The organism is Antricoccus suffuscus, from assembly GCF_003003235.1.
GTDB lineage: Bacteria > Actinomycetota > Actinomycetes > Mycobacteriales > Antricoccaceae > Antricoccus > Antricoccus suffuscus.
Genome location: NZ_PVUE01000024.1, coordinates 1 through 54,712, shown reverse-complemented (window position 1 = coordinate 54,712; position 54,712 = coordinate 1). Strand labels below are relative to the sequence as shown.

Annotated in this window: 46 protein-coding genes; 25 read left to right on the top strand and 21 right to left on the bottom strand. The window is 64.8% G+C overall.

From position 1 onward, the window contains the following. Window positions 1-843, top strand: an 843-nt coding sequence (locus CLV47_RS22175; protein WP_170111180.1) for an HNH endonuclease signature motif containing protein, incomplete at its 5' end; no start/stop codon positions are given. 33 nt (window positions 844-876) lie between these two features. Here the strand turns inward: CLV47_RS22175 and CLV47_RS19920 are convergent. Both CLV47_RS19920 and CLV47_RS19915 read right to left on the bottom strand, forming a co-directional pair. After that, window positions 877-2,853 (bottom strand): ABC1 kinase family protein, encoded by a 1,977-nt coding sequence (locus CLV47_RS19920; protein ID WP_106350881.1) that lies wholly within the window; start codon window positions 2,851-2,853, stop codon window positions 877-879. A gap of 133 nt (window positions 2,854-2,986) precedes the next feature. Then, complete coding sequence (locus CLV47_RS19915; protein WP_106350880.1) at window positions 2,987-4,186, bottom strand: serine hydrolase domain-containing protein; 1,200 nt, start codon at window positions 4,184-4,186, stop codon at window positions 2,987-2,989. Window positions 4,187-4,435: 249 nt separating this feature from the next. On the opposite strand from CLV47_RS19915, the gene CLV47_RS19910 reads away from it, so the two are divergent. From CLV47_RS19910 to CLV47_RS19860, 11 genes are all read left to right on the top strand, one after another. Next, a complete protein-coding gene (locus tag CLV47_RS19910; protein ID WP_146135464.1) occupies window positions 4,436-5,155 on the top strand; it encodes a hypothetical protein in 720 nt (239 codons plus the stop codon). Beyond that, window positions 5,152-6,753: a DNA polymerase Y family protein gene (locus CLV47_RS19905; RefSeq protein WP_106350878.1), complete on the top strand. Its 1,602-nt coding sequence runs from the start codon at window positions 5,152-5,154 to the stop codon at window positions 6,751-6,753. The genes CLV47_RS19910 and CLV47_RS19905 overlap by 4 nt, the downstream gene beginning before the upstream one ends. Window positions 6,754-6,812: 59 nt before the next feature. Next, window positions 6,813-10,367, top strand: coding sequence for an error-prone DNA polymerase (locus tag CLV47_RS19900; protein WP_106350877.1), 3,555 nt, complete (start codon window positions 6,813-6,815; stop codon window positions 10,365-10,367). A gap of 39 nt (window positions 10,368-10,406) precedes the next feature. Then, window positions 10,407-10,895 carry a MaoC/PaaZ C-terminal domain-containing protein gene (locus CLV47_RS19895; protein ID WP_106350876.1) on the top strand — a complete coding sequence of 163 codons (489 nt, stop codon included), beginning with the start codon at window positions 10,407-10,409 and terminating at the stop codon, window positions 10,893-10,895. A gap of 28 nt (window positions 10,896-10,923) precedes the next feature. Further along, window positions 10,924-12,000, top strand: coding sequence for an amidohydrolase family protein (locus CLV47_RS19890; RefSeq protein ID WP_106350875.1), 1,077 nt, complete (start codon window positions 10,924-10,926; stop codon window positions 11,998-12,000). Window positions 12,001-12,197: 197 nt separating this feature from the next. Beyond that, window positions 12,198-12,287: a K(+)-transporting ATPase subunit F gene (kdpF, locus tag CLV47_RS19885; RefSeq protein ID WP_106350874.1), complete on the top strand. Its 90-nt coding sequence runs from the start codon at window positions 12,198-12,200 to the stop codon at window positions 12,285-12,287. After that, on the top strand, window positions 12,284-13,948 hold the full coding sequence (kdpA, locus tag CLV47_RS19880; RefSeq protein WP_177557577.1) for a potassium-transporting ATPase subunit KdpA: 1,665 nt from the start codon (window positions 12,284-12,286) through the stop codon (window positions 13,946-13,948). The genes kdpF and kdpA overlap by 4 nt, the downstream gene beginning before the upstream one ends. Next, window positions 13,945-15,978 carry a potassium-transporting ATPase subunit KdpB gene (gene kdpB / locus CLV47_RS19875; protein ID WP_106350873.1) on the top strand — a complete coding sequence of 678 codons (2,034 nt, stop codon included), beginning with the start codon at window positions 13,945-13,947 and terminating at the stop codon, window positions 15,976-15,978. Before kdpA ends, kdpB begins: the two co-directional genes overlap by 4 nt. Before the next feature lie 37 nt (window positions 15,979-16,015). Beyond that, window positions 16,016-16,600, top strand: a complete 585-nt coding sequence (kdpC, locus tag CLV47_RS19870) for a potassium-transporting ATPase subunit KdpC (RefSeq protein WP_106350872.1) — start codon at window positions 16,016-16,018, stop codon at window positions 16,598-16,600. Continuing rightward, the gene (locus CLV47_RS19865) at window positions 16,600-19,167 is read left to right on the top strand and encodes an ATP-binding protein (RefSeq protein WP_106350871.1); all 2,568 of its coding nucleotides are present in this window, start codon (window positions 16,600-16,602) and stop codon (window positions 19,165-19,167) included. The genes kdpC and CLV47_RS19865 overlap by 1 nt, the downstream gene beginning before the upstream one ends. Then, window positions 19,164-19,838, top strand: coding sequence for a response regulator (locus tag CLV47_RS19860; RefSeq protein WP_106350870.1), 675 nt, complete (start codon window positions 19,164-19,166; stop codon window positions 19,836-19,838). The genes CLV47_RS19865 and CLV47_RS19860 overlap by 4 nt, the downstream gene beginning before the upstream one ends. A gap of 6 nt (window positions 19,839-19,844) precedes the next feature. Here the strand turns inward: CLV47_RS19860 and CLV47_RS19855 are convergent, their stop codons facing one another. Both CLV47_RS19855 and CLV47_RS19850 read right to left on the bottom strand, forming a co-directional pair. Then, window positions 19,845-22,796: an AAA family ATPase gene (locus CLV47_RS19855; protein ID WP_170111179.1), complete on the bottom strand. Its 2,952-nt coding sequence runs from the start codon at window positions 22,794-22,796 to the stop codon at window positions 19,845-19,847. A gap of 11 nt (window positions 22,797-22,807) precedes the next feature. Then, window positions 22,808-24,007 carry an exonuclease SbcCD subunit D gene (locus CLV47_RS19850; protein ID WP_106350868.1) on the bottom strand — a complete coding sequence of 400 codons (1,200 nt, stop codon included), beginning with the start codon at window positions 24,005-24,007 and terminating at the stop codon, window positions 22,808-22,810. A gap of 284 nt (window positions 24,008-24,291) precedes the next feature. On the opposite strand from CLV47_RS19850, the gene lspA reads away from it, so the two are divergent. Further along, window positions 24,292-24,849, top strand: a complete 558-nt coding sequence (gene lspA / locus CLV47_RS19845) for a signal peptidase II (protein ID WP_106350867.1) — start codon at window positions 24,292-24,294, stop codon at window positions 24,847-24,849. Window positions 24,850-24,904: 55 nt separating this feature from the next. Here lspA and CLV47_RS19840 read toward each other — a convergent pair whose 3' ends face one another. Beyond that, window positions 24,905-25,327, bottom strand: coding sequence for a MarR family winged helix-turn-helix transcriptional regulator (locus CLV47_RS19840; RefSeq protein ID WP_106350866.1), 423 nt, complete (start codon window positions 25,325-25,327; stop codon window positions 24,905-24,907). Window positions 25,328-25,431: 104 nt separating this feature from the next. Between CLV47_RS19840 and CLV47_RS19835 the strand changes: the two genes are divergently transcribed. Continuing rightward, a complete protein-coding gene (locus tag CLV47_RS19835; protein WP_238145531.1) occupies window positions 25,432-27,249 on the top strand; it encodes an ABC transporter ATP-binding protein in 1,818 nt (605 codons plus the stop codon). 66 nt (window positions 27,250-27,315) lie between these two features. Here the strand turns inward: CLV47_RS19835 and CLV47_RS19830 are convergent, their stop codons facing one another. Genes CLV47_RS19830 through CLV47_RS19815 form a run of 4 tightly spaced genes read right to left on the bottom strand, consistent with a single transcriptional unit; the run spans window position 27,316 to window position 30,948 of the window. Beyond that, window positions 27,316-27,981, bottom strand: coding sequence for a hypothetical protein (locus CLV47_RS19830; protein ID WP_106350864.1), 666 nt, complete (start codon window positions 27,979-27,981; stop codon window positions 27,316-27,318). Next, window positions 27,963-28,628 carry a PH domain-containing protein gene (locus tag CLV47_RS19825; RefSeq protein ID WP_106350863.1) on the bottom strand — a complete coding sequence of 222 codons (666 nt, stop codon included), beginning with the start codon at window positions 28,626-28,628 and terminating at the stop codon, window positions 27,963-27,965. The genes CLV47_RS19830 and CLV47_RS19825 overlap by 19 nt, the downstream gene beginning before the upstream one ends. Window positions 28,629-28,687: 59 nt before the next feature. Continuing rightward, a complete protein-coding gene (locus CLV47_RS19820) occupies window positions 28,688-30,310 on the bottom strand; it encodes an amidohydrolase (protein ID WP_106350862.1) in 1,623 nt (540 codons plus the stop codon). Next, window positions 30,307-30,948 carry an FMN-binding negative transcriptional regulator gene (locus tag CLV47_RS19815; RefSeq protein ID WP_106350861.1) on the bottom strand — a complete coding sequence of 214 codons (642 nt, stop codon included), beginning with the start codon at window positions 30,946-30,948 and terminating at the stop codon, window positions 30,307-30,309. The genes CLV47_RS19820 and CLV47_RS19815 overlap by 4 nt, the downstream gene beginning before the upstream one ends. Before the next feature lie 87 nt (window positions 30,949-31,035). Between CLV47_RS19815 and CLV47_RS19810 the strand changes: the two genes are divergently transcribed. Next, on the top strand, window positions 31,036-32,196 hold the full coding sequence (locus CLV47_RS19810; RefSeq protein WP_170111178.1) for a low temperature requirement protein A: 1,161 nt from the start codon (window positions 31,036-31,038) through the stop codon (window positions 32,194-32,196). On the opposite strand, the gene CLV47_RS19805 is transcribed toward CLV47_RS19810, so the two are convergent. The 3 genes from CLV47_RS19805 to CLV47_RS19795 are packed head-to-tail and all read right to left on the bottom strand — an operon-like array spanning window position 32,193 to window position 35,805. Next, window positions 32,193-33,011, bottom strand: coding sequence for an FAD binding domain-containing protein (locus tag CLV47_RS19805; protein WP_106350859.1), 819 nt, complete (start codon window positions 33,009-33,011; stop codon window positions 32,193-32,195). The two genes, CLV47_RS19810 and CLV47_RS19805, sit on opposite strands and share 4 nt — an antisense overlap. Next, entirely contained in the window at window positions 33,008-33,508 is a 501-nt protein-coding gene (locus CLV47_RS19800) for a (2Fe-2S)-binding protein (protein WP_106350858.1), read from the bottom strand. The genes CLV47_RS19805 and CLV47_RS19800 overlap by 4 nt, the downstream gene beginning before the upstream one ends. Further along, on the bottom strand, window positions 33,508-35,805 hold the full coding sequence (locus tag CLV47_RS19795; protein ID WP_106350857.1) for a xanthine dehydrogenase family protein molybdopterin-binding subunit: 2,298 nt from the start codon (window positions 35,803-35,805) through the stop codon (window positions 33,508-33,510). Before CLV47_RS19795 ends, CLV47_RS19800 begins: the two co-directional genes overlap by 1 nt. Window positions 35,806-36,121: 316 nt before the next feature. Between CLV47_RS19795 and CLV47_RS19790 the strand changes: the two genes are divergently transcribed. Next, window positions 36,122-36,817, top strand: a complete 696-nt coding sequence (locus CLV47_RS19790; RefSeq protein ID WP_106350856.1) for an O-methyltransferase — start codon at window positions 36,122-36,124, stop codon at window positions 36,815-36,817. Between the two features lie 14 nt (window positions 36,818-36,831). On the opposite strand, the gene rnhA is transcribed toward CLV47_RS19790, so the two are convergent. Then, window positions 36,832-37,278: a ribonuclease HI gene (gene rnhA, locus CLV47_RS19785; RefSeq protein ID WP_238145530.1), complete on the bottom strand. Its 447-nt coding sequence runs from the start codon at window positions 37,276-37,278 to the stop codon at window positions 36,832-36,834. A 130-nt stretch (window positions 37,279-37,408) separates the two neighbouring features. Beyond that, a complete protein-coding gene (locus CLV47_RS19780; protein ID WP_202862708.1) occupies window positions 37,409-38,248 on the bottom strand; it encodes a biotin--[acetyl-CoA-carboxylase] ligase in 840 nt (279 codons plus the stop codon). A 71-nt stretch (window positions 38,249-38,319) separates the two neighbouring features. Here CLV47_RS19780 and CLV47_RS19775 point away from each other — a divergent pair, with 71 nt between their 5' ends. The 5 genes from CLV47_RS19775 (at window position 38,320) to CLV47_RS19755 (ending at window position 44,434) form a co-directional block, all read left to right on the top strand. Continuing rightward, entirely contained in the window at window positions 38,320-39,927 is a 1,608-nt protein-coding gene (locus CLV47_RS19775; RefSeq protein WP_106350854.1) for an acyl-CoA carboxylase subunit beta, read from the top strand. After that, window positions 39,924-40,169: an acyl-CoA carboxylase subunit epsilon gene (locus tag CLV47_RS19770; protein ID WP_106350853.1), complete on the top strand. Its 246-nt coding sequence runs from the start codon at window positions 39,924-39,926 to the stop codon at window positions 40,167-40,169. The genes CLV47_RS19775 and CLV47_RS19770 overlap by 4 nt, the downstream gene beginning before the upstream one ends. Further along, entirely contained in the window at window positions 40,169-40,816 is a 648-nt protein-coding gene (locus tag CLV47_RS19765) for a nucleoside triphosphate pyrophosphatase (protein WP_106350852.1), read from the top strand. Before CLV47_RS19770 ends, CLV47_RS19765 begins: the two co-directional genes overlap by 1 nt. 65 nt (window positions 40,817-40,881) lie before the next feature. Next, window positions 40,882-42,666, top strand: a complete 1,785-nt coding sequence (locus CLV47_RS19760; protein ID WP_177557576.1) for an acetyl/propionyl/methylcrotonyl-CoA carboxylase subunit alpha — start codon at window positions 40,882-40,884, stop codon at window positions 42,664-42,666. 28 nt (window positions 42,667-42,694) lie between these two features. Beyond that, window positions 42,695-44,434: an alpha/beta hydrolase gene (locus CLV47_RS19755; protein WP_106350850.1), complete on the top strand. Its 1,740-nt coding sequence runs from the start codon at window positions 42,695-42,697 to the stop codon at window positions 44,432-44,434. 7 nt (window positions 44,435-44,441) lie between these two features. Here CLV47_RS19755 and CLV47_RS19750 read toward each other — a convergent pair whose 3' ends face one another. The 3 genes from CLV47_RS19750 to CLV47_RS19740 form a co-directional block, all read right to left on the bottom strand. After that, on the bottom strand, window positions 44,442-45,845 hold the full coding sequence (locus CLV47_RS19750; RefSeq protein WP_106350849.1) for an NAD(P)H-quinone dehydrogenase: 1,404 nt from the start codon (window positions 45,843-45,845) through the stop codon (window positions 44,442-44,444). A gap of 285 nt (window positions 45,846-46,130) precedes the next feature. Next, on the bottom strand, window positions 46,131-47,321 hold the full coding sequence (locus CLV47_RS19745) for an amidohydrolase (protein WP_106350848.1): 1,191 nt from the start codon (window positions 47,319-47,321) through the stop codon (window positions 46,131-46,133). Beyond that, a complete protein-coding gene (locus CLV47_RS19740) occupies window positions 47,318-48,457 on the bottom strand; it encodes a glutamate--cysteine ligase (RefSeq protein ID WP_106350882.1) in 1,140 nt (379 codons plus the stop codon). Before CLV47_RS19740 ends, CLV47_RS19745 begins: the two co-directional genes overlap by 4 nt. A gap of 116 nt (window positions 48,458-48,573) precedes the next feature. Here CLV47_RS19740 and CLV47_RS19735 point away from each other — a divergent pair, with 116 nt between their 5' ends. From CLV47_RS19735 to CLV47_RS19725, 3 genes are all read left to right on the top strand, one after another. Next, window positions 48,574-50,556 (top strand): serine/threonine-protein kinase, encoded by a 1,983-nt coding sequence (locus CLV47_RS19735; protein ID WP_106350847.1) that lies wholly within the window; start codon window positions 48,574-48,576, stop codon window positions 50,554-50,556. 70 nt (window positions 50,557-50,626) lie between these two features. Then, window positions 50,627-52,288, top strand: a complete 1,662-nt coding sequence (locus CLV47_RS19730; protein WP_106350846.1) for a phospho-sugar mutase — start codon at window positions 50,627-50,629, stop codon at window positions 52,286-52,288. Window positions 52,289-52,356: 68 nt separating this feature from the next. Then, window positions 52,357-52,797 carry a hypothetical protein gene (locus CLV47_RS19725; protein WP_146135463.1) on the top strand — a complete coding sequence of 147 codons (441 nt, stop codon included), beginning with the start codon at window positions 52,357-52,359 and terminating at the stop codon, window positions 52,795-52,797. A gap of 118 nt (window positions 52,798-52,915) precedes the next feature. On the opposite strand, the gene CLV47_RS22635 is transcribed toward CLV47_RS19725, so the two are convergent. Continuing rightward, complete coding sequence (locus tag CLV47_RS22635) at window positions 52,916-53,038, bottom strand: hypothetical protein (RefSeq protein WP_272946813.1); 123 nt, start codon at window positions 53,036-53,038, stop codon at window positions 52,916-52,918. Further along, window positions 53,023-53,205 carry a DUF4253 domain-containing protein gene (locus CLV47_RS22810; protein WP_202862707.1) on the bottom strand — a complete coding sequence of 61 codons (183 nt, stop codon included), beginning with the start codon at window positions 53,203-53,205 and terminating at the stop codon, window positions 53,023-53,025. Before CLV47_RS22810 ends, CLV47_RS22635 begins: the two co-directional genes overlap by 16 nt. Between CLV47_RS22810 and CLV47_RS22360 the strand changes: the two genes are divergently transcribed. Further along, window positions 53,138-53,407, top strand: a complete 270-nt coding sequence (locus tag CLV47_RS22360; protein ID WP_202862710.1) for a hypothetical protein — start codon at window positions 53,138-53,140, stop codon at window positions 53,405-53,407. The genes CLV47_RS22810 and CLV47_RS22360 overlap by 68 nt on opposite strands. Window positions 53,408-53,650: 243 nt before the next feature. Here the strand turns inward: CLV47_RS22360 and CLV47_RS19715 are convergent, their stop codons facing one another. Beyond that, window positions 53,651-54,049 carry a hypothetical protein gene (locus CLV47_RS19715; RefSeq protein WP_146135462.1) on the bottom strand — a complete coding sequence of 133 codons (399 nt, stop codon included), beginning with the start codon at window positions 54,047-54,049 and terminating at the stop codon, window positions 53,651-53,653. A gap of 384 nt (window positions 54,050-54,433) precedes the next feature. Further along, the coding region (locus tag CLV47_RS22170; protein WP_170111177.1) for a hypothetical protein at window positions 54,434-54,712 on the bottom strand (279 nt) is incomplete at its 5' end.

The window sequence follows — 54,712 nt, the reverse complement described above, 5'->3', positions numbered from 1 at the left end:
ATCGACCCGGCAGAAGCCGAACGAGTCACCGAGCTCTGGGACCTGATCCGGCAACTCGCCGCCCACATCAACCTCACCATCCCCACACCACCAGAGGTGCATTTGGATGTCACGATCCCGGTCGACCTCCTCGCCGGCAGCGACCACGCCACCAATCCCGACACCAGCACCACCAGCCCCGACGCAACCAGAAGCCACGCACGCAACGACGGGAGCAGTCTGCCTCCAGCACCCGGCAGCGGCGACCAGCCGCCCGGCCCAGATAACCAGGTCGGCAAACCACCCGGGGACACCAGCGCCAGCGACGTCGGAAGCAGCAGCGGCAGTGATCCGTGCTGCCCACACACCGGAACGACCCGGTGGCGCGCCGGTGACCTCATCGATGAACGACACGCCGCGATCATCGACGGCATCGGACCGGTCGACCCCGACCTCGCCCGCCACCTCGCCGCCGACGCCCGCTGGCGCCGGGTCCTTCACGACCCAATCACCGGCATCGTCTACGACGTCGGGAAAACCCGCTACCGCCCACCAGCAGACATGCGCCGCCGCGTCATCACCCGGGACGTGACGTGCCGCTTCCCCGGCTGCGCCCGCACAGCCGCATACTGCCACCTCGACCACGTCATCGAATACCCGAACGGGCCCACCGCCGACACGAACCTGATCGCGCTATGCGAACTCCACCATCGGGTGAAACACCAAACCGGATGGCAACTAGTCCTCCACGACGACGCCAGTATCGACTGGACCAGTCCCACCGGCCGCCGCTACACCACCCACCCGCCAGGACGTAAAACACCACCCCGCCGCAAGCGAAACAAGAAAAACACCGCCGCCTGACTGGCCCAAGCACCGTCCCGCGCGGGGGTTCAATTACAACGCGATCTGCTCGCGACGAAAGACGACGACGAGCACTCTCAGAACAAGAACTACCGAAACGACCATCAACGCATAGCCAAGTACGTCGAACAGGCCGATGTTATCGGCCAGTCGCGGTCCTCCTCGAGTTCCCAGCAACATCACGGACATGATCCCCGCGGCAGATCCGATAACGGTGAGTAACGCCTGATGCAACCAACCGGTCATGACGCTCCGGTCGCGGCGATCAGCGAAATGACGGACATTGACGGTAAAGCGCCCCTGCTCCAGCGAATCAGCGACCCGGTCGACGCGGCGAGGTAGCCGGCGCAGCACGGGAAGCAGCGACATCAGTTCGTTCTCGACGGACTTGCGGATGACATTCGGCCCGGCTACGTCCGCCACTCGTTCCTCTTTCGCGACGCGGGCTTCGGCAAGAATGTCGAATGTCGGATCGAGGACCGTCAAGGTGCCGTCCAGGGTCGCAAACGCCCGAAAGACGGCCGCCACCTGAGGCGGAACCCCCAGCCGATGTGCGGTCACGACCCGGAAGAGCGCAGTGAACGCCGCCGTACCAGCCTGAACACCCGGCAGCGCGTATCGCACGATCAACTTGCCCACCGTGCGTTCTAGCTCACGTTCGTTGACCTCACCCGGACGATCCACTAGCTCCAGCAGAGCGTCTGTAGCCGACGACGAGTCTCCGGTCGTCAACGCCGCAAGCAGCCGGCCGATCGCAACACGGGTCGTCGCGTCGAGCCGTCCGACCGACCCGAAGTCCAGTAGCGCCAACGACCCATCTGCCTGCACCAGAATATTTCCCGGGTGCAGATCGACATGAAACAGCCCTCGCACAAGAACTTGGTCCAGTACGACGCCAAGTAAGGTCCGGGCAATCTGCTTGCGCCTAGCTGGCCCCATCTCGGTGAGCGATGCGGCCGCTGCACCTAGTGGTGTTCCGTCCAGCCGCTCCATCACAAGGACTCGACGACTACTCAGCTGGGGGTACGACGCCGGGACCCGGACACGCTTGTCAGACGGCGACATCGCCGCGATCGCGACAAGATTGCCCCGCTCGTTCGTGAAGTCGAGCTCCTCGCGTAGCGCTGCTCCGAACCCGCTGACGAGCGCGCGCAGGCCGATCGTCTTGCCCCACTCAGTGCGCGACTCGAGTGTCTTCGCCAACCTGTCGAGGATGTCAAGGTCGCGTTCGGCAGTCTCTGCGACGCCAGGGCGTCGTACCTTGATGACGACCTTCTCGCCGGAGAGTAGCGACGCAGCGTGCACCTGCGCCACAGAAGCAGCCGCTATCGGGGACGGATCGATATCGGCGAACGCCTCATCTAGCGAACGACCCAAGTCCTCTTCAATGACAGCTTTGACTGCTTCCCAAGGGATCGGGGCCGCGGCGTCTTGCAGCGACGACAGTTCCTGGATGAATTCCGACGGCAGTAGGTCTCGCCGGGTCGACAACTGTTGCCCGAGCTTGACGAAGGTGATCCCGCCGTCATCGAGCGCGCGGCGTAACGACCGCGCAAGGTCCTGCCGGGACGTCCGCGAGTCGAGCCCCCGGTGCCGATAGCCCCGGAAGAATCGCCTCAAGCCGTGTCGCGCGGCGATCCGCACAACCTGACAATAGCGGCGGGCCCGCGCAATACGAGAACGCCAGCCATGCCACAGCTCCAGCGGTCCAGGCAGTGATCCGGCGGGGACGATGACCTCGCCTATCACCAGCACCACCATGCCGATCAGGCTTGCGCAACACACCGACAGTACGACGAATACAACACCAGTCACCGTGTCGATCCTGGAGTCTGGAGGAAGCATCGTTCGCAATATCGGCGTCGCAAGACTTAGCGCGAACGCCGCCGCAATCAGCGTGCGCACCAGTCCCAGGCGCACGCCCAGCAGCCGGGTGATTACCGCGCTGAATGCGAGGATCGTGACGAATAGAAAGGGCAGGAAGATCACGTTTTCCAGTAACCAGCGCATCTAGATCCCCACTTGGTGTCTTTTGAGTAGATTCACCCGTTAAGAATCGACATCGGCGCGCCCGCGCACATCATTCGACGGTGCAAGGATTGTCATCCCTGAGAAGGAGGCGTCACCTCCTGCTCAAGGCCGGTCAGTCGTCGACGGCCTGGTACGCCGAAGTCCAGAAGTCAGTGAATACGTTCGGCATCTTGGGAGAGTCCATAGCCCGTTGAGTCATCAGTATTCCGACCAGGTCTTCGCGTGGGTCCGAGTACGCCGAGGTACCTAGGCCGCCGTCCCAGCCGAATGTGCCGACCGACCACGCCAGTCCGGTACGCCGCGTCACCACGGATACGCCCAGTCCCCATCCTCGATCACCTCCAAGCAGTACGGCGTTCGCCGATCGTTGCTCGGCGGTCAGGTGATCGGTAGTCATCAGTTCGACGGAAGCACGCGACAGTATGCGGGTACTCCCGGTCCGGCCACCGCCGAGCATCATCCGACAGAAGGCGAGATAGTCGTCCACGGTAGCCACCAGACCTCCTCCGCCGGACGCGAACTGAGGTGTCGTACTCCAATATCCACCTACCGAGTCGTCGAGCACGACGAGACCTGGCCCATTCGTTTCAGAGGTATAGGCACCTGGAAGGCGGTCCAGTTTTTCGGTCGGCACGTGAAACGCGGTGTCGCGCATACCGAGTGGCTCGAAGATGCGTTCTTGCATGAAAAGGTCGAGGGGCTGGCCGCTTGCCCGTGCAATGAGAACGCCGAGCACGTCGGCGCCGGTGTGATACATCCATCCCTCGCCCGGTTGGTGCGCCAGCGGCAACCGACCCAGACGTACCAGCCACTCGTCCGGCGGCAGTTGCGGAGGTATCCCGCCGGGCGCGAGGCCGGCTTCGTCCATCGCCGTACCAATGGGGGTGCTGCCGGGCGGCGCCATAACTGCGCCGATACCGAGCCGGAAGGTCAGTAGATCGCGCAGCGTTATGGGCCTGCGCGCTGGGACCGTGTCGTCTAGGTCCGCGCTGAGAGAACGCAATACAACGCGGCCCGCCAGCTCAGGAAGTACATCGTCGAGCGGATCATCCAGTCGGAGCACGCACTCCTCAACCAAAATCATCGCCGCGGCAGCAGCGATCGGTTTAGTCATCGAAGCAATCCGGAAAATCGTGTCCCGGCGCATCGGCTGGGTGCCGCCCACCGTCATCGTGCCGCACGCGTGCACGTGCGTGTGATCTCCTCGGCTCACGAGCGCCACGATGCCTGGTATTTCACCACGCTCGATGTATCCGTCCATGATCTGGTCCAAGCGACCCAATCGATCAGCGGAAAGTCCGCGCGGGCTCATTGTGCCTCCAACGAATTAGCGGAGCCGCGCTAGCGTGGCTCCGAGGTGACCTTGAGATGTCCGACTGCACGCGTAGCCTTCGAGGTGCATCAACATTGGTGCTTTGATGGTGACGCACCGAGGCCGTGATGGCAACGGTCTCATCGCGCCGTCATATACCTTGGACGCATCCCGCGCGAGTGGGCCAGCCGACTGAAAACGTCGCCAGTTCCTCTTGATTTTGTCGTACGCCTGTTCGATGATGTAGGGGTGACGTCTTCCCCATTGGCCGCGGCCGCGCTTGCAGATCTTCCACTGCAACGCGCGTCATCTCTGTCCGCAGCGACCACGTCACCGAGCGTCGTACCAACCGAAGTCATCCCCGGCAGCGAGATCGCTAAGCGTTACCAACCGACCCTCCCCGGCCTGATCGGACTCCTCGGGGGCACCGGTCTTAAACGCGGTGTCACCTATCTCGTCGAGTCCTCGACGTCACTGGCGATGGCGATGCTGGCCGGTCCGAGCAGCGCGGGCGCGTGGAGTGCCGCGATCGGGTTGCCGTCGTTCGGTACGCATGCCGCTGAGTGCCTCGGCATCGACCTCGCCCGGCTCGCGCTCGTGCCCGACCCCGCCGAGCACTGGCTTGACGTGGTTGCCACCCTCAGCGATGCGCTCGACGTCCTCGTCGTACGGCCACCTGGCCGACCCCGCGATGCCGACGTACGCCGGATCGCCGCGCGCATGCGCCAGCGCGGCTCGACACTCATCGTGCTCGACTCCTCGTGGCCAGGCAGCGAACTACGCCTGACCGTCGGGCGTAGCACCTGGCTCGGGCTCGACCGCGACGGGCATGGTCATCTCGCCGCTCGACACGCGCCGGTCACCGCCAGCGGCAAGGGGCGACCGTACGTCGAGCGCATGTGGCTGCCGGCACCAGACGGCACCGTCAGACCCTACGAGCCAAGCACCACACTGCGAGTAGTCCAATGACCAGCGACACTCTGTTTGACCCGGACGACCTAGCGCTCTTCGACCAAGAACCACTGCAGCGGGTCCTGGTCATGTGGTACCCCGACTGGCCTGTCGTCGCGGCGGCGCAGACCTGCGACATCTCAGACGCGCTCATCGCGGTCTTCGACAAGGGCGCCGTGCTCGCCTGCTCTCCTGCGGCCCGCCGACACGGCGTCGCACGCGGGATGCGCAGCCGGGACGCGCAGTCACGATGCCCGTCACTGCGCGCCGTGCCCTACAACCCCGCCGACGACGCCCGCACATTCGAACCGGTTCTGCGCGCTATAGAGGAGCTTTCCCCTGGCGTGGAGGCGATCCGACCGGGAATGTGCGCCACCGGCTCACGCGGGCCTAGCCACTACTTCGGCAGCGAGTCCGCGCTCATCGACGCGCTCGGTGACTATCTCGACAGCCTCGGCTACCCGGACGCACGTTTCGGAGTCGCCGACGGATCGTTCGCCGCGACACAGGCGGCGAAGGTCGACACGGTTGTCCCGCCCGGCGAGTCGGCGATCTTCCTGTCACGACTACCGGTCGACACACTGAGCCGGCCTGAACTAGCAGATGTGCTGCGGCGTATGGGTTTACGCACGTTGGGCGACTTCGCGTCCTTGCCAACCACTCAGGTCTCGGCCCGGTTCGGCGCAGACGGGGTCGCCGCGCACCGGTTGGCGGCGGGCATCGAACGCCGTCGACTAGCAATCCGCACACCCCCACCGGAGCTCTCCCTCTACGTCGACCTCGACCCGCCACTGGAACGGGTCGACACGATCGCGTTCGCCGTCCGCGCCAAAGCCGACGGGTTCATCGCGGCACTGGCCCGCTACGACCTTGTCGCGACATCCGTGCGGATCGTGCTGCGCGACGAAGATGGCAAGACCTCCGACCGCTTGTGGCGGCACCCGAGGTGGTTCAACTCCAACGACGTCGTCGACCGAGTGCGCTGGCAGGTGCAGGCTGCGACACCCGCCGACACCGGCTCCGGAGTGGGCATCCGGGCCGGCGGCGCGCTGACCTCCCCGATCACGACCATCATCGTCACTCCGCAGCACGTCGACCGGATCGGCGTGTACGCCGACGGGCTATGGGGAGACAACAACCCCGACGAGCGCATCCACCGGGCGTTCACCCGCGTGCAGAGCATGCTCGACCACACTGCGGTCGTCACCGCCGTGCGCAGCGGAGGGCGGGCGCCCGTCGAACACACCACCCTGGTGCCGTGGGGCGAGGCGCTGACACCGCGGCGCGACCCGACACCACCCTGGCCGGGCCGTTTACCCGAACCTGCGCCGTCGCAGGTGCTCGCCACCCCTATCGCCATCCAGGTGCGCGGTACGACGTCGCCGCTGATCGTCAGCGATCGCGGCACGCTCAACGAGCAACCGGTCGCCATCGCCTATCGCAACGGTTCGACCGATCCCATCGACGCCTGGGCCGGTCCGTGGCTCAGCGACGAACGCTGGTGGAACGCCGATGCGGCCCGGCAACTCGCCCGGCTGCAGGTCACTACCGACGAGCATGCCTATCTCCTCGTCTTCACCAAGGGCCACTGGTGGATCGAGGCCTCCTATGACTGAGCTGATCTTATGACTGAACTGATGTCGACCGAACTGATCTCGACCGGGCTGGTGACGTGATGGGCTGGAGCAATCCGCCGGTCTCCTGGTCCGAACTACACCGCCGACTCTCCGCGGGTCCTCAAGACGGTGTCACCATCGCCGACGGCGGTGACTCTCCCGCGTGGACCCGGCACCGTCCGGCGTACGACCCACCGCCCGACCGACCGCAACGTCCCGACGGTGAAGTTACTCCCTACGCCGAGTTGCACTGCCACTCCAACTTCTCCTTCCTCGACGGGGCAAGCCATCCCGAGCAGCTCGTTGAAGAAGCCGTCCGGCTCGGGCTGCATTCACTGGCGCTGGCCGATCACGACGGGTTGCAAGGTGTCGTGCGGATGGCCGAGGCCGCCGACGAATACCACCTGCCGGCCGTCTTCGGCGCGGAGCTGTCGCTCGAGCTCACCGCGCCGCAAAACGGCGTACCCGACCCCGAGGGCGCGCACCTGCTCGTCCTCGCCCGGGGCAAGGAGGGCTACCACCGGCTGGCCGGCGCGATCACCGACGCCCAGCTGGACGGGGCCGAAAAGGGCAAACCCCGCTACAACCTTGAGCAGCTCGCGGCCACCGGCGACGGTCAGCTGATGGTCCTCACCGGCTGCCGCAAAGGCCTGGTCCCGTTGGCGCTGTGTGGCAAGGATGGCGAGAAGCTCGGCGTACCAGGGTTTTCCACTGCCGCACAGCGGTTCGACGCTGCGCATGGCGAGCTCGACCGACTGACCGCGTTGTTCGGCCACGACAATGTCCTGGTCGAGCTCATCGACCACGGCTACCCGCTCGACCACGAACGTAATGAGGCATTGGCCGCCCTGGCCGCGGAGGCCCGGCTTCCGGTCGTCGCGACCAACAACGTGCACTACGCAACCCCCGACCGGCGACGGTTGGCGATGGCCGTCGCCGCCGTACGCGCCCGGCGCAGCCTTGATGAGCTCGACGGCTGGCTACCTGCGGCGGGCACTGCGCACCTGCGTTCCGGCGCGGAGATGGCCGCCAGATTCGCCCGTTTCCCAGGCGCCGTCGCGCGCACCGTACAGATCGCCGACGAGCTGTCGTTTCCGTTGCGTTCGGCCGCGCCGCAACTGCCGCACCTGGACACCCCGCCAGGCTACGACCTGATGGGCTGGCTGCGCGAGCTCACCTGGCGCGGCGCGCGGGAGGCATACGGCAACCCGGAAAAACCTACCGACACCGATGCCTATCCTCGGTTGGAAAAAGAGCTCAAGGTCATCGAGGAGAAAGACTTTCCCGGCTACTTCCTGATTGTGCATGACATCGTGCAGTTCGCTAGGCGAAACGGCATCTTGTGCCAAGGTCGCGGATCGGCGGCCAACTCCGCGGTCTGCTACGCGCTCGGGATCACCGCCGTCGACTCGGTACGGTTCGGCTTGCCATTCGAGCGTTTCTTGTCGGCCTCGCGCAACGAGGAGCCGGACATCGATATCGACATCGACTCGGACCGCCGCGAGGAGGTCATCCAATACGTCTATGACAAGTACGGTCGGCGCAACGCCGCTCAGGTCGCCAACGTCATCACCTACCGGCCGCGCTCGGCCGTACGTGACATGGCCAAGGCTCTCGGCTATAGCGTCGGGCAACAGGATGCGTGGTCCAAGAAGATCGACAGCTGGTACACGATCCCGAAGCGCGACGATACCGCCGAATCCACCGAGCCTGCGGAGCCGAGCTCTGACATCGACGAGATTCCCCGTGACGTCCTCGATCTGGCCTCCGAGCTGCTCAACTTCCCGCGGCACCTCGGCATCCACTCCGGCGGCATGGTTCTCACCCGTCAACCGGTCGGCGATGTCTGCCCGATCGAGCACGCCCGGATGCCAGGGCGCACCGTACTGCAGTGGGACAAGGACGACTGCGCGTCGATGCGGCTGGTGAAGTTCGACTTGCTCGGCCTGGGGATGCTGTCCGCACTGAGCTACTGCATGGATCTCGTCGAGACCCACCTCGGCGAGAAGTGGACACTCGCGACAATCCCCAAGGAGGAGCTCGGCGTCTACGACCAGCTCTGTCGCGCCGACACCGTAGGTGTGTTCCAGATCGAGAGCCGCGCCCAGATGGCGACCCTGCCCCGGCTGCGACCACGGTCCTTCTATGACCTCGTCATCGAGATCGCGCTGATCCGGCCGGGACCGATCCAGGGCGGCGCGATCCACCCCTATATCCGCCGGCGGCGGGGACATGAACCGATCACCTACCAACACGACTCGCTTGAGCCTGTCCTCAAACGCACCCTCGGCATTCCGCTGTTCCAGGAACAACTCATGCAGATCGCCATGGCCGTCGGTGGCTGTTCCGGAGCCGACGCCGACCTGCTACGCCGCGCGATGGGATCCAAACGCGGGGTCGAAAAGATCGGTTACCTTAAGGAAAAACTGTACGACGGCATGCGCGACAACGGCATCACCGGCGCACTCGCCGACAGCATCTACGACAAGATTGAGGCGTTCGCCAACTTCGGCTTCGCCGAGAGCCACTCGATCTCGTTCGCATCACTGGTCTACGCCAGCTCGTGGCTGCGGCTGCACTACCCCGGCGCATTCCTGGCCGCCCTGTTGCGCGCCCAGCCGATGGGCTTCTATTCCCCGCAGTCTCTCGTGGCCGACGCCCGCCGACACGGCGTCGAGGTCCGAGAGCCCGACATCCAGCTGTCCGGGACGTACGCCGGGATGGAGCCGGCCGACCTCGACTGCGACGTATGTCCGCCGCGCACAGTGCGGCTGCTACCCACCGGCGAGCGGCGCTGCATCGACGACCCCATCCTCACCGAAGGCAGTCTCACTTGGCAGCCCGACGGCGACTTCGACAGCGCCCCACATCGCCGCGACGGTGACTTCGCGATCCGGTTAGGGCTGCAGTCGGTGCGCACGATCGGCGCCGACCTCGCCCAGCGCATTGTTGACGAACGTGCCGCGCGAGGCCGCTTCGCCACCATGTCCGACGTCGTACGCCGGACCGGCCTGACGACGCCTCAGATGGAGGCACTCGCGACCGCGGGGGCATTCCGCTCGTTCGACCTCGATCGGCGCGAGGCGCTCTGGCAGGCGGGACCAGCCTCACGCGAACGTCCCGAGCAGCTGGCCGAGTCCGGTTCCCCACTCGACGCGCCCACGCTGCCGCAGATGACCGACGGCGAGACCAGCATGGCCGACCTCTGGGCCACCGGCATCACCACCCAGGACCACCCGATCCAGTACGTACGCCAAAGCCTCGACAAGCGGGGCGCCGTACCGGCCGCGATGCTGGCCAAGCTGCCCACCGGACGACGAATCTTGGTCGGCGGCGTGGTCACTCATCGGCAGCGTCCGGCCACCGCGTCCGGGGTGACCTTCATGAATCTCGAGGACGAGACGGGCATGGTCAACGTCGTTATCCCGGTGCCGGTGTGGAACAAATATCTCCGGGTAGCGCGCGAATCGTCGGCACTGTTCATCCGCGGCATGCTGGAGAAAAATGACGGCGCCATCAACCTCGTCGCGGACAAACTCGAACCGCTGCCGATCAACATCGCGTCGATGGCACCGACCACCGGTCTGCCGCGCATGTCGCGCGACTTCCGATGATCCCTGGTCCCGTTCTCACCGATCTGGCAGTCTGTGAGCATGTCTAACGATTCCGATATCCGCACCGCAACCGGCGCCATCCCCACGATGTGGTTCGAAGACTTCATTCCCGGCGAGATCCATGACCTCGGCACGGTCGTGGCCGAACACGACGAGGTCGTCGACTTCGCCAAGCGCTACGACCCGCAGTGGTACCACATCGACGAGGACGCGGCGAAAGCCAGCCAATGGGGCGGACTGATCGCCAGCGGCTGGTGGACGGGCGCGGCGATCATGCGCCAGTACGTCGAGCACATCCTGTCCAAGGCAGCGCCCGATGCCTCCCCGGGCATGGAAGGCATGCGCTGGCTCAAGGCGGTCTACGTCGGGGACACGCTGCACGTCCAGCTCAAAGTGCTCGAAACCTCACCGTCCTCGCGCGGTGATCACCTCGGCACCGTACGCATCGAATGGACCGTGAGCCGCGACGACGTACCGGTCGCAAGCATGATCGGCCGCGGCTGGTTTTTCCGCCGCCCCACCGCATAACACCACGCCCAACTACACAAGGAGATACATGACCGACGCACAGGCAATCGACGCAAAGCGACCACGCTCGAATAATCCCAACCCCAACACGACATGGCTGGCCAGCAAGCGATCCGAAGCGATCATCGAGCCGGACCTGCCGATCATCGACCCGCACCACCACCTATGGGACCGCGCCGGCAACCGCTACCTCCTCGACGAGCTGATGGCTGACATCTCAGGCGGGCACAACGTCCTCGCGACCGTCTTCATCGAGTGCTCCTCGATGTATCGCGCGTCCGGGCCGCGAGAGACTGCCCCGATCGGCGAGACCGAGTTCGTCAACGGCATCGCCGCGATGAGCGCCAGTGGTACCTACGGACTGACCCGCGCCTGCGACGGGATCGTGAGCTTTGCCGACCTGATGCTCGGTGACCGGGTCGAGGACGTGTTGCAAGAGCACATCCGGGCCGGCGGGGAGCGGTTTAAAGGCATCCGGCATGCGGCGGCGTGGGACCCCAGCGAAGAGATCGGCCTGAGCCACACCAACCCACGCAGTGACATGTTCAGCACCAACGAGTTCCGGGCCGGGTTCGCCCGGCTCCAGCCACTGGGGCTGACGTTCGAGGCGTGGCTCTACCACCCGCAACTCGACGCGTTCGCCGACCTTGCCGCAGCCTTCCCGGAAACCAAGATCGTGCTCAATCACGTCGGTGGCCCGCTCGGGATCGGCGCGCCGTACGCCGGCCACCGCGACGAGGTCTTCGCGACGTGGCAGGAGTCCATCCGCGCGGTCGCGCAAAATCCCAACGTCTACGTCAAGCTCGGCGGACTGGGCATGAAGGTCAACGGCTTCGACTTCCACAAGCTACCTGCACCACCGACGTCCGAAGACTTGGCCAAGGTCTGGCGTCCGTACTTCGAGACCTGCATCGAGCACTTCGGCGTACGCCGGTGCATGTTCGAGAGCAACTTCCCGGTCGACAAGATTTCCGGCAGCTACACGACCTACTGGAACGCGTTTAAGAGGATCGCGTCCGGTGCGTCGGCGGACGACAAGGCCGCGTTGTTCTCAGGCACCGCTGCGGAGTTCTACCGGCTCGACGTCGCCGCATACCCCAGCTAGTTTCTTCGGGAGGTCATACGCCGCGGCGGGTACTGCAGCCGCCACGTATGACCTCCCGCAACGATGAGCGTTAATATCCCCGCGCACGAGCGTTGAGAACACGTAAACAAATACGCGATCGAGCCGATCCTGCTCTTGACTGAAGTCGATCGGCGGCCACCAGACGCCGCCGACGACCACGTCGAGGAGCATCGGTAGTGAGCGCACAAGACATCGCGGGCCTGGTGATCACCGGCCTACTGGTCATCTACTTGGTGATCGCGCTGGTCAAGGCGGAACGGTTTTGACCGGCGACTGGCGGTACGGCGCCATCCAGCTCGCGATCTTGGTGGTCGCCATTGCCGTCGTGCAACGACCGTTGGGCAATTACCTTGCTCGGGTCTACTCCAGTGAGCGGCACCTGCGCGTTGAAAAGTGGATTTACCGGGCTATCGGCGTCAATCCCGATGCCGACCAGCGCTGGCCGGCCTACCTACGCGGCGTGCTCGTCTTTTCCGGCGCGTCAGTGATTGTGCTCTTTGTAATCTTGCGAGCACAAGCCTGGTTGCCACTATCCCTCGGACACCCGGGAATGCCGGCGGCGCAGGCATTCAATACCTCCGCATCGTTTGTCACCAATACCAACTGGCAGTCGTACGCCGGCGAACAGTCGCTCGGTGACGTCGCCCAGATGGCCGGTCTCGGCGTACAGAACTTCGTGTCGGCGGCGGTCGGAATGGCCGTGGCGGTGGCGGTAGTGCGCGGCCTGATCCGCACAAAGACCGGTCGGATCGGCAACTTCTGGAGCGACCTGGTCCGTGGCGTCGTCCGCGGGCTACTCCCACTCGCGTTCGTCGCCGCAGTCGTCCTGCTCGCCGGCGGAGTGATTCAAAACTTCAGTAGCGCAGTACATGCCGCCGGCGTCGCAGGCACCGGCCAAAACCTCCCGATGGGCCCGGTGGCCTCGCAAGAGGCAATCAAGCTACTCGGCACCAACGGGGGCGGGTTCTTTAACGCCAACTCCGCCCACCCGTTCGAGAACCCGACCTGGTGGACCAACCTGTTCGAGATCTTCCTGTTGCTGGTGATTCCATTCAGCATGCCGCGGGCCTTCGGCCGGATGATCGGTTCGGTGAAACAGGGCCGCGCGATTCTGTTCGCCATGACAGTTCTTGCGCTCGGCTCGACGGTGATCACTTTCGTCAGCGAACTGATGCACGGTGGGACGGCTTTACAGGCCGCCGGCGCGGCGATGGAAGGCAAAGAGGTTCGCTTTGGTGTCACGCCCTCCGCGCTCTTCTCGAGCGCGACGACGCTGACGTCGACCGGCGCGGTCGACTCCATGCATTCGTCGTACACGCCATTCGGCGGCGGAACGCTGATCGCCAACATGGCCGTCGGCGAGGTAGCGCCGGGCGGCGTCGGATCCGGGCTGTACGGGATGCTGGTGCTGGCGATCGTCGCGGTATTCGTCGCCGGGCTCATGGTCGGGCGTACGCCGGAGTTCATCGGCAAGAAGATCGGCGCCCGGGAGATGAAGCTGATCTCGCTCTACATCCTGGTGACTCCGGCGCTGGCACTCGTCGGCACCGGCATCGCCATCGCGATCAACGCAGGACGCGCGTCAATCCTCAATCCCGGAGCCCATGGCCTGTCCGAGGTGCTCTATGCGTTCACATCCGCGGCGAACAACAACGGCAGCGCGTTCGCCGGGCTGAATGCGAACACCAACTTTTACAACATCGCCCTTGGAACCGTCATGATTCTCGGTCGTTTCCTGCCCATCGTCATGATCGTCGCACTCGCCGGATCTTTTGCGCACCAGACGATTACGCCCTCGACCGCTGGAACGCTGCGGACCTACGGTGCGCTGTTCGTGGCGTTCCTCGTCGTCATCGCGATTGCCGTCGCCGCGCTGACCTACTTCCCTGCCTTGGCCCTGGGGCCTCTTACCGAAGGAATCGCATGACCACGCCTCATCCGGTCGCCGCCGGCTCATTCGACCCGCGCCAACTGGCCCGGTCACTTCCCCTCGCACTCCGCAAACTCAATCCGCGTGGTCTGTTCCGTGCGCCGGTGATGTTTGTCGTCTGGGTAGGTGCCGTGCTCACGACCGTCATGGCGGTCATCGACCCGTCCGTTTTCGCGTGGACGATCGCGGTGTGGCTATGGCTAACGGTCATATTCGCGAACCTTGCCGAAGCCGTGGCCGAGGGGCGCGGCAAGGCGCAGGCCGCGACGCTGCGTCAGGCCAAGAAGACAACCATCGCGCACCGCGTGATCGGCGGCTATGTCGAAGAGGTCAATGCGTCGATGCTTGAGGCGGGAGAACATGTGCGGGTTCGCGCAGGTGAGGTGATTCCCAGCGACGGAGACGTGGTAGAAGGGATCGCGAGCGTCGACGAGTCGGCGATCACCGGCGAGTCGGCGCCGGTCATCCGCGAGTCCGGCGGCGATCGCTGCGCGGTGACCGGCGGGACGAAGGTTCTCTCCGACGAGATCATCGTCCGGATCACCGCGGCACCCGGAGATACCTTCATCGACCGGATGATCGCCCTCGTCGAAGGCGCCAAGCGACAGAAGACGCCCAACGAACTCGCACTGAACATCCTGCTGGCGAGCCTGACCATCGTCTTTCTACTGGCCGTTGCCACCCTCGCCCCCATGGCGGATTATTCGCGCGCACCGCAGTCAATGATCGTGTTGGTGGCACTGCTGGTGTGTCTGATTCCCACCACGATCGGCGCGCTGCTGTCGGCTATCGGGATCGCTGGGATGGACCGGCTCGTACAGCGAAATGTGCTGGCAATGTCCGGACGCGCAGTCGAAGCCGCCGGCGATATTGGGACCTTGCTACTGGACAAGACCGGCACCATCACGCTCGGCAACCGCCAAGCAGTGCAGTTTGTCCCGGTCGACGGCATACCCGCAGAGGCCCTCGCCGATTCCGCGCAGCTGTCCTCACTAGCCGACGAAACGCCGGAAGGGCGCTCCGTGGTCGTCCTCGCGAAGTCGCAGTTCGGCCTGCGCGCCCGCGAAGAAGGCCTCATTCCAGGCGCGACTTTTGTGCCGTTCGAAGCCACGACCCGCATGTCCGGCGTCGACCTCGTGGAAGGTCGTCAGGTACGCAAGGGCGCGGCCGCCGCGGTGATCGCGTGGGTGGCGGACAACGGCGGCGACGCCACGGCCATCACCCCGGTAGTCGAACGCATTTCGGCCTCCGGAGGTACGCCGCTGGTTGTCGCCCAACGGCTACCGGGCGAGCCGGCGGAGGCCCTCGGTGTCATCGACCTGAAGGACATCGTCAAGGACGGCATCCGCGAACGGTTTGCCGAGTTACGCCGAATGGGTATCCGCACCGTCATGATCACCGGCGACAACCCGCTCACCGCCAAGGCCATCGCTGACGAGGCAGGCGTCGATGACTTCCTCGCCGAGGCGACCCCTGAAGACAAGATGCAGCTGATCCGGTCCGAGCAGGACGGCGGCACGATGGTCGCGATGACCGGTGATGGCACCAACGACGCGCCCGCGCTAGCCCAGGCCGACGTTGGGGTCGCGATGAACACCGGGACGTCGGCGGCCAAAGAGGCCGGAAACATGATCGACCTGGACAGCAACCCGACGAAGCTCATCGAGATCGTGGAGATCGGAAAACAGCTGCTGATCACTCGCGGCGCGCTGACGACCTTCTCGATAGCCAACGACATAGCGAAGTACTTCGCTATTCTGCCGGCAATGTTTCCCGCGCTCGGCGTACTCAACATCATGGGTCTGCATAGCTCGCAGACCGCGATCGTGTCCGCGGTCATCTTCAACGCGCTCGTCATCGTCGCATTGATCCCGCTAGCCCTTCGCGGCGTGCGGTACCGGCCGATGTCCGCGTCCGCGATGCTGCGGCGCAATCTGCTGATCTACGGATTCGGTGGCCTCGTCGCGCCGTTTATCGGGATCAAACTAATCGACCTGCTGATCACGTTCCTGCCGGGATTGCATTGACTCCCCCGACGATCGACCCAACTGAGATGAGGACCAAATGACGTCGCTTCTGCGCACCGGTGTGACCGCGCTGCGCGCGCTGGTCGTGTTCACGATTGTGCTCGGGATAGCGTTCCCGCTGGCGATCTGGGGAGTCGGGCAGGTCGCATTCAACGCTTCTGCAAACGGCTCGTTGATCAGATCTGACGGCAAGGTGATCGCAAGTTCCCTTATTGGGCAACAGTCTTCCGGCCCCCAGTGGTTTCACTCACGCCCGTCCGCAGCGGGTAAAGGGTACGACGCCGAGTCCTCGTCGGGAACCAACCTTGGACCGAACAACCCGGCGCTGACGGCACTGATCGAGAAACGCAAGGCCGCCATCGCGGCCGAGGAAGGTGTCGCGGCGGGTGCCGTACCGCCCGACGCGGTGACAGCTAGTGGAAGTGGACTTGATCCGAATATCAGCTCGGCGTACGCCTACCTGCAGGTCGCTCGGGTGGCACGCGAGAACGGTCTGGACCCCGCGGTCGTGCGTGCGCTGGTTACGAGCCACGTCAGCGGCGGGGTGATCTCCCCCGCACTTGTAAACGTCGTAGAGCTAAATCTTGCGCTCGCTCACATCACTGGACGGACAATGGGCTAATGAGCATTGATGCCGATGGAGAGCGGCGAGGCAGGCTTCGGGTCTACCTTGGGGCGGCACCGGGGGTAGGTAAGACGTTTGCCATGCTCGGCGAGGGACATCGACGCCTCGGCCGCGGGCAGGATGTGGTGATCGGTTACCTCGAGGACCACGACCGCCCACGCACTCGCGAAGCGGCATCGGGCCTGCCCGCCCTGGCGCGGCTCTCAGTCGACTATCGCGGCTCGACCTTTCACGAACTCGACGTCGCCGCCGTAATCGCCCGGCGGCCATCGATCGTGCTCATAGACGAACTTGCGCACACCAACATCCCAGGGACAGCTCACCAGAAACGCTGGCAGGACGTCGAGCAGATCCTCGCCGCCGGGATCGATGTCATCACCACCGTCAACGTTCAGCACCTCGAGTCGCTCAACGACGAGGTCACGTCCATCACCGGCATCACCCAACGCGAAACCGTTCCCGACCGAGTTGTGCGCCTGGCCGCGCAGATCGAACTCGTCGACATGTCCCCCGATTCCTTGCGACGACGGCTCGCGCACGGCAACATCTACCGCCCGGAGAAGATCGACGCCGCACTGTCCAACTACTTCCGGATCGGCAATCTGACCGCGCTGCGGGAGCTCGCGCTGCTGTGGCTCGCCGACCGTGTCGACGACGCGCTACTGGATTATCGGAACCGACATGCGATCGCCCAGACGTGGCCGGCCCGCGAACGAATCGTCGTCGCGCTGACCGGCGGCACCGAAGGCGAGTCACTGATCCGTCGGGCCGCGCGAATCGCAGCACAGTCCTCGGCAGCTGACTTGCTCGCGGTCTACGTTGTCGGCGGCGATCATCCGCAGGCGGTATCTCCTGGCGCGTTGGAAAAGCAGCGCAGACTCGTGGAGGACCTCGGCGGCAGTTTTCACGAAGTCCTCGGAGACGAGGTCGCACAGGCGCTGCTCGAATTCGCCAGGGGAACCAACGCGACCCAATTAGTGCTTGGCAGCAGCCGACGTGGACGACTTCGCTCCGTGCTGCGCGAGGGCGTCGGACCCGTGGTAGTACGCGAGTCCGGTGACATCGACGTACACATCGTGACTCACGAACACGCCGGCAAGAGGTCCTGGCGCGGCGGCACAGAACGCGCCGCGTTGAGTCTTTCGCGGATCGTCGTGGGGTGGGTCAGCGCCTTGCTTGCACCAGCGCTGCTGACGGTGGTGCTACGTCTGACCGCTCAGTTGCATCAACTCCCGACCGAAGTGATGTTGTACCTCTCGGTGGTCGTCGCCGTGGCAATTGTCGGCGGCCTGTGGCCGGCGTTGACCGCCGCCGTGGTCGGCACGATCCTGCTCAACTACTACTTCGCGCCCCCGCTGCACACATTGACGATCGCTGCTCCACAAAACATCTTTGTGCTCGTCGTCTTCTTGCTCGTCGGCGCGGCAGTTGCGATCGTCGTCGATCAGTCCGCGCGACGCAGCGCACAGGCAATCACCGCGCGCGGAGAGGCCGACGCGCTCGGCCTGCTGGCGCGCAGCGTGCTGCGTGGCGAGGCAGAGATGGGCGCACTGCTCGAGCGGGTGCGTACGACGTTCGCAGCCGAGTCTGTCTCTCTATTGGAAAACAGCGATGACGAGCCTGGCTGGCGATGCGTGGCGAGCGCTGGTGATCGCGCGCCCGACGTCGAGCCCGAGGACGCGAGTGCCCATGTGCAGATCAACGACCATCTCGCGTTGGCGCTGCGCGGACCGATGCTGGCAGCCAATCAACGCCGACTGCTCGAAGCCTTCGCTGTTCACGCCGCGGGACTGATCGAACGCGAACGGCTCTCGATGGAGGCCGCTGCGGCACGCCGCGCGGCCGAAGGAAACAATATCCGGGTGTCCTTGCTCGCCGCGGTGTCTCATGACCTTCGTACCCCGTTATCCAGCATCAAGGCGGCCGCGGCCACACTCCGCCAGCCCGACATCACGTTGTCTGCTCAGGACCGAGCCGAACTCCTTGCAGACATCGACAAGTCGACCGATCGCCTGGACGGGCTCATCGGCAACCTCCTCGACATGAGCCGACTGCAGACCGGCGTCGTCAAACCGATGGCCCTGGACCTCGGGCTCGACGAGGTCATCCCCCTCGGAGTTGTCGGACTTGCCGGACAAAAGCGCGTCACATTCGACCTTCCCGAAGACCTCCCGAGGGCAACCGCCGATCCGGGACTCCTCGAGCGAGTGATTGCCAATATTGTTGAGAACGCATTGAAATACTCTGGTCAGTCGCGGGTGCGGATCTCGGCAAGCGCCATCGAAGATCGCGTCGAGATCCGGGTCGCAGACAACGGGCGCGGCGTGCCGGACGACGCCAAGGCAGCGATCTTCGAGCCATTTCAACGAGCCGGAGACTCGTCGCACGGCAATGGCGTCGGACTCGGGTTGGCCGTGGCACGCGGATTCGTTAATGCAATGGGCGGCACTCTTGAGGCCGAAGACACTCCTGGAGGCGGGTTGACGATGGTGATCGCGTTGCCGCTTGCCGCAAGCGAGTCCTCGGCACTAGCTCAGAGCCAAGCGCCGCCGGTGACGCCATGACGCGGATCCTGATCGTCGAGGACGACGATGCGTTGCGGCGGGCGTTGTCGATCAACCTGCGCAGCCACGGGTACGACGTATCTGCTGCCGCGGACGGCAAGAGCGCTCTCGCCCTCGCCGCGTCGGATCATCCAGACGCAGTAGTGCTCGACCTCGGCCTGCCCGACATCGACGGCACCGAAGTCATTCGCGGCCTGCGCGGCTGGACGACACTACCGATCATCGTGCTATCCGCGCGCCAGACCTCGCAGGAGAAGGTGTGGGCGCTCGACGAAGGCGCCGACGACTATGTCACCAAGCCGTTCGGGATGGATGAGCTATTAGCGCGGATTCGGGTCGCCGTACGACGCTACGTGCCATCTGGGGAGACCGCGCTCGTCGAGACTGCGCACTTCACCGTCGATCTGACGGCCAAGCGGGTCACCCGCGACGGCGCCGACGTGCGGTTGACTCCCACCGAATGGGGCATCCTCGAGCTTCTTGTCCGGCACCCCGGCGAGCTCGTCCCGCAGCGCCAGATCCTGTCTCAGGTCTGGGGTCCGGCGTACGAGAAGGAGACGAACTATCTGCGGGTTTACCTGGCGCACCTGCGCCGGAAGCTTGAACCGGTGCCGTCCACGCCGCGCTACATCGTCACCGAGAGCGGGATGGGCTATCGCTTCGAGCCGTAGCGCCGGTCAGGCGTTGATCGTGATGTGGCTGCCGCGCTCGCCGCTGCTCACCACCAGTTGATTGGCCACCCGCACCTTGAGCTCGTCCACATGGCTGATCAGGCCGATGGTGCGGCCACCGCTGCGCAGCTCATCGAGTACCGACATCGCCTGCTCAAGGGTTTCGGAATCGAGAGCCCCGAACCCCTCGTCGACAAACAACGAGTCCAAGGTGTTGGCGCCGGCTTCCTGCGTGACGACCTCGGCCAGCCCCAGGGCAAGAGCGAGCGAGGCAAGGAAACTCTCGCCACCAGACAGCGTCTGGGTGGGTCGCGCGATGCCCGTGTGCGCGTCCATGACCTGCAGCCCGAGGCCGCCTGCCCCACGCTTTTTGAGCCGCTCGTCGCTGTGCACCAACGAATAACGTCCCTTGCTCATCTTCAGCAGCCGGGAAGAGGCAACCTCGGCGACCTGCTCGAGCCGCGCGGCGAGGAAATAGGCGGTCAGGTGCATGGCCTTTGTGTTAGCACCCTGCCCACGGATCACGCTCGCGAGGTCGCGTACGACGGCGTACCGCTCGTGCGCTTCGGCTCCCTGAGCGAGCACCGTGGTAGCGCTTCGGAGCACCTTTCGCAGCCCGTCCCGGGCCTTAACGGCATCGGAGAGCGCCGTTTGGACCTGTTGAAGGAGCTCTTTGGCATCGTCACGGTCCTGCGCGAGTGCCTCAATCGGTGGCGGCTGGTCGGTGAGCCCGGCGAAATCCGGATCGTCGAGGAGCGTCCGAGCGCGGGTCGACTGTACGTCGAACTGTTCAATATCCGTAGCGATAGTTGCCTCGGTGTCCGCATCGAGCGAAGCTTCGGTCGCGGCGTCGCTGGAGTCGAAGCCAGCCTTCTTCGCAGCCGATCGCGCAGCATTGGTCGCCGATCGCACGCTTTTATCGGCCTGCGCGACCGCGCTGAGCCCACCGATCACCGCGTCGTACAGCAGCGCCAACGAGGACAGGTCGGCGGCGCGTTCGGCGACGGACTCGAACCCATCGCGGGCCTTGGCGACTCGATCCTGTCGTGTGCGCAGACTCTGTTCGGCTCGTTGTTGCGCAGACCGGTGCGCGGTCAGGTTGGCAGTCGCGTCCTCGAGCATAGAAGTAGCGTCCGCCAGTTGTTTTTCAAGCTGCTCGTGCTCGCGCCTCACACGCGCAAGCTCGGCGTCGGCGGCTACCGCTTCGGCGAGGCGCATCTTGGCCGATGCGAGCTCCGCGGTCCATGCCTTCGCACTCCTGGAGCCCATCTTGCCCTGCGCGGTGCCGAGCTTCTTTCCCACAGTGCCGAGCGACGAAGACGCTTCGGTAAGCGCAAGATCCGCATCCTCATAGGATTTCTGGGCTGCAGCCTCATCGTCTTTGGTCGGTGTACTAGCGACTGTGACGGCGGGACGCGGATGTTCAAGCGAGCCGCAGACGAGGCACGCGTCACCGACGGCGAGTTGGCCGGCGAGTTCGGCCGCCATGCCGTCGAGCCGGCGCTCGCGAAGCAGCAGCCAGGTCTCCTTTGCCTCCAACGCAGAGCGTTTAGCCTCGACCGTTGCCTCGGTCAGTTCCTCGAACTTTCTCTGCAGAGTCTGCACCTCGAGGGCCGCCGCGGTCGCCGCTTGTGCTGTCTCGACGGCCTGACGTGCGGCAGTCTGCTGCCCCGCAACGATTGTCAGCTCGGTGAGCCGCAGGTTGACCTTCTTGATCTCCTCGGGCAGGTCGGTCCGGCGGCGACTGATTTCTTCTGCGATCGCCGAGGCTTCGGCGACATTGGCCGCGGCGTCGGCGGCTTCCTTTGTGTAGGCGGGGAGCTCGTCTTCGTTGGCGAGTGCCTCGTCGAGCGATCCGAGTTGAGTGCGCACCGCCGCGGCCTCGGACGCCATCTTCGCCGCGGAGGAGACCGGCGCTTCGGGACGGCGTTCCAACAGGACTGACGTCGCCTTTTCAAGGTCGGTGCCTGCAACCTGTCGAGCAGCCTCGCTGTCCGCTTGGCGTTCTAGCAGCGGAACGACGGAACTTGCCTTGCGCGCCAAAGATAGTCGAGCGCGTTGCCGGTCGACCGTTTCGCGCTGCGACTCGACTCGCCGGCTCAGCTCGCGGGCATCATGTAGTTTGCGTTGTAGCTCCATGACTCGCTCCGCCGCAGTCAGCGCAGACTGCGTGGACTCCAAGTCGCGCTCGGCCTGTTCCTGCTGTGCCACGAGGGCTTCTGCTCGCGCGCCGAACTTCGTGACAAGCCCGGATAGCCACTCAACACCGGCTTCATCTGGCACATCGGCCACATCTACCTGTGCGATCGTGCGAGCCTCGGCGCGAAGCTCAAGGATTGCCGACTCGTGCTCCCGGAGCGCTTCTCGTTCTGCTTTTTCCCGGTTGTCAAACCAGTCTTCGACGGCGGCAAACCGCGAAGCGTCGAATAGCGACCGGAGCAACTGTTCACGATCGCGATCTCCGGCCTGCAGGAATTTCGCAAACTCACCCTGCGGCAATAGGACCACTTGCATGAACTGCTCACAGTTGAGGCCGATCCGCTCGTGGATCCAGTCTGCGACGATGCCTTCGCGATTACCGTTTTCGACACCCACCCAGGCGCCGTCGGCCATCGTCTCGAGGGCGACCGAGGCTCGTTCGGTCGTGGTACCGCCCCCACGCTTGGCTGGCCGGTCATACGCGGGGCGCCGGGTGAGCCGCACACGCTCTCCCGCCAATGTGCATTCCAGGATCACCTGCGGTGCGACCGAGTGGTCAGCGTGATCGCTGCGAATCTTGTTTAACAGGTTTTTCCGCGCGCCGGGCAACTGTCCAAAGAGCGCAAACGCAACCGCGTCGAGAATCGTGGTCTTGCCCGCGCCGGTTGGCCCGGTGAACAAGAACAGTCCGTCGCGTGAGAGCACGTCGAAGTCGATTGTCTCGGTGCCGGCATAGGGTCCGAACGCGGTCAAGGTCATCGAGTGCAGCCTCATTCGGCGACCTCCGCTGCCCGCAGGTCCTCAAATGCTTCGGCGATCAAGGCGCGCTCGGCGAGGCTCGCGGCGACTCCGTTGCGTACGTGGGCGACGAATTCCACGGCGAGGTCCTCATCACTTTTGCCACGAACCCGGTCCTGGTAGGAGAGCTCGCCGCCATCGGCGATCACGAGCGGACGATGCTCGAGATGGACGCAATGCGCAAACCGGTTTCGCAGTTTGCGCATCGCGTCGGTGGGCCTGGCCTGATCGGTCAGGATCGCGCTGATCCAGTCGTCTTCGACGCCGTCGTATGCCGGATCGCTGATAAGCGCGTCGAGTTCACCGGTAATGGTCGACACCTTGCGCGGAATCGGTAACGTGCGCCACTCAGCGTGCACGTCACCCTCCGCGCCGAGATCAACGACCCAGAACCCGCGGGCCACCCGTTCGTCGCCGAAGGAGTAGGCCAATGGCGCACCCGAGTAGCGAATCCGGTCATCTAATGCCTGCTTCGTGTGCAAGTGGCCGAGCGCGACGTACGACGCACCCTCGAACACGTCCGTGGGCGCCACCTCGACACCGCCGACAGCGATGCTGCGCATCGAGTCGGTAACCTGCGCTGCCGTCTCGGCGCTGCGCGGCAATGCCCCATCGCGCTTGCCCTTAACAGCAAAACAGTGCGAGAGCACGACCGAACGCGGTCGCGCACCGCGACCTGCGAGATCTGCCCGGACTCGATCCATTGCGGCGTCCAGAATCGCCTCGTGACTGCGCGGCAGCTCGGCATCGAACTGGGCCCGATCAAGTGTCGGATCGAGATATGGGATGCCGTAGAAATGCACCGGTCCGTGCGCATCGTCGATGACGATCGCGTCACCGATCTGGTCGGCACGGGTCCGGACGTGAATCCCGAAAGAGGCAGCGGCTGCAGACATGAACGACAAGCGCGAGGCGCCGTCGTGGTTACCCGAGATCAGCACGACCTGCGCGCCCGCTTTGCGGATCTTGACCAGCACCTGGTCGAGAAAGTTAAACGCCTCGGGCGGCGGGGACGCGCGATCGAAGATGTCGCCGGCGACCACCACGACGTCGATCTGCTCAGTGCGGACCGCGTCGACCATGGCGTCGAGAACGACGCCGAGATGATCGAGGACGTCGACGTCGTTAAAGCGACGCCCGACGTGCCAGTCCGAGGTGTGCAAGATCCGCATGCCTTCAACGCTAGAGGCCACCACTGACAAAACCGGAACGTGCGCAAGGTGTGTCGCTTACATCTGGTGCGCCACCCACTCACCAGTTGCGCTACTCACCAGTTGCACGATTCATCGGTTACCTAGGCCGGTCGTCCGCGCCGCGCCCTGTCACAGCGATCTCCTCCTAGTCCCCGCCAATGTGGCTGCACAAGCGGGAGGTTGGCGTGACAAGGGCCCGTTTTGGACACTCAGCCCGAGACCACTGACCGGTGTAACACAGCATCGCACTAGTCTCTAGGGCGATGAACGACGACTCGACGCCCGCGCCCGCCGACAACCCTGAGCACTCACGGCGCGTGTCAGCGCCGGATCTTCCTGCGCCACCCGTCCGGGGGCGGCGGCTGCTGCCGTTGGTGCTCGTCGTCGCGGTCGTCGTGCTGCTGATCGACCAAGGCTCCAAGCTGTGGGCGGAGCGGACGCTGCCCGGTCACGATCCCATCCCCGTGATCGGTGACTTTATCCAGTTTCGGCTGGTCTACAACCCTGGCGCCGCGTTCTCCATCGGGAGCGGCTCGACGTGGATCTTCGCCGTACTGGCGGCCGTCGCCGTCGTCGCACTGTTCTGGTTCGCGCTGCGCGTCGAGTCAAAAGGCTGGGCGATTGCGATCGGGATGCTACTAGGCGGCGCCACGACCCATCTGCTCGACCGACTGCTGCGGGCACCGGGATTCGGTCGCGGACACGTCGTCGACTTCATCGCGTACGACGGATGGTTCGTGGGTAACGTCGCCGACATCATGCTTGCGGTAGGGGCAGTCCTGCTGGTCGCACTGACCGTGCGCGGTATCGACTACAAGTAGGGCCAGGTGGAGCCCTGGTGACGAGACAGGCTGCTAACTCGCAGGGAGTCGGCGGTTAGTCGTCGGCCAGGAGCTTGCCGAGGGTCCGGCCAAGGGCGGCTCGTTCGCGATCAGAGAGTACGGCGAAGAAACTCTCGGCGTCGGCTTGCCGCGCACGGTCGATCTCGGCGCGTACATCTCGCCCCTTCGGCGTCGCTACCACCATCGTGGCCCGGCGATCATGCGGATGCGGCGTACGCTCGACGTACCCACGATACTCCAGTATGTCGACCACCTCGGTCGCTGACCTTGGTGCAATGCGCAATGACTCGGCAACGTCTGACAGCCGCGAGCCTTCGTGCGTACACACGACTCGCAGGGCGCGAGCCTGATGCGGCGAGAGTTCCCACGGCTGCAGCAGCCCAGCCCAGCGCCTCCGTAATGCGCGCGCAACGCGGGGGACCTGGTCAACCAGGGAATCGTGTGACGAGTCAGTCATGCCCGAAGGATACCGCATTTTGCGCGGTACCTCATTATGAGGTAACCTCAGCATCATGACAGCCTGAGTACATGTCAAAGAGGTGATGCCTCATGGAGCACGTCATGACACCCCGAGGCGGCAGGGCCGCCCGGATAAACCCCGCCGATCGCAGACAACTACGCGATTCCCCTGTTTCACTGCGCCGCGTCGTCGCGCTCTTTGCGCCATACCGCTGGCGCCTGCTTCTGGTGACGATACTGATCGTCGCCTCATCCGTCGTGTCGCTCGCGTCACCGTTTCTGTTGAAGATGGTGCTCGACGATGCACTGCCCCACAAAAACGTGACGCTACTGCTTTGGGCGGTCGGCGGCATGCTCGCAGTGACGGTGCTGAGCTCGATCTTCGGCGTACTGCAGACCTGGCAGTCCACTGTTATCGGCCAACGGGTCATGCACTACCTGCGCACCAGCGTCTTTAGCCATCTGCAGCGCCAGTCGCTGGGCTTCTTCACCCGGACCCGCGGTGGCGAGGTCCAGTCACGGCTGACCAATGACATTGGCGGCATGCAGTCAGTCGTGACCTCCACCGCGACCTCCGTCGCGTCCAATCTGACCACCGCAGTCGGCACGGCAATTGCCATGGCCGCGCTAAGCTGGCGACTCTCCCTGCTGTCGTTGATCGTCCTGCCGCCGTCGATCTGGCTCACGCGCCGGGTCGCCCTCATGCGCCGGGATATCACGGCCCGAATGCAACGGCGAATGGCCGACATGCAGACCCAGGTCGAGGAGAGCCTGTCAATCAGCGGAGTGCTGCTGGGTAAGACACTCGGCACCGGCCCGGTGCTCTCGTCAAAGTTTGCCGACACGTCTAAAGACCTCGTCGACCTCGAAGTCAAATCGCAACTCGCTGGACGCTGGCGGATGGCGACGATGAGCATCATCTTCGCCGCAATACCGGCGCTCATCTACTTGGCCGCCGGTTTCCCGGCCACCTCCGGCGGGATGACGATCGGCACACTGGTCGCCTTCACCACGCTGCAGTCGGCGCTTTTCCGCCCGCTCATGGGCCTGCTCAACGTCGGGGTTTCGATCACCAGCTCAATGGCGTTGTTCAGCCGCATCTTCGAATACCAGGACCTCACGATCGACATCGATGAACCGGCCGACCCGGCACCGTTCGACCTGGCTACTGCGCGCGGCGATGTGCGTTTTGAGCACGTGAGCTTCCGGTACGCCGACAGCGACCGGCTAGCGCTTGACGATATCGACCTCGAGGTGCCCGCGGGTACCCATTTAGCGCTGGTAGGCGAGACCGGGTCAGGAAAGAGCACGATGGCCTCGCTTGTCGCGCGACTGTATGACCCGACCGCCGGCCGCATGCTGATCGATGACGTCGACGTACGCGACCTGCCGCTGTCGACCGTCGCCGCGATGGTCGGCGTTGTGTCCCAGGAGACCTACCTGCTGCACTCCACGATCCGCGAAAACCTGCGCTACGCCAAGCCTGACGCGACCGACGACGAGATCGAGGCCGCCGCCCGCGCCGCGCAGATCCATGACCACATCGCGTCGCTTCCGGACGGTTACGACACCATCGTCGGTGCCCGCGGTCATCGCTTCTCGGGCGGGGAAAAGCAGCGTGTCGCGATCGCCCGTACGCTGCTGCGCGACCCTCGAATTCTCGTCCTCGACGAGGCCACCAGCGCCCTGGACAACGAGACCGAACGCGCCGTCCAGGCCGCGATCGACACGGCAAGTCACGGACGCACGACGATCACCATCGCGCACCGCCTGTCGACCATTCGCGATGCGGATACGATCGCCGTCCTCGACCACGGCTCCATAGTGGAATCCGGCGATCATCACAGCCTGATCGATGCGGACGGGCGTTATGCCGCGCTGGCTGCGAATCCCTCCGCACTTGCCGAGAGCGTCAGCTAACACCGATCAGGTACTTAACGGTGGGATCCGTTCTGCACGACATGATCCATTTGGTCAGACCGAAGATCAGTAACCCAGCCGCGAGTTGTACGGCGGCGGCGCTCCCATCGCGGTCATCCGGCGAGACCTGGCGACGGCAGCATCAAGGTAAGCGTCCACGTCATCGAGACGGCCGGACTCACTGAGGCCGCGACGAAGTACGTCGCGATAAGCATCACCCGGTATGCCGGCGCGATATGCGCGAGCGGTCGTGAGGGTCACGGCCGGGGCGCCGTCGATATCAGGTAGTCGCAGCGCCGCGTTGTACTTTCCTTGCGGCCCAGCGCCTTTTACCGGAAGCGGCACCCATCTGTCGACCGGTACGGCGTCGAGCTCCGGGGTCCACGGGAAGTCGACCACAGCGTTCTCGCTCTTCGCGACATGCACCAGCTGGGCCGCGCTGATGCGAAATGCACGCGCGACCGACGCACCGCCGCGGTCACGCGCGAGCGAGACAAACGCAACCGCGCCAGCCCAACGTAGCGACTCTCCTGCGAAGTACAGCGGGTAGTCGATTTCAAGCCAGCGCGCTTCCGCCGGTGGCCGCATGTCCGGCCCCGCCTCATGGCGCCCGTACGCCGACGCGGCTTCGCTGCCGAACAAGTAGGCCTCAAATCGCTCATCGAGCGTGTTGGAGCCGAATGCGACGTACCAATGATCCTGCGGTTCGGTGCTCAGTGCTGGGTCTCCCATCCGTCACCCGACGACCGCGGCGGCTGCTGATCCGGGAAAGGCTGCTGCTGATCGCGGAAGGATTGCGACTGCGGCGGTTGATCCTGGAAGGACTGTGGCATCGGCGGCGAGGGCTGTTGCTGCCCGAGCATCTCGCGCTGCCCCCCGGCGTACATCCGGCGCGCGTCCTCGTCTACTAATCGGTTTACGAGCTGCTGCACGTCGTTGCTGTTGGGGATGTTCTTGAGGTTTTCGTCAGGACTGTCACCGGCGCTCTCGATGTGCAGGCTGCCCGCCCTGACGATCCGGTCCCAGATTGACTGGTGGAAGCTCACGTCGGTGATCTTCGACAGCGCGATGTCCTTGCCGGACTTGGCGAGTATTCCGCGGCGCACCATCACCCGATGCGTGGTGATCACGTAGTGCGTCGTCCGCCACCGCAAGAACGGTACGACGGTGAACACGATCAGTAAGATCACCGCGATCGCCACAACGATCCACTGGAACGTGTCCCAGCCGGAGGTCGGCGGCGTAATCCACGAGACGAAGATCGCGACCGCCACGATGACGACCGCCGCCACGCACGGCACAAACACAGTCAGCCAATGCGGATGGATGCTCCGCACCACTTTTTCGTTTTGCGCCAACACGTTTTCGGGAAAGCCCACGATTCCTCCTCGGCAGGTCGCTCGCTGTCTTCGATGAATCTACAAGATCGGCGCGCAGACTACTTCTCGAAGCGCAGGAGCCCGTCGATATAAGTCCGTTCGACGGCTATCTCGCCGATCTGCGCCGGCTCCACGGCGTACGGCGAGGCGTCGAGTACGACGAAGTCCGCTGCCTTCCCGGCGCTCAGTGAACCGAGGTCGTGCTCGCGACCGGCAGCCCACGCCGCGTTGATGGTGAATGCGGCCAGCGCCTCGTCGACGGTCACACCCTCGTCCGAACCGACGACGACCCCGGTCGGCGTACGCCGATCCACCATCACCTGGATCCCTCGCAGCGGATCGCCCGGCAGCGGTCGGTCCGTGCTTCCGACCAGCCGAACGCCCGCGTCGATCAGCGATCGCCCACGGTAAAGCCAGTCGACGCGTTCGCTACCGACGAGCTGGGCGAAGTCGTCCCCGGAATACCACAGGAAGCACGGCTGGGTGCCGATCGTCATTCCCAACGCGCCGAATCGAGCGATCTGGTCCGGGCGGATCATGCCGGCGTGTTCGATTCGGTGCCGCGTGTCGACACCCTGAGAGTCCTGCTGTGCATACTCAAACGCATCCAGCGCTACGTCGATCGCGTGGTCCCCGATCGCGTGCAGCGCCAACTGCCAGCCAGCCCGCTGGGCCTGCATCACGATCTGCGTCACACTCTCCTCGTCCATGAGCAGCATGCCAGTGTTGGTGGTGCCTGCGTACGGTTCGGTCACCGCCGCCGAGCGGACCATCATGCCGCCGTCCAGCCAGAGCTTCATCGCGCCGAGCGAGAGCCAGTCGTCGCCGAAGCCGGTGCGCATGCCGAGGTCAAGCCCATCGGCGTAGCCATCCTCGACCGCGGTGCTGAGGGGATGTATGGCATCGAAGCCCGCCATCACCTGCATCCGCTGCGGCAGTTCGCCGCGTTCGCGCAGTGCCTGGTACGCCGCGAGCTCGGCGGCACCGAGGCTCGCGAGGTTGGCGCCGATCCCGGCATCGATGCACATCGTGATGCCCTCGGACAGGCAGCGCTGGCCGGCGGCGACAAGCGCGGTCTCGATTTCCCTTTGAGAGTAGGGCATCCGCTGCCCCTGCACGAGGCGTTGATTGTCCTCGACCAGCAGGCCATCGGGAGGAAACTCATCGTCCCAGGCGTCATCTTCGGCATCATCCAGCACGTCACCTAGCGACAGTCTCTCGTTGAATCCGTCGCGCAGTACGGCGGTGGAGACGACCGAGGAGTGGCTGGAGATGTGCCGCATCCACACCTTCCGGTCACCGACCGCCGCGTCCAGCTCCGCCGCGGTGATGTCGCGGCCGAAGACGCGCTGGTCGTAGCCGACGACTTCGAGCCACTCCCCCTTCGGCTTCTCCTTCGACGCGGCACGGATCCGGTCGAGCGCTTGATCTGGTGTCGCACATCCGGTGATGTCCAGTGACTGCATCCGCAGCCCGGTAATGCCGTTGTGAGTGTGCCCATCGATTAGGCCCGGAATGACGCAGCGGCCAGACAGGTCGACCGTCTCGGTCGCGCTCAGTCCGTCGAGGTCGTCATCCAGACCGACGATCCGGCCCTTCCAAACGCCCATCCTCGTCGCCCGCGGGTAGCTCGGGTCCATCGTGACGATATCGGCGTTCTCAATGATGCTGTCGAGTCTCATCCACGGTGTCCCTGTGGCGCGCCGTTGCCAAGGTGCCAGACATCCTTCATCAGGTCTGCGATCGCATGGTCGTTCTGCTCGCCGGACTTGCGAAGCACGGTAGTCACGCTGCGCGCATCGGCCTCCGAGCGGTTCTGTCCAAGCTTGCGTTTGGACTCGATAGTCGCCTCGTCGATCCGGAAGCCGGCGATCTTCGGCAACAACATCTCCAACCGGTCCTTCGCTGCGTCGTCCGGAGTCCACGGCGCGCATTGCCCATGCTTCTGCGTGCTCTCGTGAAACTGCATGAGCGCGTTCATGTGCGCACGCAGTCCCGCCTCGTCGAGCGCGACCGTCGTACCGCGCACATGTACGACGGTGTAGTTGTACGTCGGCAGGCCCACCTCGGTGTACCAGCTCGGGCTGATGTAGCTCGAGGGGCCACGGAAGATCGCGAGGACCTCGACCCCGGCGCGGAGCTGCTCACTGATCGGGTCAACGAGCGGTATGTGCCCCACTAACGCCCCTGTCTCGTCGCGGATCAGCGGCATGTGAGTTGCGCTCAGCGGCATGCCAGTGACGATTGTGGCGAGGGGGTTGGCCCGCACAATCGCCCAACCGTCATGATCTTCCGTCGAGTACGCCGGGTTTATCCACATACCGTGCCACCTCCGAACCTCGGAAAAGCCCTATGTGCCTGTATAACAAACGGTGACACGAGTGGGCCTGACGGCTACCGTGCACGTATGAGCCAGTCGTCGGTCGACGAACCCGAGGAGACCGCAGGCACCTCAGTCGAGGCACGGCGCGTCGATTGGTTTGAGCTCTTCTTCGACCTGGCCTTCGTCGCCTTCATCACGCAGCTGGCGCACAATCTCCATGGCGCACCGGGGCCGTTCGAGTTCCTGTTGTTCGTCGCGTGGTCGATTCCCGCGTGGTGGGCGTGGACCAACATCATGGTGACTATCAATCCGTTACCCACGCTGCCGGTGCGGCTGCTCGTGCCGGCGTTGCTCGTCTCGATGGGAGTAGTCGGACTCATGGCCGCATCGGTCACCGACAGCGTCGATCGAGCGGGTGCCTTCTCGCTCGCCTGCGCCGCCCTTCGGCTCGTCTTGCTCGTGCTGTGGCTGTACCGCACGACAAGGTCCGGTCGACCAGCTGGGCGGGTGATCCTCTACAACGGCGCTACGGCGGCGATCTGGGTCGCTGCTGCTTTTGTGCCGACGCCGCTCAACTTCGCACTCTGGGCGGGAGCGATCTTGATCGAGGTCGCACTTCTACGGATCGGCCGGCTGTCGAGATCGCGGTCGATTATGGTCGACCCCGCGCACGCCAGCGAACGGCTTGGCCTGTTCATGATCATCTTGATGGGAGAGTCTGTTCTCAGCCTGGTGACCAGCCTCAGTAAAGACTGGACTATTGAATCAGGAATCGCGGCGTTCGTGGGCTTCGCGGCGATCTGTTCACTTGCCGCGGGTTTCTTTCTCTTCGGCATGAACACGATGGAGCAGGGTCTGGCCCGGCTCAGCGACAAGCACGACTTCAGCGGGCTACTCGACACGGTGATGTTTCTTCCGTATCTGCTCGTTATCGGGGTGACCATGTTTGCCGCTGGTCTGTCCACCGTCGTGGCCGCACCGGCAGACGCCCTGCCAACCGGAGCAGCGATCAGCCTGAGCGGAGGCGTCGCGTTGTTTTACCTGACCAACACGATTGTCTCAATTCGCTGGGGTACGCCGCTGCGGCGCCTACTGCGCTGGGCGATCCCTGGTGTTCCCTTGCCCCTGTTGGTTGCGGTCCTGGCGCCGCACATCCCGGCGATCGTCACGTTATGTGTGATCGCCGGGATCGTGCTCGTCATTATCGGCGGGTCAGCAGTAGCCCGCGCACGGACGATGAGCTAGGCGCTCGCGGCGGTGTGCAGCGCGCGCTTGGTAAGCAGCCGGGCGAGGTGCTGACGGTAGTCAGCGTCGGCATGCATGTCCGACGACGGCGAGGTGCCTTCGGCGGCGGACGCCGCTGCGTCTTCTATCGAGGCGCCCGAGGAAAGGGCCTGCTCAGTCGCCGACGCACGAATCACCGTGCCGGCCATGTTGGCCATGGCCACCTTGCCGTCGACCGCGGCGACGGCCACGATCGGCCAGTCGTTCTCGCGCCGGACGAACTTCTCATAGCCCCATCCGACCGACGAGCCGAGCTTGGGCACCCGCACCTCGACGAGCATTTCGTCAGGCTCGAGCACCGTCTCGAAGAAGCCGAGGTAGAAGTCGGCGATCGCGATCTCGCGCTTGCCCTTCGGACCCTGGGCAATCAGCTTGGCGTCGAGCGCGAGCAGCGCGGTCGGGACATCCGAGGCAGAGTCGGCGTGCGCGACGGTGCCGCCAATCGTGCCGCGGTGCCGCACCTGCGGGTCGCCGACAAGTCCGGCGACGTGCGCGAGCAGCGGCACTTCGTCCTTGGCGACTTGCGAGGTGTTGAGCTCGAAATGGCGTGTCGTGGCGCCGATCGCGACCTCGTCACCATCGACCTTCACGTACGACAGGTCGGTCAACCGGGCCACATCGATCAGCACGCCTGGGACGGCCAGGCGCAGCTTCATCAGCGGCAACAGTGAATGGCCACCGGCAATCAGCTTAGCCTCGTCGCCGTGTTCGGTCAGCGCACTCAGCGCCTCGTCGACCGAACCAGCCCGGACGAACTCAAAATTGGATGGAATCATGCCGACACCTCCGATGCGCCTACAGTGCCGGCAGCGGCACCCGCTTCAGCGGCCTTGAGGACCGCCTTGACGATGTTGTGGTAGCCGGTGCACCGGCACAGGTTGCCTTCCAGACCCTCACGGACCTCACGGTCGGTCGGGTGTGGGTTGTCCTTGAGGAGTCCGATCGAGGCCATCACCATGCCCGGCGTGCAGAAACCGCACTGCAGGCCGTGCTCGGAATGGAAAGCCGCGGGAACCGGGTGCATTGCGCCGTCCTTGCCGGACAGCCCTTCGAGCGTGGTGACCTCGGACCCGTCGGCCTGCGCGGCGAGCACCGTGCACGACTTGACGGTCAGCCCGTCCACGATGACCGTGCAGGCACCACACGAGGTCGTGTCACAGCCGATGTTGGTCGCTCGGAGCCCGACGACCTCGCGCAAATAATGCACGAGCAGCAGTCGCGGCTCTACGTCGTCAGTGCGTGACTGACCGTTGACGGTCATGGAGACCTGCATTAGGAGTCCTTCCGATCGGTTCCGGCATTGTTACCTGCCTGGTTGATCGCCTTCCACACGCGCATCGCGCTAGTTGGCATATCGATATGTCGTACACCGAGGTACGACACGGCATCGACGACCGCGTTTTGCACTGCCGGGGTGGAGCCGATCGTGCCCGCCTCGCCGATGCCCTTGGCGCCGAGCGGGTTGACCGGCGTCACCGTCTCCATTTCCACCAGCTCGAAGCTCGGGAGCTCAGTGGCCGACACGAACGGGTAGTCCGCGAGCGTGGAGGTCAATGGGTTGCCGTCCGGGTCGTAGAGGATCTCCTCCAGCAGTGCCTGCGCGACGCCCTGGGCATATCCGCCGTGTCGCTGGCCCTCGGCCAACAGTGGGTTGAGAATCGTGCCCGCGTCGTCGACGGCGATCAGCCGTTGCACGTGAGCCTTGCCCGACTCGACGTCGACCTCGACCACCGCGAGATGCGCGCCGAACGGGAACGTCGGCACACCGGCGTCGAAGATCGTATCGATCATCAGCTCCTCTTTTTCGGCGAGCGAGGCGAAGCTGACGGTCGATCCCGGGGTGCCCTTCACGGACAGTCCCATGTTGGCCTTGTCGATGACGAGGTCTTCCGGGTTGGCTTCGAGGATGTCGGCGGCACGCTTGCGCGCCTCCTCGATCAGCTCGATGGCCGCCTTGTGCACCGCCGCACCGCCTTGTTGGAGGCTGCGCGAGCCCATTGTGCCGCCACCGGCCGGGATCAGATCTGTGTCGCCATGGATGACCGTGATCTTGTCCATCGGAATTCCGAGCTGGTCGTTGACGAGCATCGAGTACGCCGTGTCGTGGCCCTGTCCGTGCGGCGAGGTGCCTGTGAGGACCGTTGCCGACCCATCCTTGTGGATCTCGAGCTTGGCGTGCTCCAGCGCACCGGCGCCATTGTCGGCGCCGGTGATCTCGACGTACACCGACATCCCGAGACCGAGTTGCTTGACGTCGCCGCGGTCGCGGCGGGCTTGCTGTTCCTTGCGCAGGTCCGCGTATCCAGCGGCATCGAGCACCTTGTCCAGCGCGGCCTGGTAGTCGCCGCTGTCGTACGTGGCGCCCATCGGCGTGGTGTGCGGCTCGGTGAACTTCGGCAGGAGGTTCTTGCGGCGTACGTCGGCCGGGTCCATCCCGATCTCGGCGGCGAACAGGTCGATCGCCCGCTCGACCGCGGCCGTCGCCTCGGGCCGCCCGGCGCCGCGGTAGGCACCGGTTGACGTCGTGTTGGTCAGTACGACTTGCGCCTTGGCGTGCACCTTGGGGAAGGCGTAGACACCCGGAGCCATCAGCATCGTGAGGTTGGGTAGCACCACGCCAATGCGCGGGTACGCACCGCCCTCCTGGATGACCTCGATGCTGTATGCCTCGACCTTGCCATCCTTGCTGCCGCCGATCCGGACGACCTGATGCTGGCCGCGTCCGTGGACCATGCCGACGAGGTTTTCCGAGCGGTTCTCAGCCCAGCGGACCGGCCGGCCGACGATCTTGGCGATCCACGCAATAAGTGCAAACTCGGGATCGGCGCCGATCTTGGCGCCGAAACCGCCGCCAACGTCGGGGGTGACAACTCGGATTGTCTCCGGCTCGATCCCCAGCCAGCCGGCGATCTGGCCTTTCACCTGCTGGGCCCCTTGGTTGGAGCAGAAGATCGTGACCCGCCCGTCGTCGCCCCAAGCCGCGGCCGCGGCGCGCGTCTCCAACGGAGCAGCGGCCACCCGCTGGTTGACGATCGGCTGCGTGACGACAACCTCGCAGCCTTCGAAGAAGTCCTCTGGCCGGTCCGCGCCGAACGTGGCCGCGATATTGCTGCCGGCATCCGGGAACAGGACCGTCTCGTCCTTGATCGCGTCCTCCACCGTAACCACGGCGGGTAGCGGCTCGATGTCGACAGCGACCATTTCCGCGGCGTCTTCGCCCTGGTAGCGCTCCTCGGTGAGTACGACGGCAACGGGGTCGCCGACAAATTGCACGACGTCGTCGACAAGCCATTGGTGCACGATCGACTCGTGGATGAATGGGAACCCGTGCGGCATCGGGCTGAGGTCTTTGAGATCGGCCGCGGTGATGACCGCGACGACGCCAGGTGCGGCCAGCGCGTCGGAGGTGTCGACCGACAAGACCTTGCCGTGCGCGACCTGCGAGCGCACGATCGTGGCGTGCAGTGCTCCGGTGAGGCGCTCATCGACAAGGTCGTCGGTATAGGTCGCGCCCTGCGTCAGAAACTTGGGGTCCTCTTTACGGACTACGCGTGTCCCCAGAATGCTCATTCCATCAACTCCCGCTGTTGATTGCGTGTTTAGGCTGGCGTGATGATGTGACTGGCCAAACTCGTGTCAGCATATGGTCGCGCTCACAGCGCCGCCAACTAAGGCATCACTAACCAAATGGCGTTCAAATAGCAAGATCGGGCGCGACAAGATCGAGCAGCCGCGCGCTCACTTTCGCGCCTGCGGACACCCTGCCTGCTCAGCGCCGATCCTGCGGACCAATTGACATCATTGACCTGCTTTTACGAAACAATGAACGGCGCGGCATGGCCGATAACGGCCGTACTTCTTTGTCTGGATACGCCAGACTGAAGGTATGGCTTCCTCATCGAATCCCTCCGGTCATATCTACGACGACGGCTGGACCGCCGTCGAGCAGTACCTGAGCGACACCGTCGTGCGCCCCGATCACGCGTTGATCGATGGTGTACGGCGAGCGCGCGAGGCAGGCATGCCGGCAATCGAGGTCGCGCCAACGGCCGGCAAATTCCTCATGCTGCTGGCCAAGATCGGCCTCGCGAAACGCGTCCTCGAAGTCGGCACGCTCGCCGGGTTCAGCACGACTTGGCTGGCTCGCGGTGTCGGCGAGCACGGCCACGTCATCACCTGTGAACGCGAGCAGCTGCACGCGGACCTCGCGCGCGCCAATGTCGACCGAGCCGGTGTCGGATCCCGCGTCGACATTCGCGTAGGTCCGGCGACAGACACACTCCGGCAGCTCGTTGAAGCCGGCGCGGAACCGTTCGATCTGGTATTCATCGATGCCGACAAACCGAACAACCTCAACTATCTGACCGCCGCCCTCCAGCTGACTCGCTCAGGCAGCGTCATCGTGCTCGACAACGTCGTATGGGACGGCCGCGTCGTCGATGCGGACTCCGCGGATCCGAATGTGCGCGCCATCCGCGAGTCGCTCGAGTTCATCGGCACCAGCGCGGACCTGGACGCGACCGCTGTCCAGACCGTCAGCAGTAAGGGCTGGGACGGCTTCGCGATCGCGGTCGTTAAGTAATTCCATACCCGCCGCTACCTCAGAGTCGCTCGTACCTGCTCCACGCCCCGGTTGGCGAGCTCATCGGCACGCTCATTGCCAGGATCCCCGGAGTGGCCCTTGACCCATTTCCAGGTGATCTGATGCCGCGCGACCTCGTCGTCGAGCGCCCTCCAGAGATCGGCGTTCTTCACCGGAGCCTTCGCGCTGGTTCGCCAGCCGTTGCGTTTCCATCCGGCGACCCACTTCGTGATGCCGTTCATGACGTAGGTCGAGTCCACGTGCAGGGTGACCGTGCACGGCTTCGTCAACGCCCGCAGGCCTTCGATGACGGCGGTGAGCTCCATCCGGTTATTGGTCGTATCCGCTTCGCCGCCGAACAGCTCTTTGCGATGCTCGCCCGAATGCAGCCACACTCCCCACCCCCCGACTCCCGGGTTGCCCTTGCAGGCGCCATCGGTCCAAATTTCAACGCTGCTCACGACGCCATCCTCACAGTGTGAATTCATTACCTGGATCGCACAGATGTGCTGTTCGGCAGCGATATTTCGCCGCCGACGTTGCGCAATCACACATTTGTGTGCGGTTGCGAGGTTACGGATCGCCTGAAGGTCAGGGGGCGGCCGGGCGGACGTGTACGACGTCACCGGCGCTGACCGCCTGCACCCCGTCGCTTGTCTCGACGACCAGCCGCCCCTCTGCGTCCACGTCGCGAGCGACCCCGCGCATCGGCGTATCGCGACCGGGCAGCGCGACCGTTACGTCCAGACCGATGGTGCCGCACGCCGCGCGGTACGCCGAGGCAAGTTCGAAGCCGCCGGGGTCGGCGTACCACTGCGAATAACGGCGGGCGAATCCGTCAAGCAATCGGACCAGTACGTCGGTGCGGTCGATCGCGACACCGGGCAGCTCCAGAGCCACCGAGGTGCCGGTGGACGGTAACTCGTCCGCGCTCTCGAGCACATTGAGCCCGCAGCCGATGACGACCGCGGGCGCCGTACCCGAGGTCGCGCCGGCAGCCTGGGCGAGAATCCCGCAGCATTTGCGCCGATCGGTGCCCGCTTGTACGTCGTTCGGCCACTTGAGGGCGGCGTCGATCCCGAGGCCGCGCAGCGCGTCGTACACGCCGAGCCCGGTGACCAGTGGGAGCCATCCCCACTGGGCGGTCGCTATCGCCCCGGGACGCAGCAGAAAGGACACTGCCAGCCCGCGGGACGGCGGCGCGGTCCACGCCCGATCGAGCCGGCCACGGCCGGCCACCTGGCTCTCGGTCACCAGCACGGTGCCCTCCGGGGCGCCCTCGGACGCAATGGCCAGCAGGTCTGTGTTCGTCGAGCCCGTTTCGGCGACCACGTCGATATTGGTCCAAAACGGGTGCCATGCGGCGTACTGTGCGAGCGCCACGGACCGCAGTGGCTGAGGCGCGTGTTGAGGCATGTCAGAAGAGATCACACACTGCACAGTAGTGAAAGAACCCACCGCGCCGTCCCCCGCGAGTTCGCCAACCGTTAAAGTGCATTCTCGTGACCGATACGTCAAATTCGCAGCCGCAGATCGATATCCACACCAGCGCCGGCAAACTTGCCGACCTGCAGCGTCGTAACGACGACGCCGTACACGCAGGTTCTGCGCGGGCAGTTGAGAAGCAACACGCCAAGGGCAAGAAGACCGCACGTGAGCGTATCGACATGCTCCTCGACGAGGGGTCGTTCCAAGCGCTCGACGAGTTCGCCCGGCACCGGTCGACCAGCTTCGGCCAGGAGAAAAACCGTCCGTACGGCGACGGCGTCGTCACCGGCTACGGCACGATCGACGGCCGCCAGGTGTGCGTTTTCGCGCAGGATTTCACCGTCTTCGGCGGGTCTCTCGGGCAGGTGTTCGGGGAGAAGATCGTCAAGGTCATGGACCTAGCCATGAAGATCGGCTGCCCGGTCATCGGCATCAACGACTCCGGGGGCGCGCGGATCCAGGAAGGCGTCGTCTCGCTCGGCCTGTACGGCGAGATTTTCCTGCGCAACGTGCATGCCTCCGGCGTCATCCCGCAAATCTCGCTCATCATGGGCCCGTGCGCGGGTGGCGCGGTCTACTCACCCGCCATCACCGACTTCACCGTCATGGTCGACCAGACCTCGCACATGTTCATCACCGGCCCGGACGTCATCAAGACGGTCACCGGTGAAGACGTCGGCATGGAAGAACTCGGCGGCGCATACTCGCACAACACCAAGAGCGGCGTCGCGCACTACATGGGCGACGACGAGGAAGACGCGATCGAGTACGTCAAGTCGCTTGTCTCCTACCTGCCGAGCAACAACCTCGACGAGGTGCCGTCCTTCGACGTCGAGGCGGACCTCGAAATCACCGCCGACGACCTCGAGCTCGACACGCTCATCCCCGACTCGGCCAACCAGCCTTACGACATGCACACCGTTATCGAGCACATCGTCGACGACGCAGACTTCCTTGAGACCCAGCCGATGTTCGCACCCAACATCATTACCGGCTTCGGCCGTGTAGAGGGTCGCAGCGTCGGCATCATCGGCAACCAACCGATGCAGTTCGCCGGTTGCCTGGACATCGCGGCAAGTGAAAAAGCCGCCCGCTTCGTGCGCACCTGCGACGCGTTCAACGTGCCGGTCATCACGTTCGTCGACGTACCCGGGTTCCTCCCCGGTACGACGCAAGAGTGGGACGGCATCATCCGCCGCGGCGCCAAGCTCATCTTCGCGTACGCCGAGGCGACGGTCCCCAAGATCACGATCATCACGCGCAAGGCGTACGGCGGCGCGTACGACGTCATGGGCTCCAAGCACCTCGGCGCGGACATCAACCTCGCCTGGCCGACCGCGCAGATCGCCGTCATGGGCGCCTCCGGAGCGGTCAACATCCTTTACCGCAAGGAGCTCGCCAAGGCGGCCGAACGCGGCGAGGACGTCGAGGCGGCCCGCCAGAAGTTCGTCAATTACTACGAGGACACGCTCGCGAATCCCTACCAGGCGGCCGAACGCGGCTACGTCGATGCCGTGATCGCGCCGAGCGAGACCCGCACCCAGGTCGTCCGGGCGATGCGCGCGCTGAAGAACAAGCGCCAGACGTTGCCGGCCAAGAAGCACGGAAACATCCCGCTGTGACCGAGGAAGTCACCCCGCACGATGACGCGAGCCCGGCTCCGGGCCCGGCGTTTCGCATCGTGTCGGGCGAGCCGACCGACGAGGAGCTCGCCGCGCTGACCGTCGTACTGCTGGCCGCTGCCTCCGGCGACGAACCTGCTGCACCCAAGCGGGTCGCGGGCAGCTGGGCCGATCCGGCGCACCTCGCTCGAGTACCTGTACGCCACGGAATCGGCGGCTGGCGGGCGGGCGCACTGCCATAATGAGCCGCACTTCTGCCATCAACGTCGTCCTGGCGTCCCGGTCACCCGCCCGGCGCGCGATCCTGCGCGCCGCCGGCATCGATCCCGAGGTTGTCGTCTCGGGCGTCGACGAGGACGCCGTACTCGCGTCGATGGGCGCCGCTTCCCCTGCCCAGCAGGTCATCGGGCTCGCGACCGCCAAGGCGACCGCGGTGGCATCGAAACTCGGCCCGGTCGACGGACCGACCGTCGTGATCGGCTGCGACTCGATGTTCGAGATGGACGGCGAAGTGCGTGGCAAGCCAATCGACGAGGACGACGCGGTACGACGACTGAGCGCGATGCGCGGCAATAGCGGCATCTTGCACACCGGTCACTACGTCGTACGACTCGATGAGGACCGCACTGCACACGGCGCCGCCTCGACCGTCGTACACATCGGCGAGATGAGCGACGACGAGATCGCGGCGTACGTCGACACCGGTGAACCGCTGCAGGTCGCAGGAGCATTCACGATCGACGGGATCGGCGGATGGTTCGTCGACAAGATCGAGGGCGACCACACCAACGTCGTCGGGCTCAGCCTTCCTCTGATGCGCACTTTGCTCGGGCAGGTCGGCATACCGGCGACCGACCTGCTGCACGGCAACCGACGAAGTACTGCTTGATCTCTGGACCACTTGACCACACACATAAGCACGACCGAATGACCACAACATCGAAAGGCCATCCCATGTCAGCCACGCTCAACAAGGTGCTCGTCGCGAACCGCGCCGAAATTGCTGTCCGCGTCATCCGGGCGTGCAAGGACGCCGGCATCGCCAGCGTCGCGGTGTACGCCGAACCAGACCGGGATGCGCCGTTCGTCCGGATGGCCGACGAGGCGTTCGCACTCGGCGGCTCCACCGGCGCGGAGACCTATCTCAATATTGGCAAGATCGTCGACGCCGCGAAACAGTCCGGCGCCGATGCGATCCACCCCGGCTACGGGTTCCTCTCCGAAAACGCCGACTTCGCACAAGCCGTCACCGACGCGGGCATCACCTGGATCGGACCCAGCCCCCAGTCGATCCGCGACCTGGGTGACAAGGTCACCGCGCGGCACATCGCGACCCGCGCGGGCGCGCCGTTGGTGCCCGGCACCAACGACCCGGTCAACGGGCCCGATGAGGTGCTGAAGTTTGCCGAGGAACACGGCCTGCCGGTCGCGATCAAGGCGGCGTTCGGCGGCGGTGGTCGCGGACTCAAAGTTGCCCGCACCATGGAGGAGATCCCTGAGCTGTTCCACTCCGCCGTCCGCGAAGCCGAGGCCGCGTTCGGCCGCGGCGAGTGTTTCGTCGAGCGCTACCTCGACAAGCCACGGCACGTCGAGGCTCAGGTCATCGCCGACCAGCACGGCAACGTGATCGTCGTCGGCACCCGCGACTGCTCCCTCCAACGGCGCCACCAGAAGCTCGTCGAGGAGGCTCCCGCGCCGTTCCTCACAGACGCGCAGCGCGCCGAGATCCATGCCTCAGCCAAGGCGATCTGCAAGGAGGCCGGCTACTACGGCGCCGGCACCGTCGAATACCTCGTCGGCGTGGACGGCACGATCTCCTTCCTCGAGGTCAACACCCGTCTGCAGGTAGAGCACCCGGTCAGCGAGGAGACCTCGGGGCTCGACCTGGTGCGTGAGCAGTTCAAGGTCGCGGTCGGCGAGAAACTGGCGTACGACGAGGACCCCACCCCGCGGGGACACTCCATCGAGTTCCGCATCAACGGTGAGGATGCCGGACGCGGATTCCTGCCCGCGCCAGGCACCGTGACGACGTTTGTCGCGCCAGCCGGCGGCGGCGTACGCGTCGATGCCGGTGTCGAGAGCGGCACCGTCATCGGGGGCCAGTTCGACTCCCTACTCGCCAAGCTCATCGTCACCGGCGCCACCCGCAAAGAGGCGCTCGAACGCTCCCGCCGCGCGCTCGACGAGATGCAGATCGAAGGCATGGCGACGGTGCTCCCCTTCCACCGCGCCGTCGTACGCGACCCGGCATTCACCGCGCTGGATGAAGACGGAACCGAGGGCGACCACTTCAGCGTCCACACTCGGTGGATCGAGACCGAGTGGGACAACCAGATCGAGCCGTTCGAGGCGGCCGCCGATGCACTAGAAGAGTCCGGACCGCGGCAGAACGTCGTTGTCGAGGTCAACGGCCGGCGGGTGCAGGTCTCGCTTCCGGGCGAGCTGACCTTCGGCGGCGGTGGCGGCAAGAAGAAGGCAGCGCCGAAACGCTCTGGCGGCGCCAAGAGTGGCAAGGCGATCTCCGGCGACGCGGTCGCGGCGCCGATGCAGGGCACGATCGTGAAGATTGCGGTCGAAGACGGCCAGCAGGTCTCCAAGGGCGACCTGCTCGTCGTACTCGAGGCAATGAAGATGGAGAACCCGGTCGCCGCGCACAAGGACGGCACCGTGACCGGCCTGTCGTTGGAGGCCGGCCAGACCATCACCCAGGGTTCGGTGCTCTGCGAGATCAAGGACTAGTCCGCGCAACATCGGAGGCGGACGCCGCGTGAGTACGCCGTACCGGCGCCGCGGCGTCTACCTCCTCATCACCGCGCTGGTCGCGATTCTGGCGCTGTCCGGATGTGGGCGGGTCGTCGTACTGGACGGTACGGCGGCGCCGCGCTATCCGCAGCCGGACGCTCCCGACGTGGCAAAGCTGCCAGACCTCCCGGCGTATAAGAACACGCTCACGTGGAGCGAGTTCAAGGACGGCGTCGCAAAGGCGATCTCGACTGGGGTCAAGAACGGCGCCGTCACTGATCACTCCCGGATCGACCAGATCGTCTACAAACTGGCCGACGCCGACCACGACGACCCCGGTGTGCAGGTCGTCATGGCGACCGTGCTCAGTATGGCCAAGACGCAGTCGAAGGCTCCCGCACAAATTGCCGAGTCTGGGCGTTCGGCAGAGGACGGCGCCCTGGCATGGGCGCCGTGCGGCGACGACGGGCTTGAATGCGCCAGCCTCAAAGTGCCGCTCGACTACGACAACCCCGGAGACACGATCGAGATCAAGCTCGATCGATACAAGGCGAAGGACCCGGACAAGCGGATCGGCGTACTTCTCGGCAATCCCGGCGGACCCGGCGGATCCGGGATCGACTTCCTGCCGGCCTGGTACGGCGGGCTCTCCGACGAGATCAAGGATTCCTTCGACGTCGTCTCGTTCGACCCGCGGGGCGTGGGTCAGAGCGATCCTTTCTACTGCGGGCCGGTCTCCGGTAGTTCCGACGTCAACCCGGACCCGAAGACCAAGGCGGAAGAGGACGCGTACACCGAGCAGGCCGGCAAGTTTGCCGATGCGTGTGCGAAGGCGGGCAAGGACATGCTTAAGCACATGGGCACCAAGGACGTGGCGCGTGATGTGGAAAAGATCCGCACCGCGATGGGCGAAGACCAGATCAGCTACGTCGGCTATTCCTACGGCACCGCGATCGGCCAAACGTACGCCAACATGTTTCCGGGCAAGGTCCGCGCGTTCGTGCTCGACGGCGTGATGAACACCGCGGTGACCAAGCAGCAGCTGTCGTCGGCTCAGACGGCCGCCTTCGACAAGGCCCTACGCCGTTTTTCGGGTAGCTGCGAAAAGGTGTGCACGGGGCTCGCGCAGTACCTCACGACCAAGCTCCAAGATGACAACATCGAGTCGAAGTACCTCAGCAGCTCGGACTACGTCGACCAGACCTACCTCAATATCGGCATCAGCGCCGCGCTGTACTCCGCCAAACGCTGGCCGTACCTCGCCTGGGCGCTGCGTGAGGCGGCGGCCGACAGCGACGGCACACTGCTCGCGTTATCGGTGGATGACTACACCGGGCGGAGCATCTTCTCCGGCGAATACACGTCCAACGGCGACGACTCGTTCAGTGCGGTCATGTGCCGCGATTTCGCGACGTCCTCACTCGACGACGCCTACGCGATGTCCCGCTCAGACAATCGCCTGCATCCGGTGTTCGCCAACCGGCCGGACGTCATCTGCAACGAATGGCCCGTACCTCCGGACCCGCTAGGCGCGCTGACCTGGCCGAAAGGCACTCCGGTACTTCTCGTGAGTACAACCGGCGACCCCGCCACGCCGCACGAGATGGGTAAGTCTGTCGCCGCGCGCAACCCGAGCGCCGTACTTCTCACTCACGACGGTGACGGCCACACGGCGTACTCCAATGGCGACAGCTGCATCGACGACAAAGTCAACAAGTTCCTTCTCGACGTCAAAGCGCCAAAGAAGGGCACCGTCTGCAAATAGTCGGCGTTTAGGACAGGTCGTCGTGCGCCACCAGCTGCCGCGCCGCTTCGGTAATCGAGCCGGTAAAGCTGGGATATATTGCCAAAGTAGACGCAATCTGGGAGACAGTCAGGTTGTTTTGGACGGCCATCGTAATGGGCAAGATGAGCTCTGAGGCGTACGGCGCGACAATCACGCCGCCGATGACGGCGCCCGTCTGCGGCCGGCAGAACAGCTTGACGAAGCCGTCGGTCAGTCCGGCCATCTTCGCGCGGGGCCCGGTGCCGAGCGGCAACATCACCGACCGCACATCCATCGCCTTGTCGACAATGGTGCGTTCGCCGATACCGACCGTGGCGATCTCCGGATGGGTGAAGATGTTGGAGGAAACGGTCTTGAGCTTGAGCGGCTGCACGGCTTCACCCAGCGCGTGCGCCATCGCGATCCGGCCCTGCATGGCCGCGACGGACGCCAACATCAGCAGTCCGGTGCAGTCCCCTGCGGCGTAGATCCCCGGCACGTTGGTGCGTGAGACGCGGTCGACGGAGACGAACCCGCCCTTGTCCGTTTCGACGCCGGACTCGGCCAGCCCGAGACCCTTGGTGTTGGGGACCGAACCCACCGTCATCAGACAGTGCGAGCCTTCGACGACGCGGCCATCCTCCAGGTCGACGCGTACGCCGTCCCCGGTGTTGACGACTGTCGACGCGCGGCCGTTGTTCATGACCTTCATCCCGCGACGAGTGAATACGTCCTCGATAAGCTGCGCGGCATCGCCATCCTCGTGCGGCAGCACTCGGTCGCGGCTCGAGATCAGGGTCACCTCGACGCCCATCTCGTTGTAGGCACTGGCGAACTCCGCACCGGTCACGCCCGAACCGATGACGATCAGGTGATCTGGCAGCTTCGGCAGGTCGTAGACATCGCGCCAGGTGAGTATCCGCTCCCCGTCCGGCTCGGCACCCGGCACGATCCGCGGAGAGGCACCGGTAGCCATCAGTACGACGTCGGCGTGCTCGGTCCAGGAGTCGCCGTGCTCGGGACTGATTTCCACTTTGTGCCGTCCCCGGTCGCCCGCTCCACCGAGGCGGGCCGAGCCGTGCACCAGGTTCACGCCGGACTTCTCCAGCGCCGCCTTGATGTCGGCGGACTGTGCGGCAGCGAGGTCCTTCACATGCTTGTGCAGGACCGGTACGTCGATGACGACCTTCGAGTCACCCTCGACCGCCACCCCGCGCAACTGAGCGTTGCGGGCGTTGGTCATCACCTCGCTGCTGGCGATGAACGTCTTAGACGGCACACAGTCGTACAGCACACAAGCGCCGCCGGCGACATCGCGGTCGATCAGCGTGACGTGGGCGCCGAGGCCTTCGGCAACCAGCGCCGGCTCGTACCCGGCTGGGCCGCCGCCGATGATCACAATGTTCGTCAAGGTGTGCTTCTTTCACGAGGAGTGCGTTGCATCGGCAATTTTGCCATGTCCGCAGCGCTCCTGCCTCGACATGTCTGGTGATCCGTCACGTATGTCCCGCGATCCGTCACGAATGTCCCGCGATCCGTCACGAATGTCGCGCGATCCGTCACTCCGGCGCCGAACGTTCGACTCTGGTCATCTTTAAAGCGGGCTAACCACGGCGGTGACGCCTGCGGTCGATATCGGCGTTCCGTCGGCAAAAACCGGTGCTCCGTCACCCGCGCAGAGTGCATGAGCGGGAGACTAGCCAGTTGGCAAAGATGTCGGTGAGGTGAGGGAGCCGATCGCGGTGTGCGCGAGCACGCGGGCGCCGATCAGGATCGCGCGTTCGTCAGCGACGAATGTGCCCTGGTGCAGGTCTGACATCGGCCCGGAGCCGGGATACACCCCGATCCGGCCCATCCCGACCGGCGCGTAGTCGGCGTACCAGCCGAAGTCCTCGCCTCCCATGCTCTGCTCCGGCATGTACACGCTGTCGTCACCGACGACCCCGGCCATCGCCGTACGTAGCAGGGAAAACGACGTTACGTCGTTGTCGACCGGTGGTACGCCGCGGCGGTAGTCGATCTTCACCGATGCCCGCGTCAGCGCCGCGACCTCGTCCACGAGCCGGCGTACGGCGTCTTCGGCGGCCGTCCATCCAGCGCGAGTGAGCGTGCGTACGGTGCCTCGCAGGACACCTTCGGACGGGATCGCGTTGGGCGCGCTGCCGGCCTCGATCGCACCGAAGACGACGCTGAGCCCATCACGAGGATCCACGGACCGGGAGGTCAAGCCCGGAACCGTCGTCACGATCCGGGCGAGCGCGTCGACGAGGTCCACCGACAGGTGCGGGCGCGCGGTGTGCCCGCCCGGCCCGCTCAGGTGTATCTCGACCAGGTCGCAGGCCGCGGTGATGGCGCCGAGCCGGGTGCCGGCCTGACCGACCTTGACCTGCGGCTCACAGTGCAGCGCGAATACTCGCTCGAGACCGTCGAGGATCCCGTTCGCAATGACCATGTGCGCGCCGCCGAGGGTTTCCTCCGCCGGCTGGAAGATAACCCGGACCCGTCCCGGTAGCTCAGGAGCCTGTGCCAGCGCGAGCGCCGCACCCATCGCGAACGCGGCGTGCATATCGTGCCCGCACGCGTGTGAGCGCCCGTCGATCCGCGACGCGAACGGCAGATTCGTCAGCTCTTGCAGAGGGAGCGCGTCTATATCGGCCCGCAGTCCGACGATCCGCGGCCCTTGCCCGATGTCGACGGCCAGGCCGTTGCCGCCGCGGAACCGTTGTGGCGACAGCCCGGCCTCCAGCAGCCGGCGTTCGATCAGGTCCGTGGTGTGCGGTACGTCGATGCCAAGCTCGGGATGAGCATGGATCTGGCGACGTAATTCGATGAGCTGACGCTCGTGCGTGCGCAGCCAACCGTCAATCGAGGCGAGCCACCCGCTCATGCCGGCTTCAGGCCGTTGCGCATCTCGCCGACCAGGCTGTCCACGACCGCGGTCAGGTCGCCGTCGTTCTCTTTCGCGACGTCGCGCTGGCGCTGGTAGCTTGCGCCGACCTCAAGGATCTGCAGCACGAACTCGAGCTGCTCGACACAGTCAAGCCGTTTAGCGGTCGGCATGAGCTCCTCGACCAAGTCTGAGATCGCCTCGCGCACCGGACGAACCGTGCCCTTGTCGTCGACGACGATGTCCGCGTCCAGGCCGAACCGAGCCGCGCGCCACTTGTTCTCCCGCACGATCCATGTTTTGGGCGCCGGAAGCGTGTAGCCCCGGTCCAGCTCGCGGTCGAACTGCTCGACCAGGCACTGCGCGATCGCCGCCACCGCGCCGATCTCGTCAAGCGTCGGGATGCCGTCGCAGATTCGAAGCTCGACCGTCCCGAAGTCCGGATGCGGCCGGATATCCCACCAGACCTCACTGATCGTGTCGATGGCGCCCGCCGAGATGAGCGTCTCCATATAGACCTCGAACTCGTCCCAGTCCGCCAGTTGGTAGGGCAAGCCTGCGGTAGGTAGCGACTCGAAGACCTTGGAACGCGCCGATGCAAGGCCGGTATCGTCGCCCGTCCAGTACGGCGATGACGCGGACAGTGCGAGAAAATGCGGGATGTACTGCTGCAGAGCGTTGACGATCGGCATGACCTTGTCACTGGACCGTACGCCGACGTGGACGTGCACCCCAAAGATCTGCAACCGGCGCGCGAGCCACTGCATGTCCTCGACTAGTTGCGAGTAGCGCTCCTTCGGACTGATCAACTGCGAATTCCAGTCCGTAAAGGGATGCGTGCCGGCACACATCAACGCGAGCCCGCGCTTTTCGGCCGCCGCAGCAACCACCCGCACGGTCTGCGCCAAGTCCTGCTGCGCCTCAGAGACCGTCTGGCAGATTCCAGTGATGACCTCAACGGTGGACTGCATGAGCTCAAGCTTCGCTTTGGGAAGTTCGTCGTCCCCCGCCGGCGAGATCTCATCGAGGATGTCGACGGCGCCTGAGGTGAGTTCGCGCGTCTTGACATCGACGAGCTGTAACTCCCACTCAATGCCCAGACTTGAGCGTTCGGAAGGGTTAAATGGGATCTGCACCACGGAAGTTTCGCACGTTTAGGATGGACATCAAAATGCCGCCGAGGTGGCACCGGGACCCAGATGCCCATCGTCGAACTAGGCGAACCCTTAGATAACCCTTGAGAAAGTTGTAGATGTCCGACGACCGGGAAAACCGCCCAACCGTGCCGCCCACTGGCGGCGCGGCTTCGTCGGTCGATCCGGCCGGTACGCCGCACCTACAACAGACTCCGCCCGGGCACCTGCACGAGTCTCAGGCGACCGGCACCCACGCCGTACCTGCGCCGCTCCCTACCGCGACCTCCACCGGCGATGGGCAGAAGCTACTAGCCGGGCGCTACCGCCTAGAAAGCCTCCTGGGCCGTGGCTCCATGGGTGCAGTCTGGCGGGCCCACGATGTCATCCTGCGCCGGTCGGTCGCGGTCAAGGAGGTCATCCTTCCGCCGACACAGACGAAAGAGGAAAACGACGTCGCCCGGGAACGGGCGCTGCGCGAAGCGCGCGCGATCGCCGCGCTTTCGCATCCCAACGTGGTCACGTTGTTTGACGTAGTCGAGGAAGACGGCAGGCCATGGGTCGTCATGGAGCTCGTGCCGGCGCTGAGCCTCGCGCAGATCATTCACGACAAGGGGCCTCTGGAGCCGGCCGAGACGGCCCGGATCGGGTTGGCAGTGCTGGGTGCGCTAGACGCGGCACACCAGGTCGGGATTACGCACCGGGACGTCAAGCCCGGAAACATCCTGGTGTCCGACGACGGTCGCATCAAGCTCGCGGACTTCGGCATTTCGCGCAAGGTCGATGAGTCACAGCTGACGCGGACCGGCTTGATGGTCGGCTCCCCGTCGTACATCGCGCCCGAGGTGGCCCGGGGCAAGGAGGCGGGCCGGCCGGCCGATATCTGGGGACTCGGCGCGACGATGCACTGCGCCGTGGAAGGTACGCCGCCGTTCGATCTTGGCGACCCGGTCGCGACCTTGACCGCCGTCGTCGGCGACCCGCCTCGGCCCGCGCCGCATGCAGGACCCTTGGGTCCGATCCTGGCGAGCACCCTCATCAAGGACCCGCGTGAGCGGATCAAAACAGACGACCTTCGCGAGGCACTCGCCGCGGTGGCTAGTCGGCGGTCGCGTCCGTCGCAGCAGACACGCACCGCGGCGCCCATCCTGCCGCCCGGCGCACCGCGCGGGGGACCTTCCAGCGGGCGACCGGCACAGCCAGTGCCGCCGCGCCCGACGCCCGGTCCTGAATCCGCACCGAATCCACGAGCCCAGGGCGGCACCCGAACGATGGGGGCCGTGGGAGCCGGCGGCACGTCCGTACGGCCGGCGATGAGCCGGCCGGCGCCGCGATCGGGCGCGCCGTACCAGCAGCCTCTACGATCAGGTCCCCCGTCCCATCCACATCCCGGCGGCACCGGCATCCATCCCTCAGCTGCGCCACTCCCGCAACCGCCACGCTCGACCAACCGGCGAAAGGTCATCGGAGCCGCGATTGCTGCGATACTGATCGTCGCGATCGCGGCCGCAGTCACCGTGTTTGTGATGAACCGAGATTCCGGCAAATCCACTGGTTCCACCGGTCCCGGTGGTTCCGCTGGCTCGTCGAGCCAGAGCGCGTCGATGTCCACGCCTTCCGCCTCACCCGCGCAGATCAGCAACGGTGTCGCCACCGGGTCGGTCGTCGTCGATGGCCAGGCGCACAGCTTCAGCTTCGACATACCCGATAAGTGGGTCGTCGAGTCCACCGACTCGAGCCGCGCCGACTATGTCGACAGCAAAGGCCCCGACAAGGCGAACAAGCAGACCAAGATCACTATCATCGCCGACCCGCTCGCCAAGGGCGGATCCGTCGTTACGACCGTCCAGGACAAGATGTCGCAAACCGGTTCGCCGGCTCAATTGCCCGATTACCAGAAGCTCAAGTTTCAAACCACCACAGACGACCGGGTGCTCTGGGAGTACGAAAACACGCTCGACGGCAAGCCGCGTCACGGATATCTCTACGCGGTCGGTGACGGCGAGGTCGTATGGCAGGTGATCCTCTCCGGCCCGTCGAACAACGGCGCAAAGCTCGCGGACCTGGCAAATAGCGTGAAGGACAGCTTCCAGCCGAAGTAGCACGAGGGCAGATCGCCGAGTCTCGGTACGATTTCGTCGCACACCGAAGCCGAACGCCAAGGGAGATCTTATGAATAGCAGCGGCATTGGTCATCGGGACCTCGAAGCGGTCGTGACCGCCGCGAAAGCCTGGATCGCTGACGACCCGGACTCGGAAAGTCGCGATGAAATGACCACGCTGCTAGACAAGCTGCCCGACGACGCCGTCGCAGCCGACCTCGCCGACCGGTTCTCCGGGCCGCTTACCTTCGGCACCGCCGGGCTTCGCGGACCCCTGCGCGCCGGGCCGAACGGGATGAACCGAGCGGTCGTCTGCCGCGCCGCTGCCGGCTTGGCGGCGTATCTCAACGCGATTGATGCGACCGGGCCGGTCGTCATCGGGTACGACGCGCGCTATGGCAGCAAGCAGTTCGCCTACGACACAGCGCAAATCGTCGTCGGGTCCGGCCGCGAGGCAAAGGTGATGCCGCGCGAGCTGCCGACACCGCTGCTGGCGTTCGCGGTCGGCCACTTCAACGCGGCAGCGGGCGTCATGGTCACCGCGAGCCACAATCCCCCGCAAGATAACGGCTACAAGGTCTACCTCGGCGGTGACGAGGGGCGCAACGCGCAGATCGTGCCGCCGGCCGACGTTGGGATATCGGACGCGATTGCATCCGTCGGCAAGGTCGCGGATATTCCCCGCGGCGGTGGCTTCGAGGTGGTCGACGACGCTATCGTGACGGCGTACCTCTCACGGGCCGCCGGCGTACTCGACCCCGCTACCTCGCGCGACGTCACCGCCGTATCTACGGCGCTACACGGTGTCGGCGGCCCCCTGCTCGGCGCTGCATTCGAGGCCGCCGGCTTCGCCGCCCCAACCCCGGTCGCCGCCCAGCAGACACCCAATCCAGACTTCCCGGGGCTCGCTTTCCCCAACCCGGAGGAAAAGAACGTCATGGACGAGGTCGTCGCGTTAGCACAGCGCGACAATGCGGATATCGCCATCGCTAACGACCCGGACGCCGATCGGTGCGCCATCGCCGTACCGATGCGGGACGGCTGGCGTGCCCTACGCGGTGACGAGCTCGGCGTACTCCTCGCCGACCACCTGATCCGGCGCGGCGAAAAAGGCACCTACGCAACGACAATCGTGTCCTCGTCGCTGCTCGGGGTGCTTTGCAAGGCTCGCGGCGTACCGTACGCCGAGACGCTGACCGGCTTCAAATGGATCGTCCGCGGACCGGACTCGACCGGCGTACCGCTGCGCTTTGGTTATGAGGAAGCGATCGGCTATTGCGTCGACCCGTTGTCGGTCAACGACAAGGACGGCATCACCGCGGCACTTGTCGCCGCCGAGCTCATCGGCGTACTCAAAGCCTCCGGTCAGTCCGTCCAGGATCGGCTGGACGAGATCTACACCGAGTTCGGGCACTACAAGACCGACCAGATCTCGGTGCGCGTCGAGGACTTGACGATCATCAGCGACACGATGCGGCGGCTGCGCGACGACCTGCCGACGAGGCTCGGCGACTGGGATGTCGTGACCGAAGACATCCTGCCGCAGACAGATGCGCTTATCGTGCGCGGGGACGGCGTACGAGTCGTGATCCGTCCGAGTGGTACCGAGCCAAAACTCAAGGCATACCTGGAAATCGTCGTACCGCCCACCGGTGACGCCACCGCCGACGCCGCGACCGCCGCTGACCAGATGACAACGCTACGGACCGCAGTCGAGTCTCTCGTCAACTGATCTGACCCGTAAAGGGCGACCAATGGCGATCAGCATCACGGCGTACGGCCGGCGAGGGTGTCGCGCGGATGCGTAGAGCACTCTGCGCAGAACTGATACCTAAGATCCCCGAACGCGTGGCAATGTTCCGCGAACTGATCGCCAGCGGGGGCACCTTCCCAGATCTGACTAAGCAGTCCGCGGCCGAAATCGAGATATGGCTGGAGATCGAAGCACACGGCGAATACTACGAGATCCTCGACCCGAACGAGGAGGTCCCTGAAGCATATGTGAATGCACCGTGGGCGGCCGTCGCAGTCGATCTCGGCCTGTATCTCGGCGAGTCGCTGCATGGCAGCGAACGGGACGCCTCGTGGTCGTTCTATCGCGGCGGCTCGCGCGAACTGGAGCACTTAACCCCAGCGATGACGGCGGTTATCCGCGGACAACTCTGGACGCTTCGCTACGTCGCCTACGGTGCAATGGTCATGCGCCGTGCCGCCATCCTCGGAGAGGTCGGAGCCCCCTGACCATTTTTCTCGATCCGGGAAATACCTACACGGGCACAAAACACCCGTCTCGTTGAGACACCTCAATGAAGATTCGGCGCCGCGATCACGTTGTGTGGCGACGTGGGCCTGGTACTGGTTAGTCCCACCAGAAGAACCACGTCGGGCTGTCGATGAGATCGTCGATCATCATCTCAATCGGGTTGTCGAAGTTATAGGTGTCGCCGCAAAGCATTGCGAACTCGGCTAGCAGGCCGCGCACGGTTGCTCGGTGTGCGGTGGCCCGCCCACATCGACACCGAGCGCCTCCCGACCTACGGAGGTGATGAGGGCGCCGAACCGGTCTTCCCAGGATCGGAGCATGACCGATACGTCGGTACCGGTGAGACTCCAGTTGGGTGCGCCGAGCCACCCGATCCGCGCCGGCACGTCCGCGGGCCGGGGACCTGTACGCCGGGGGTGTACCGGTCGAAGTAGGGGTGCATTTCCCGGTGAAGTGGCCCTCGGCACTGGTGACGGTCTGTTCACCGGGTTCGCCGTCGAAAGGGTCGGCGGGATCATCGTCGCCGCACACGGCGAGGATCGGCCACAGTCCGGTCTCGGTGAAGTTCTGCGCGAACGTGGTCCATAACCGCGACTGCGTGTCCGGCTCAACGACTTCGTTCGTGACCCAAGCCAGCGGTCGGGTGTCGTCCGAATCTGGTCTATGCGGGCGTCATAAATTTGCTGCCCGGGTGGGACGGCGATACCGGCGATCTGGGTTGCCGACCCGGATGGCACAACCGCGTTGACGCGAGCCACTGTTTGGCGTTGTCGCTAGCCATACACCCACCAATCCTTCAGAAACGCCATGTAGCGCCATTCCCCAGCGCGTTCAGGCAAGGGCCGCAAGTTCGTTATCACCGAGTTGGTACCCGAAAACGACCCAGGAGTCTCCGATTGCATACGACAACGGCATGCCAGGCTGGGTGATTAGATCCAGATACTGACCGCGGAAGTTGTTGTCCGAAAAGGTACGAATATAGGCGATGTTGCCACTCGGGATCGTGCAGCGACCGGCGTCAATCGAGATCACGACCTTCTCGGGTATGACTTCCCCACATCCGACCTTTGCGGCGAGATCCGCGACAGAGTCGGTCGCGTCGACGGGATTCGGGCTGCTTGCCGGCGCCGGCGAGGACTTCCGGGCGGAATCAGCGTTGACGCTGCTTCCGGTGGTACACGCGGCATTACAACCCAGTATTAGCAGACCAGCCGCGCCAGACGACAGCAACTGTCGAACCTTGTTTCGCGATTTGTTTGGTGAATACTCCACCATCGCACAGTAATGGGCTTGTCGAAGGTTCATTATTCAAACCCCTTCTTGAAGTGCGCCATAGGCACAGATCTGGGGTGTCCGCGTGGGCCGAGTTCGACCTCTCATAGCCCCATGCGGCGGCGTTCTCGCGCTACTCGATCCCAACGGTGCCGGCAAGACGCGCACAGTCGACATGAGCCGGGAATGTCCCAGCGCCGCGACGTCCTTGCCCTGCGGGAGAGCGGCGAGTCGACGAGGCTCAGCCGCGTTTCGGGGTTCGTGTGTAGAGGATGGGCGCTATAGACGCCCGTTGTCTACACACGAGATCCGCGCTCACGCTCCGGCGGGAGCGCTGCGTTTCTATGCGACGGCTACGACGTCGGATTGTTGCAGGTCGAGGTGCTCGGCGTTGTCCAGGAGAGCATCGGCCGCGGTCCGGCCACCACCGGCCTCACCACCCCAGGTCGGTCGGATCGCGTCGGCGTACGGGTGTTCCATGTCGGTGACATCCGCGATCAGATCAGCTAGCAGTGCCCGTTCTCCATACCGGGTCTCGTTCTCCACGTCATAGGCGATGGTGCGGGTGGTCTGTGCGGCGGTGATGCGCTGTCCACCGATCCGGGTGAACGTCCACCGGTC

Bases quoted from the DNA above. Each gene is read 5' to 3' on its own strand.
- CLV47_RS19760 (WP_177557576.1), top strand. From the start codon at position 40,882: ATGTCAGCCACGCTCAACAAGGTGCTCGTCGCGAACCGCGCCGAAATT.
- CLV47_RS19860 (WP_106350870.1), top strand. From the start codon at position 19,164: ATGACGCGGATCCTGATCGTCGAGGACGACGATGCGTTGCGGCGGGCG.
- CLV47_RS19790 (WP_106350856.1), top strand. From the start codon at position 36,122: ATGGCTTCCTCATCGAATCCCTCCGGTCATATCTACGACGACGGCTGG.
- CLV47_RS19915 (WP_106350880.1), bottom strand. From the start codon at position 4,186: ATGAGCCCGCGCGGACTTTCCGCTGATCGATTGGGTCGCTTGGACCAG.
- CLV47_RS19905 (WP_106350878.1), top strand. From the start codon at position 5,152: ATGACCAGCGACACTCTGTTTGACCCGGACGACCTAGCGCTCTTCGAC.
- CLV47_RS19890 (WP_106350875.1), top strand. From the start codon at position 10,924: ATGACCGACGCACAGGCAATCGACGCAAAGCGACCACGCTCGAATAAT.
- CLV47_RS19855 (WP_170111179.1), bottom strand. From the start codon at position 22,796: ATGACCTTGACCGCGTTCGGACCCTATGCCGGCACCGAGACAATCGAC.
- CLV47_RS19795 (WP_106350857.1), bottom strand. From the start codon at position 35,805: ATGAGCATTCTGGGGACACGCGTAGTCCGTAAAGAGGACCCCAAGTTT.
- CLV47_RS19895 (WP_106350876.1), top strand. From the start codon at position 10,407: ATGTCTAACGATTCCGATATCCGCACCGCAACCGGCGCCATCCCCACG.
- CLV47_RS19865 (WP_106350871.1), top strand. From the start codon at position 16,600: ATGAGCATTGATGCCGATGGAGAGCGGCGAGGCAGGCTTCGGGTCTAC.
- CLV47_RS19800 (WP_106350858.1), bottom strand. From the start codon at position 33,508: ATGCAGGTCTCCATGACCGTCAACGGTCAGTCACGCACTGACGACGTA.
- CLV47_RS19725 (WP_146135463.1), top strand. From the start codon at position 52,357: ATGCGTAGAGCACTCTGCGCAGAACTGATACCTAAGATCCCCGAACGC.
- lspA (WP_106350867.1), top strand. From the start codon at position 24,292: ATGAACGACGACTCGACGCCCGCGCCCGCCGACAACCCTGAGCACTCA.
- CLV47_RS19900 (WP_106350877.1), top strand. From the start codon at position 6,813: ATGGGCTGGAGCAATCCGCCGGTCTCCTGGTCCGAACTACACCGCCGA.
- CLV47_RS19745 (WP_106350848.1), bottom strand. From the start codon at position 47,321: ATGAGCGGGTGGCTCGCCTCGATTGACGGTTGGCTGCGCACGCACGAG.
- CLV47_RS19815 (WP_106350861.1), bottom strand. From the start codon at position 30,948: ATGTGGATAAACCCGGCGTACTCGACGGAAGATCATGACGGTTGGGCG.
- CLV47_RS19830 (WP_106350864.1), bottom strand. From the start codon at position 27,981: ATGGGAGACCCAGCACTGAGCACCGAACCGCAGGATCATTGGTACGTC.
- CLV47_RS19805 (WP_106350859.1), bottom strand. From the start codon at position 33,011: ATGATTCCATCCAATTTTGAGTTCGTCCGGGCTGGTTCGGTCGACGAG.
- CLV47_RS19920 (WP_106350881.1), bottom strand. From the start codon at position 2,853: ATGCGCTGGTTACTGGAAAACGTGATCTTCCTGCCCTTTCTATTCGTC.
- kdpB (WP_106350873.1), top strand. From the start codon at position 13,945: ATGACCACGCCTCATCCGGTCGCCGCCGGCTCATTCGACCCGCGCCAA.
- CLV47_RS19730 (WP_106350846.1), top strand. From the start codon at position 50,627: ATGAATAGCAGCGGCATTGGTCATCGGGACCTCGAAGCGGTCGTGACC.
- CLV47_RS19820 (WP_106350862.1), bottom strand. From the start codon at position 30,310: ATGAGACTCGACAGCATCATTGAGAACGCCGATATCGTCACGATGGAC.
- CLV47_RS19850 (WP_106350868.1), bottom strand. From the start codon at position 24,007: ATGCGGATCTTGCACACCTCGGACTGGCACGTCGGGCGTCGCTTTAAC.
- CLV47_RS19735 (WP_106350847.1), top strand. From the start codon at position 48,574: ATGTCCGACGACCGGGAAAACCGCCCAACCGTGCCGCCCACTGGCGGC.
- CLV47_RS22360 (WP_202862710.1), top strand. From the start codon at position 53,138: ATGACCGATACGTCGGTACCGGTGAGACTCCAGTTGGGTGCGCCGAGC.
- CLV47_RS19810 (WP_170111178.1), top strand. From the start codon at position 31,036: ATGAGCCAGTCGTCGGTCGACGAACCCGAGGAGACCGCAGGCACCTCA.
- CLV47_RS19765 (WP_106350852.1), top strand. From the start codon at position 40,169: ATGAGCCGCACTTCTGCCATCAACGTCGTCCTGGCGTCCCGGTCACCC.
- CLV47_RS19835 (WP_238145531.1), top strand. From the start codon at position 25,432: ATGACACCCCGAGGCGGCAGGGCCGCCCGGATAAACCCCGCCGATCGC.
- kdpC (WP_106350872.1), top strand. From the start codon at position 16,016: ATGACGTCGCTTCTGCGCACCGGTGTGACCGCGCTGCGCGCGCTGGTC.
- CLV47_RS19840 (WP_106350866.1), bottom strand. From the start codon at position 25,327: ATGACTGACTCGTCACACGATTCCCTGGTTGACCAGGTCCCCCGCGTT.